General features: G+C 41.9%; 61 protein-coding genes, 1 pseudogene and 4 riboswitches (1 of these 66 running past the window's edge). Of the genes and pseudogenes, 19 read left to right on the top strand and 43 right to left on the bottom strand.

Going from position 1 to position 56,454, the window contains the following annotated elements; translation table 11 throughout:
* Window positions 1–250 precede the first annotated feature (250 nt).
* The gene (locus NST79_RS07665) at window positions 251–445 is read right to left on the bottom strand and encodes a hypothetical protein (protein ID WP_003218622.1); all 195 of its coding nucleotides are present in this window, start codon (window positions 443–445) and stop codon (window positions 251–253) included.
* A gap of 165 nt (window positions 446–610) precedes the next feature.
* Between NST79_RS07665 and NST79_RS07660 the strand changes: the two genes are divergently transcribed.
* On the top strand, window positions 611–796 hold the full coding sequence (locus NST79_RS07660) for a YkvS family protein (protein ID WP_003232446.1): 186 nt from the start codon (window positions 611–613) through the stop codon (window positions 794–796).
* Between the two features lie 119 nt (window positions 797–915).
* Here the strand turns inward: NST79_RS07660 and NST79_RS07655 are convergent, their stop codons facing one another.
* The 5 genes from NST79_RS07655 to NST79_RS07635 form a co-directional block, all read right to left on the bottom strand.
* Complete coding sequence (locus tag NST79_RS07655) at window positions 916–1,206, bottom strand: YkvR family protein (protein WP_029317722.1); 291 nt, start codon at window positions 1,204–1,206, stop codon at window positions 916–918.
* A gap of 732 nt (window positions 1,207–1,938) precedes the next feature.
* A complete protein-coding gene (locus NST79_RS07650) occupies window positions 1,939–2,874 on the bottom strand; it encodes a glycosyl hydrolase family 18 protein (RefSeq protein ID WP_038427622.1) in 936 nt (311 codons plus the stop codon).
* A 96-nt stretch (window positions 2,875–2,970) separates the two neighbouring features.
* The gene (locus NST79_RS07645) at window positions 2,971–3,198 is read right to left on the bottom strand and encodes a LysM peptidoglycan-binding domain-containing protein (protein ID WP_017695061.1); all 228 of its coding nucleotides are present in this window, start codon (window positions 3,196–3,198) and stop codon (window positions 2,971–2,973) included.
* A gap of 15 nt (window positions 3,199–3,213) precedes the next feature.
* Entirely contained in the window at window positions 3,214–4,413 is a 1,200-nt protein-coding gene (ykvP, locus tag NST79_RS07640) for a spore protein YkvP (protein WP_041052604.1), read from the bottom strand.
* Between the two features lie 652 nt (window positions 4,414–5,065).
* On the bottom strand, window positions 5,066–5,812 hold the full coding sequence (locus tag NST79_RS07635) for a glucose 1-dehydrogenase (RefSeq protein ID WP_033884218.1): 747 nt from the start codon (window positions 5,810–5,812) through the stop codon (window positions 5,066–5,068).
* A 168-nt stretch (window positions 5,813–5,980) separates the two neighbouring features.
* Here NST79_RS07635 and NST79_RS07630 point away from each other — a divergent pair, with 168 nt between their 5' ends.
* Entirely contained in the window at window positions 5,981–6,337 is a 357-nt protein-coding gene (locus tag NST79_RS07630; RefSeq protein WP_014417586.1) for a winged helix-turn-helix transcriptional regulator, read from the top strand.
* A 506-nt stretch (window positions 6,338–6,843) separates the two neighbouring features.
* On the opposite strand, the gene queF is transcribed toward NST79_RS07630, so the two are convergent.
* The 5 genes from queF to NST79_RS07605 form a co-directional block, all read right to left on the bottom strand.
* A complete protein-coding gene (gene queF / locus NST79_RS07625) occupies window positions 6,844–7,341 on the bottom strand; it encodes a preQ(1) synthase (protein ID WP_212059229.1) in 498 nt (165 codons plus the stop codon).
* 17 nt (window positions 7,342–7,358) lie between these two features.
* Window positions 7,359–8,090 carry a 7-carboxy-7-deazaguanine synthase QueE gene (queE, locus tag NST79_RS07620; protein ID WP_029317718.1) on the bottom strand — a complete coding sequence of 244 codons (732 nt, stop codon included), beginning with the start codon at window positions 8,088–8,090 and terminating at the stop codon, window positions 7,359–7,361.
* Entirely contained in the window at window positions 8,083–8,532 is a 450-nt protein-coding gene (gene queD / locus NST79_RS07615) for a 6-carboxytetrahydropterin synthase QueD (protein WP_003232462.1), read from the bottom strand. The genes queE and queD overlap by 8 nt, the downstream gene beginning before the upstream one ends.
* Window positions 8,525–9,184: a 7-cyano-7-deazaguanine synthase QueC gene (gene queC / locus NST79_RS07610; protein WP_021479407.1), complete on the bottom strand. Its 660-nt coding sequence runs from the start codon at window positions 9,182–9,184 to the stop codon at window positions 8,525–8,527. The genes queD and queC overlap by 8 nt, the downstream gene beginning before the upstream one ends.
* 129 nt (window positions 9,185–9,313) lie before the next feature.
* A riboswitch (PreQ1 riboswitch) is annotated at window positions 9,314–9,358 on the bottom strand.
* 138 nt (window positions 9,359–9,496) lie between these two features.
* Window positions 9,497–10,540: a membrane protein gene (locus NST79_RS07605; RefSeq protein WP_021479408.1), complete on the bottom strand. Its 1,044-nt coding sequence runs from the start codon at window positions 10,538–10,540 to the stop codon at window positions 9,497–9,499.
* Between the two features lie 364 nt (window positions 10,541–10,904).
* On the opposite strand from NST79_RS07605, the gene clpE reads away from it, so the two are divergent.
* The 3 genes from clpE to motB all read left to right on the top strand — a co-directional run bounded on the left by clpE (window position 10,905) and on the right by motB (window position 14,957).
* Entirely contained in the window at window positions 10,905–13,004 is a 2,100-nt protein-coding gene (clpE, locus tag NST79_RS07600; protein ID WP_029317717.1) for an ATP-dependent protease ATP-binding subunit ClpE, read from the top strand.
* 383 nt (window positions 13,005–13,387) lie between these two features.
* Window positions 13,388–14,200: a flagellar motor stator protein MotA gene (motA, locus tag NST79_RS07595; RefSeq protein WP_003238984.1), complete on the top strand. Its 813-nt coding sequence runs from the start codon at window positions 13,388–13,390 to the stop codon at window positions 14,198–14,200.
* Window positions 14,172–14,957 carry a flagellar motor protein MotB gene (motB, locus tag NST79_RS07590; protein WP_003232473.1) on the top strand — a complete coding sequence of 262 codons (786 nt, stop codon included), beginning with the start codon at window positions 14,172–14,174 and terminating at the stop codon, window positions 14,955–14,957. Before motA ends, motB begins: the two co-directional genes overlap by 29 nt.
* 39 nt (window positions 14,958–14,996) lie before the next feature.
* Here the strand turns inward: motB and mhqR are convergent, their stop codons facing one another.
* A complete protein-coding gene (gene mhqR / locus NST79_RS07585; protein WP_106020399.1) occupies window positions 14,997–15,434 on the bottom strand; it encodes a MarR family transcriptional regulator MhqR in 438 nt (145 codons plus the stop codon).
* 192 nt (window positions 15,435–15,626) lie between these two features.
* On the opposite strand from mhqR, the gene kinD reads away from it, so the two are divergent.
* Complete coding sequence (gene kinD, locus NST79_RS07580; protein ID WP_015252216.1) at window positions 15,627–17,147, top strand: sporulation kinase KinD; 1,521 nt, start codon at window positions 15,627–15,629, stop codon at window positions 17,145–17,147.
* A gap of 27 nt (window positions 17,148–17,174) precedes the next feature.
* Here the strand turns inward: kinD and NST79_RS07575 are convergent, their stop codons facing one another.
* On the bottom strand, window positions 17,175–17,606 hold the full coding sequence (locus tag NST79_RS07575; RefSeq protein ID WP_124048349.1) for a hypothetical protein: 432 nt from the start codon (window positions 17,604–17,606) through the stop codon (window positions 17,175–17,177).
* 85 nt (window positions 17,607–17,691) lie between these two features.
* A complete protein-coding gene (gene spo0E / locus NST79_RS07570) occupies window positions 17,692–17,949 on the bottom strand; it encodes an aspartyl-phosphate phosphatase Spo0E (RefSeq protein ID WP_003218598.1) in 258 nt (85 codons plus the stop codon).
* A 202-nt stretch (window positions 17,950–18,151) separates the two neighbouring features.
* On the opposite strand from spo0E, the gene NST79_RS07565 reads away from it, so the two are divergent.
* On the top strand, window positions 18,152–18,472 hold the full coding sequence (locus NST79_RS07565) for a YkvA family protein (RefSeq protein WP_014479630.1): 321 nt from the start codon (window positions 18,152–18,154) through the stop codon (window positions 18,470–18,472).
* Between the two features lie 40 nt (window positions 18,473–18,512).
* Here NST79_RS07565 and mtnD read toward each other — a convergent pair whose 3' ends face one another.
* From mtnD to mtnE, 5 genes are all read right to left on the bottom strand, one after another.
* Window positions 18,513–19,049 (bottom strand): acireductone dioxygenase, encoded by a 537-nt coding sequence (gene mtnD, locus NST79_RS07560; protein ID WP_003232483.1) that lies wholly within the window; start codon window positions 19,047–19,049, stop codon window positions 18,513–18,515.
* A 14-nt stretch (window positions 19,050–19,063) separates the two neighbouring features.
* On the bottom strand, window positions 19,064–19,693 hold the full coding sequence (locus NST79_RS07555) for a methylthioribulose 1-phosphate dehydratase (RefSeq protein WP_017695069.1): 630 nt from the start codon (window positions 19,691–19,693) through the stop codon (window positions 19,064–19,066).
* Complete coding sequence (gene mtnX, locus NST79_RS07550) at window positions 19,651–20,358, bottom strand: 2-hydroxy-3-keto-5-methylthiopentenyl-1-phosphate phosphatase (protein ID WP_017695070.1); 708 nt, start codon at window positions 20,356–20,358, stop codon at window positions 19,651–19,653. Before mtnX ends, NST79_RS07555 begins: the two co-directional genes overlap by 43 nt.
* A complete protein-coding gene (gene mtnW, locus NST79_RS07545; protein ID WP_212059227.1) occupies window positions 20,355–21,572 on the bottom strand; it encodes a 2,3-diketo-5-methylthiopentyl-1-phosphate enolase in 1,218 nt (405 codons plus the stop codon). The genes mtnX and mtnW overlap by 4 nt, the downstream gene beginning before the upstream one ends.
* An 84-nt stretch (window positions 21,573–21,656) precedes the next feature.
* Window positions 21,657–21,757: riboswitch (SAM riboswitch) on the bottom strand.
* 38 nt (window positions 21,758–21,795) lie between these two features.
* Entirely contained in the window at window positions 21,796–22,992 is a 1,197-nt protein-coding gene (mtnE, locus tag NST79_RS07540) for a methionine-glutamine aminotransferase (RefSeq protein WP_024572995.1), read from the bottom strand.
* Window positions 22,993–23,086: 94 nt separating this feature from the next.
* On the opposite strand from mtnE, the gene NST79_RS07535 reads away from it, so the two are divergent.
* The 3 genes from NST79_RS07535 (at window position 23,087) to mtnA (ending at window position 26,460) form a co-directional block, all read left to right on the top strand.
* Window positions 23,087–23,866, top strand: coding sequence for a carbon-nitrogen family hydrolase (locus NST79_RS07535; RefSeq protein WP_003232495.1), 780 nt, complete (start codon window positions 23,087–23,089; stop codon window positions 23,864–23,866).
* Window positions 23,867–23,948: 82 nt separating this feature from the next.
* A riboswitch (SAM riboswitch) is annotated at window positions 23,949–24,105 on the top strand.
* Window positions 24,106–24,197: 92 nt separating this feature from the next.
* Window positions 24,198–25,391, top strand: coding sequence for an S-methyl-5-thioribose kinase (mtnK, locus tag NST79_RS07530; protein WP_003244973.1), 1,194 nt, complete (start codon window positions 24,198–24,200; stop codon window positions 25,389–25,391).
* Between the two features lie 7 nt (window positions 25,392–25,398).
* Window positions 25,399–26,460: an S-methyl-5-thioribose-1-phosphate isomerase gene (gene mtnA / locus NST79_RS07525; protein ID WP_046380979.1), complete on the top strand. Its 1,062-nt coding sequence runs from the start codon at window positions 25,399–25,401 to the stop codon at window positions 26,458–26,460.
* Window positions 26,461–26,493: 33 nt separating this feature from the next.
* Here mtnA and NST79_RS07520 read toward each other — a convergent pair whose 3' ends face one another.
* The 3 genes from NST79_RS07520 to kinE form a co-directional block, all read right to left on the bottom strand.
* A complete protein-coding gene (locus tag NST79_RS07520; protein ID WP_003232500.1) occupies window positions 26,494–26,619 on the bottom strand; it encodes a hypothetical protein in 126 nt (41 codons plus the stop codon).
* A 90-nt stretch (window positions 26,620–26,709) separates the two neighbouring features.
* Window positions 26,710–27,207: a methylated-DNA--protein-cysteine methyltransferase gene (gene ogt, locus NST79_RS07515; protein WP_003232502.1), complete on the bottom strand. Its 498-nt coding sequence runs from the start codon at window positions 27,205–27,207 to the stop codon at window positions 26,710–26,712.
* Window positions 27,204–29,420: a sporulation two-component system sensor histidine kinase KinE gene (gene kinE, locus NST79_RS07510; protein ID WP_003232504.1), complete on the bottom strand. Its 2,217-nt coding sequence runs from the start codon at window positions 29,418–29,420 to the stop codon at window positions 27,204–27,206. Before kinE ends, ogt begins: the two co-directional genes overlap by 4 nt.
* Before the next feature lie 252 nt (window positions 29,421–29,672).
* Here kinE and NST79_RS07505 point away from each other — a divergent pair, with 252 nt between their 5' ends.
* The gene (locus NST79_RS07505) at window positions 29,673–30,695 is read left to right on the top strand and encodes an acyltransferase family protein (protein WP_153255971.1); all 1,023 of its coding nucleotides are present in this window, start codon (window positions 29,673–29,675) and stop codon (window positions 30,693–30,695) included.
* Window positions 30,696–30,736: 41 nt separating this feature from the next.
* Here NST79_RS07505 and NST79_RS07500 read toward each other — a convergent pair whose 3' ends face one another.
* The 4 genes from NST79_RS07500 to htpX all read right to left on the bottom strand — a co-directional run bounded on the left by NST79_RS07500 (window position 30,737) and on the right by htpX (window position 33,641).
* Entirely contained in the window at window positions 30,737–30,919 is a 183-nt protein-coding gene (locus NST79_RS07500) for a hypothetical protein (protein ID WP_015715779.1), read from the bottom strand.
* Window positions 30,920–30,921: 2 nt separating this feature from the next.
* The gene (locus NST79_RS07495) at window positions 30,922–31,077 is read right to left on the bottom strand and encodes a hypothetical protein (RefSeq protein ID WP_003232510.1); all 156 of its coding nucleotides are present in this window, start codon (window positions 31,075–31,077) and stop codon (window positions 30,922–30,924) included.
* Window positions 31,078–31,221: 144 nt separating this feature from the next.
* Window positions 31,222–32,571 (bottom strand): Ktr system potassium transporter KtrD, encoded by a 1,350-nt coding sequence (ktrD, locus tag NST79_RS07490; protein ID WP_003244672.1) that lies wholly within the window; start codon window positions 32,569–32,571, stop codon window positions 31,222–31,224.
* Between the two features lie 173 nt (window positions 32,572–32,744).
* The gene (htpX, locus tag NST79_RS07485; protein ID WP_003232513.1) at window positions 32,745–33,641 is read right to left on the bottom strand and encodes a protease HtpX; all 897 of its coding nucleotides are present in this window, start codon (window positions 33,639–33,641) and stop codon (window positions 32,745–32,747) included.
* A gap of 170 nt (window positions 33,642–33,811) precedes the next feature.
* Here htpX and htpK point away from each other — a divergent pair, with 170 nt between their 5' ends.
* Together htpK and sspD are read left to right on the top strand one after the other, a co-directional pair.
* On the top strand, window positions 33,812–34,513 hold the full coding sequence (gene htpK / locus NST79_RS07480) for a transcriptional regulator HtpK (RefSeq protein ID WP_015252224.1): 702 nt from the start codon (window positions 33,812–33,814) through the stop codon (window positions 34,511–34,513).
* Between the two features lie 130 nt (window positions 34,514–34,643).
* Window positions 34,644–34,838, top strand: a complete 195-nt coding sequence (gene sspD / locus NST79_RS07475) for an acid-soluble spore protein SspD (RefSeq protein WP_003218568.1) — start codon at window positions 34,644–34,646, stop codon at window positions 34,836–34,838.
* 10 nt (window positions 34,839–34,848) lie between these two features.
* Here sspD and rsgI read toward each other — a convergent pair whose 3' ends face one another.
* From rsgI to NST79_RS07455, 4 genes are all read right to left on the bottom strand, one after another.
* On the bottom strand, window positions 34,849–35,994 hold the full coding sequence (gene rsgI, locus NST79_RS07470; RefSeq protein ID WP_069322552.1) for an anti-sigma-I factor RsgI: 1,146 nt from the start codon (window positions 35,992–35,994) through the stop codon (window positions 34,849–34,851).
* A complete protein-coding gene (gene sigI, locus NST79_RS07465; protein WP_003245855.1) occupies window positions 35,991–36,746 on the bottom strand; it encodes an RNA polymerase sigma factor SigI in 756 nt (251 codons plus the stop codon). Before sigI ends, rsgI begins: the two co-directional genes overlap by 4 nt.
* Before the next feature lie 263 nt (window positions 36,747–37,009).
* The gene (locus NST79_RS07460) at window positions 37,010–37,984 is read right to left on the bottom strand and encodes a TerC family protein (RefSeq protein ID WP_014479617.1); all 975 of its coding nucleotides are present in this window, start codon (window positions 37,982–37,984) and stop codon (window positions 37,010–37,012) included.
* A 76-nt stretch (window positions 37,985–38,060) separates the two neighbouring features.
* A complete protein-coding gene (locus NST79_RS07455; protein WP_026113618.1) occupies window positions 38,061–38,726 on the bottom strand; it encodes a DedA family protein in 666 nt (221 codons plus the stop codon).
* Window positions 38,727–38,906: 180 nt separating this feature from the next.
* Between NST79_RS07455 and NST79_RS07450 the strand changes: the two genes are divergently transcribed.
* Genes NST79_RS07450 through NST79_RS07440 form a run of 3 tightly spaced genes read left to right on the top strand, consistent with a single transcriptional unit; the run spans window position 38,907 to window position 44,120 of the window.
* Window positions 38,907–41,309 carry an EAL domain-containing protein gene (locus NST79_RS07450; protein WP_212059225.1) on the top strand — a complete coding sequence of 801 codons (2,403 nt, stop codon included), beginning with the start codon at window positions 38,907–38,909 and terminating at the stop codon, window positions 41,307–41,309.
* 36 nt (window positions 41,310–41,345) lie between these two features.
* A complete protein-coding gene (locus NST79_RS07445; RefSeq protein WP_003232529.1) occupies window positions 41,346–42,281 on the top strand; it encodes a Ku protein in 936 nt (311 codons plus the stop codon).
* A 3-nt stretch (window positions 42,282–42,284) separates the two neighbouring features.
* Entirely contained in the window at window positions 42,285–44,120 is a 1,836-nt protein-coding gene (locus tag NST79_RS07440) for a DNA ligase D (protein ID WP_212059223.1), read from the top strand.
* Window positions 44,121–44,145: 25 nt separating this feature from the next.
* Here NST79_RS07440 and NST79_RS07435 read toward each other — a convergent pair whose 3' ends face one another.
* Both NST79_RS07435 and NST79_RS07430 read right to left on the bottom strand, forming a co-directional pair.
* A complete protein-coding gene (locus NST79_RS07435) occupies window positions 44,146–45,159 on the bottom strand; it encodes a glycosyltransferase family 2 protein (protein WP_003245533.1) in 1,014 nt (337 codons plus the stop codon).
* 12 nt (window positions 45,160–45,171) lie between these two features.
* Window positions 45,172–46,866, bottom strand: a complete 1,695-nt coding sequence (locus tag NST79_RS07430) for a DUF6044 family protein (protein WP_116315553.1) — start codon at window positions 46,864–46,866, stop codon at window positions 45,172–45,174.
* 192 nt (window positions 46,867–47,058) lie between these two features.
* Between NST79_RS07430 and NST79_RS07425 the strand changes: the two genes are divergently transcribed.
* Window positions 47,059–47,871 (top strand): metallophosphoesterase, encoded by an 813-nt coding sequence (locus NST79_RS07425; protein WP_003245342.1) that lies wholly within the window; start codon window positions 47,059–47,061, stop codon window positions 47,869–47,871.
* 27 nt (window positions 47,872–47,898) lie between these two features.
* On the opposite strand, the gene NST79_RS07420 is transcribed toward NST79_RS07425, so the two are convergent.
* Window positions 47,899–48,450 carry a hypothetical protein gene (locus tag NST79_RS07420; protein WP_024572091.1) on the bottom strand — a complete coding sequence of 184 codons (552 nt, stop codon included), beginning with the start codon at window positions 48,448–48,450 and terminating at the stop codon, window positions 47,899–47,901.
* Between the two features lie 91 nt (window positions 48,451–48,541).
* Here NST79_RS07420 and NST79_RS07415 point away from each other — a divergent pair.
* Window positions 48,542–49,671, top strand: a pseudogene (locus NST79_RS07415) (glycosyltransferase).
* 5 nt (window positions 49,672–49,676) lie between these two features.
* On the opposite strand, the gene NST79_RS07410 reads toward NST79_RS07415, so the two are convergent.
* The 3 genes from NST79_RS07410 to NST79_RS07400 form a co-directional block, all read right to left on the bottom strand.
* Entirely contained in the window at window positions 49,677–50,141 is a 465-nt protein-coding gene (locus NST79_RS07410; protein WP_003232536.1) for a MarR family transcriptional regulator, read from the bottom strand.
* Between the two features lie 132 nt (window positions 50,142–50,273).
* Window positions 50,274–50,456, bottom strand: a complete 183-nt coding sequence (ykoL, locus tag NST79_RS07405) for a stress response protein YkoL (protein ID WP_003245766.1) — start codon at window positions 50,454–50,456, stop codon at window positions 50,274–50,276.
* Window positions 50,457–50,543: 87 nt separating this feature from the next.
* Window positions 50,544–50,699: a hypothetical protein gene (locus NST79_RS07400; protein WP_003232538.1), complete on the bottom strand. Its 156-nt coding sequence runs from the start codon at window positions 50,697–50,699 to the stop codon at window positions 50,544–50,546.
* Window positions 50,700–50,893: 194 nt separating this feature from the next.
* Between NST79_RS07400 and tnrA the strand changes: the two genes are divergently transcribed.
* Window positions 50,894–51,226: a MerR family transcriptional regulator TnrA gene (gene tnrA, locus NST79_RS07395; protein WP_003232541.1), complete on the top strand. Its 333-nt coding sequence runs from the start codon at window positions 50,894–50,896 to the stop codon at window positions 51,224–51,226.
* A 42-nt stretch (window positions 51,227–51,268) separates the two neighbouring features.
* On the opposite strand, the gene mgtE is transcribed toward tnrA, so the two are convergent.
* The 7 genes from mgtE to ykoG form a co-directional block, all read right to left on the bottom strand.
* Window positions 51,269–52,624 carry a magnesium transporter gene (gene mgtE, locus NST79_RS07390; protein ID WP_003232543.1) on the bottom strand — a complete coding sequence of 452 codons (1,356 nt, stop codon included), beginning with the start codon at window positions 52,622–52,624 and terminating at the stop codon, window positions 51,269–51,271.
* A gap of 17 nt (window positions 52,625–52,641) precedes the next feature.
* Window positions 52,642–52,764 carry a hypothetical protein gene (locus tag NST79_RS07385; protein ID WP_009967087.1) on the bottom strand — a complete coding sequence of 41 codons (123 nt, stop codon included), beginning with the start codon at window positions 52,762–52,764 and terminating at the stop codon, window positions 52,642–52,644.
* Window positions 52,765–52,855: 91 nt separating this feature from the next.
* A riboswitch (M-box (ykoK) riboswitch) is annotated at window positions 52,856–53,021 on the bottom strand.
* Between the two features lie 107 nt (window positions 53,022–53,128).
* A complete protein-coding gene (locus NST79_RS07380) occupies window positions 53,129–53,266 on the bottom strand; it encodes a transcriptional regulator SplA domain-containing protein (protein WP_003218541.1) in 138 nt (45 codons plus the stop codon).
* Between the two features lie 82 nt (window positions 53,267–53,348).
* Window positions 53,349–53,861, bottom strand: a complete 513-nt coding sequence (locus NST79_RS07375; protein ID WP_014479606.1) for a PepSY domain-containing protein — start codon at window positions 53,859–53,861, stop codon at window positions 53,349–53,351.
* Between the two features lie 91 nt (window positions 53,862–53,952).
* Window positions 53,953–54,633: a PepSY domain-containing protein gene (locus NST79_RS07370; protein ID WP_015715769.1), complete on the bottom strand. Its 681-nt coding sequence runs from the start codon at window positions 54,631–54,633 to the stop codon at window positions 53,953–53,955.
* Entirely contained in the window at window positions 54,630–55,994 is a 1,365-nt protein-coding gene (gene ykoH / locus NST79_RS07365; protein ID WP_032677392.1) for a two-component system sensor histidine kinase YkoH, read from the bottom strand. The genes NST79_RS07370 and ykoH overlap by 4 nt, the downstream gene beginning before the upstream one ends.
* A gap of 3 nt (window positions 55,995–55,997) precedes the next feature.
* On the bottom strand, window positions 55,998–56,454 hold the 3' portion of the coding sequence (gene ykoG / locus NST79_RS07360; protein WP_029317700.1) for a two-component system response regulator YkoG. The gene runs 230 nt beyond the window's last position; only the last 457 of its 687 coding nucleotides appear in the window; its start codon lies beyond the right edge, outside the window; the stop codon is at window positions 55,998–56,000.

Below are 56,454 nucleotides of genomic sequence, written 5' to 3'. Positions count from 1 at the left end.
AGAGATCCATTCATTTTCACGGAAAAAGATTTTCCAACTCTCCCAAGGAGGTATCAGGATGGAATAAAGAGGATGACTCACTGCTTAATGGCAAAAAAACAGTCTGAAATTCTATAAATATTGTTAAATTAAAACATGTTTATCCATCTTTGGCACTTTACATTTTATTTACACCTGTTACAGACAGCTGTAATAAAAGGCTTGTATTCTGTCATATATGATAAAAAGGCTTCTCACGTATGAGAAACCTTCAGCTTCTTGGCTGTTCTAAGTATTGAAAGATAACATCTCCGCCTTGCTGGGCAATTCCTCGGAAATGTTTAAAATCATCTTGTTTAGATAACACGGCCCTGAAATCAAGAAAATGCTCTTTCTGGACTCTCAGTTCATTTATGGCGCCGGTGCGCAGCTGTTCAATCATTTCTGTTATTTCTTCGGGACGCAACAAAAATTCCCCCCTTTTCTTTCTATTGACGAAAATCAATATATCATCTTTATAGCGACAGAACAATTCATAAGGGAGATAAAACTCCTTATCGCTTTACTTCTCAATGAAAATACTGCAAAATACTTTCAAAAGGCATTATTATGTTTAAAGGAGAGGAAGCTTGTGAAAATCGCTAAGGTTGGGAATGTCATTGAATTTAAAAACGGATTAACCGGTGTTGTTGAAAAAGTAAATGAGAATTCTGTTATCGTTGATGTGACGATCATGGATAACTATCGGGATCTTGAGTTAGATTCATTGACAGTTGTTAATCATAAAAATTATAAGATCATCAGAGACTCCTATTAAAACCTCCTTATTTCCACATTTATTCAAAAACTGCAAGACGGACAATTTAACACCTTACATATGAAATTCGCTTTCTCAAAAGCTGCCGGCCGGCAGCTTTTTTACATAAAAAACACCGATCATGAATCGGCGTTTTTGTCTATTTCCGTTATTTCTATATAGAACTCGCTGACGGCCCCTGGTTCGTACAGGTTGGTCAATGATGTTGAATAATTTGTCATTTCCCCCCGGAAGGCAAAATCGCGTTCCGGAACCTCGACATTAAACGTTTTTTCATACAACAGTACAGCGATATCATGGTAAGTCTCACTCGTAACGTTTAAGGTAAATGCAATTTTTCGCTTCGGCTCGCTCTCCTCTTGATATGCAGCCATTTCTAACGTTACATTGTTTAACCGCAATGTCTTCACTTCATATCACTCCTTTATAGTCCATGCATCTTAGCATACCTTAGCGAATGTTTACAATGAATCTGTTCTTAACGGTTAAATGAACCAATTCATTCGAAAAGACACCTTTACAAACATACGTTCGTTGAATTATAATAAAACAGACGAGCTGCCATCCAGCATCCCGTCTTTTCATTAGAAAGCGGCGAGTGGAATTCCCCCCGGATTCGCTCGTCTTTTTTATGTAAAAACCCCCTCATTTCTAAGGAGAAACTATATGGTCGATTATCAACAAGTCATGTTTCACCATGCGTACCTTGGCGCCTTGAATTTCCCCATCCTTTAATGAGAGCGGCCAATCAATTCTCATCATGTTTTTTAGATAAACCAGCATCCATTCAGGAAGTATATGAGTGTATGTTTTTTAAGTTCTAGTTATTCGTGCGCTTCCATATCGATCCTGAACAATTCTGAATGAAATGCAATAATCCTGCTATTAAGGTAGCATGTGTATGATTAAATCATGGAAGCAGAATAAATTCAACACATCCGTAATTACTTGAAATGCGTACTATAACATAAGTTTGAATGGGGATTTCAAGCCCAATGTAATGCCTCGTATATAACATTTCGGGAGAAGGGCCTATGGAATGCCCACACTGTTTTACCCGCACTCGTAATAAACTCCTTTCAGTATGTCCATTTAGAGATTCATTGCAATTATCTTCGAATTTTGTTCTGAACTATAAATCATTATATATTTTTAAACACTGTATTCCAGACTGACGCATCTTCTTGTCCAAGACTCCAGCTGCCAAGACCTTTCAATTTATATTTTTGAGCAAGTTTTATTTTTGCTCTGAGTGACTGTTCATTTTCAAACCATAATGTATATGTTCCCGAAGGCAACGGCCCCTTGTTATCGTGATTGACAGTAAAAATAGCTTTTGGAGATTGACTCTTGGTGTCAAAAATAATTGTTCCGCTATGCCTTTTTACTAATGAGTCAACAAGGTAAAGGGGAATGGCTTGAGAGGCAGATTGGCCTTCCATCCAGCAGCGGCCATAGAATGGCAATCCTAAAACTAGTTTTTGAGGAGAGATTTTTTGGGTCAGAACATATTGAATGGACTTTTCCACCCATCCTACACTTGCGGTAGGCCCAGCAAGGCGGCTTTCATCATAGGCCATAACCATAAGATAATCTGCATATTTAGCTAAATACTCGTAATCATATGATCCGTGCCAGCCCTTCGTCCAGCCAAAAGGATTTGCCGCCACTGCAACTGATACTTCTTTATGTTTAGGAATACTTTTCCTTACTAATCTAATAAAATCTGTAAATAGATTCCGATCTTTTTCTGTAAGGTTTTCTATATCGATATTAACTCCGTCCAAATCCAGTTCTTCTATTGCATGAGAAATTTGTTTAGCTAAAAGAACTCGGTTCATTAATGCAAATCGTCCCAAATCCTGATCCCAATGATTGCTTAGAAAAGGAACTACTTTTAATTTTCTTCTATGAAGAGCTTTAATCACATCGGGATTAGCTGAACGGAGAAGTAATGATCCATCTTTTCTGATATAGAAAAAATCAGGAGACACAACATTTAATACTCCGTTCGTTTGATCAACGTGTTGAATAAAATCCCATCCTAATCCAGAATAGAAATAGCTCATTTGAAACATCTCATAACCCCTTCATCCCCAAAAATATCAAGTTCCCCACAAATAAAAAAATGAGGATTGTCATTTCAATTTGATTCGTTTCCGAAACCTCAAAGATTATCTTTCTCTTATCTTTATAATTTGTCCAGGATAAATTCTATCTGAAGAAAGCTTATTAAGATTCATAAGTTGTTGTACCGGAATTTTAAAGGATTTGGCAATCGTCCATAATGTATCGCCGGATTCCACATGATACACTTCGTATGTTACGGGAAATTCCATATAACGAGGCGTTCTTTTTACTTTATTCGCTTGATTTCTTATTTTAGGTATTTTCCCCTTCATTCATATTACTCTCCTTTAGAATAATTTGTTATTAATATTTCTAAACAGTTTCTCTCTAATCTTAATGATTTGTCCAGCATATATTTGATCTGATTTGAAATGATTAAGCTCCATGAGTTGCTGCAGGGAAACATTATACTTCCTGGAAATTATTGATAATGTCTCACCGGGAGTAACATGATGGATCACGTATTTTTCTTTGAGAACATCTACATAATGAATGGTTTCCCCTAAGTTTCTTATAATTCCTCTGCTTTTTAGCACCTCAAGCATTCTCTCGGCTCTATGCCGATAGGAATCATTCTTTACAGCCTTTTTACCGTTTATCTGAATCTTTTTTCTCTCGCTATCATGATTCAAATAGTATTTAACCTTTTCCAAAGTTTCTTTTGGGGAGGAAGAAACGATGAGATCGCGGCCAGGTTTGAATTTATCTCGAACTGCTGGTGTATCCGATGTCAATAAAAACCCCCCGGAACCAAGAATCTCATAGGTGCGTTGCGTAAGTTGGCTTTCACAGTTTTGCAAACCGATAATGATTTTTGCTGAACTGTAAACTTTATATGCTTCAGTATAATCAAGGTATCCATGGATCCAATTGCGGGGAATTTCTCTTCCTATATATTTACTCATTTTTTCCCAGTTTCTCCCCCAAAAATCAATGCGAATACCCTTCCGTATAAGAGGACGAATAAGCGTTTTTAAAGAGGACGAACGGAACACTTCCGGATGTTCTTCAAGAAAATTAGGGTAAGCATTAGCCACCACTGCTATATCACAACTGTATTTCGCTAATGGTTTAATCTGGTGATGTATACTTTCGTGAAATGCAAAGTCTAAGTGAGCTGCTTTAATCCCCATGCTTTCATAAGTTTTACACAGAGAAGGCGTAACCGTGAAAACAAAATCCGGTTTCATCTTTTTAATTAACGGGATAGTAAAGTTTTGAGTGTGCAGCGGGTCTTCAGTTGCCCAATAAACGAGAGGGATATTCACCTTTTTAGTAGCGTTGCGAATCCAGGCCTGCTTTTCCCTTGAATGCTCTGGTGTCCATCCCATAGATACTATTAGATCTGGTTTAAATTCGTCTATCATTTCAGTGATATTTTCCCGACTTACAGGACCGGAAATCATTACGGTATGTCCTGCTTCCCTAAACCCATTCGGTAAACCATAGAGCCACATGGGATGACTCTCAAGGAAAAGAATTTTCACACATTTCCATCCTCTCTTTCGCTTTTTAATGTCTACTTTATTGGTATGTATCTGTAATATAACTTGTCGCGGTACTAGTCTATAAAAAACGTTCAGGTGTGAGATCACGTGATAGCTTGTGTGGGATGCCCCACAAAAAAAGAAAGCAACCTACAACATATTTTCTTATGTGGTTATTCAGGACATAAGGATTACTTTAAATATTTTCAAAAGTATTAGAATACAAGGACAGGGATATTATTTTTTATTAAAAGTCAAGAAAATGTTTAATATTATTAATAATTAAGCAACCAAATAAAATGTCACACATTTTATAAACAAAAAGAGAGGATAGATGAACAGAGTGAAAATGCCTGTATTCAACTATCCTTTTTTTGTACAACAAATGACCTCATTTACTACAACAACGGTGTTGTTTGTTCTTCAACTAACGCCCCCGTTACTTTAAGTACATTTATTCACAGTGTAATCTTTTTTACAGGTCATTTAGTAGTAGCCCCAGGAAAATGCGAATTTACAACGTTAATCAAGTTCAAACATAAAAAAGTCGAATTCCCTGTCCTTTAAGGAAAACGACTTTTTTATACGACTTCTTCAAGTAAATCCCCATTAACCTTTTTTGGGGACTATTTGTAATCTCTGCGCAGTGAAATTATACCTGTGCTAGCCCGCCATCTACGAACAATTCAACACCCGTCAAGTAACTGCTTTCGTCTGAAGCAAGGAAAGATACAGCGTTTGCTACTTCTTCAGGTGTCCCAACTTTTCCAGCTGGAACAGTATTTCTGCTATTTTCCAGTACCTCTTCAAGTGCATCACCAAAAAGCTCATCGTAGGCAGGTGTAAGAATACCTCCTGGACTAACCACATTTACACGGATTTCAGTACCTTTTAGGTCAAGAATCCAGTTGCGAACTAGTGCTCTTAATGCTGCTTTAGATGCTCCATATACACTAAACGCTGGGTTGGCAATTGATCCAGCAGTAGAGCCCGTTACAATAATAGAACCTACTTTGTCTGGGAATAGTGATAATGCTTTTTGAACAGTAAAGATGGTTCCTTTAACGTTAATGTCGAACGTTCTATCAACCTGCTCTTCAGTAATTTCACCTAATGGAAGGAAGTTGCCGATGCCTGCATTAGCAAAAAGAATGTCCAACTTACCTTTTTCCTGCTTTATAATGTCATATAGTTTGTCTAAGTCTTCAAGCTTAGAAATATCACCTTGAACACCGGTTACGTTCTTGCCAATTTGGTTAACAGCTTTATCAAGTTCGTTTTGTCTACGTCCCGTGATATAAACATATGCACCTTCGTTTACAAATTTTTGTGCTGTAGCAAGACCAATCCCACTTGTTCCACCCGTTACAAGCGCTATTTTACCTTCAAATTTACCCATACTTAACACTCCTTTAGAATTAATATTATTTTATGTCTAGTACCTTTAAGTACTTGAAGAACAACTTACAAGATATAGTATCCTTCAGTAAGCACATTATCGGAAGTACCCACTTTTTTGTGATATAGTAACTAAAAAGTAATAAATGTGGAATGGAGAGCTTTAGACATGAAAAAATTTAGCTGTGGGTTTGAAGTGACAAAGGAAGTTATTGGAGGAAAATGGAAAGGCCTTGTATTATACTTTTTAATGAATGGACCAAAGAGAACGAGTGAATTAAAGCGCATTATCCCAAATATAACTCAGAAAATGCTGATTCAAACACTTAGAGAGCTTGAAGCCAGTGGACTTGTGAGCAGAAAGATGTATAATCAAGTACCGCCGAAGGTTGAATATTCATCCACTGAACTTGGAGAATCTCTTAAACCTATCTTGCAGGAGCTCTGTCAATGGGGAGGCCATTATGCGGAGCAAGAGTATGCAGAAGGTGAATATGAAATTGTACAACCAGAACAACTAAGTTAGGATTGATGTAGCTGCTGAAGTAAATGCTAAACAACTTCAATACCATCACCTAACAGATGAAGAACAGTCAGAAATAAATGAGATATTCAATTTTGAAAGTGAAGTTCTAATAAGAAGTGTCATCGACTATATTCAGGAGAACTTTGATGAAATTCAAAAAAGAGCTGTTTCAAATGTTAAAGAGAAGGTTCAGAAACTTAGCCAAAAAATAATGAAGATATTGATAATAATATTTAATGCCTATGATCTCTAGATAGGCATTTTTTCTTTCGGATAAAAAAGAAAAGACGTACAAATTGTACGCCTTAATCTGCTTCTGTACTATCAATTTTTCACTGCATAAAAGTCACAGTTCAGGTTGCACCTCAGGTCACACTTTTATTGAGCTTAGTGCGGGTCACACTTCGCTGTGACTCGGTTACAATTCCGCTGAAAATTAACGCTGAATGTTCGGATTTTACTGTGACTCCACTTCGTTTCACACTCCGTATCACACAACGGAATAATTAACGATTATCAATTGTCTCCGGATACAAATCATGGTTCATCATACGGTATTCGGCCATTTTCTCATACTTCGTGCCAGGCTTTCCGTAGTTTGTGTACGGGTCAATGGAAATTCCGCCTCTTGGCGTGAATTTGCCCCATACTTCAATGTAGCGCGGTTCCATTAATTCAATCAAGTCATTCATGATGATATTCATGCAGTCCTCGTGGAAGTCACCATGGTTTCTGAAGCTGAATAGATACAGCTTTAATGATTTGCTTTCAACCATTTTTTCATCAGGAATGTAGCTGATGTAGATTGTCGCAAAGTCAGGCTGGCCTGTTTTAGGACATAAAGATGTGAATTCCGGGCAATTGAATTTTACAAAGTAATCACGGTTTACATGTTTATTCGGGAAGGATTCCAGCACGTCCGGTGCATATTCGAACAAATAATTTGTACCTTGATTGCCTAGCAATGTTACACCTTCTAATTCTGATTCTTTTCTTGTCGTCATGTTCATCTTCCTTTCTATTATACTCCGCGTTTGTTGCCCCATAACAGGGTGTGCAGCTGCGGGAGCACTCTGACGAGATTCATCTCCGCATCGACAGCTACCTTATCAACAAGCGCTTCATATTTTCCAAGCAAATGTGCAATCAGTGACTGATCATCTGTCGTATGCACGTCATCATTTCCGACTTGTAAATAAAACGGGATTCCCGGATACCGCTTGTGCACAGTTTTGGCAAATTCCAGATCTTCATCATTAAAGATGACAACCTTCAAGCTGACAGCATGCTGTCTATCATTCTCTTGAAGTAAAGTTAAAATGTGGTCAAGCTTTTGAAAGTTCGTTACCATTTTTGAGCTTGGCGGTTTTGGAGAAATTGTCAGGTCATCAATCAGCGTAAACCAATCCTGATAAACGGTCCCTTGAGTTTCAAGCGCTGCACGGATGTTATTTTCCTTCAGCAGTTCAATAAAAGCATCCAGCTGTTTTAACAGAGCCGGGTTGCCGCCTGAGATCGTCACATGAGAAAACGCATCTCCCCCAATGTCCTTAAGCTCCGCAAAAATCTCCTCCGCCGTCATCCAGCGAATATCTTTTTTAGCAGACCCGTCCCAAGTGAAAGCGGAGTCACACCAGCTGCAGGAATAATCGCAGCCGGCTGTCCGGACGAACATCGTTTTCTGTCCGATCACCATGCCTTCTCCTTGAATCGTCGGGCCGAAAATTTCTAATACAGGAATTCCTTTAGCCATTCAAACCACCCTTTTTCGGACGGTAGACACAGTAGCTTGTCGGTGTTTCACGGACAAACACCTGTACACAGGTCGGCTTATTCTCCAAAGTGTCTAAATAAGCCTGTACGTTGTCATAAATCGTTTTCGCCACGACTTCAGTTGTCGGCAGCGAATACCGGTCGTCCTGAGAAAAATCTTCATGATCATTTAATAGCGTGTGATCATAGTTTCCGTGCACCAGTTTTTTGAGTACGCTGAAATTGACAAGAAAGCCTGAATCGTCAAGTTCGTCGCCGGCAACGGTTATATTTACGGTATACGTATGCCCGTGAACCCTGCTGCACGCTCCCGCACTTTCCCGAGGGATAAAATGAGCGGCTGAGATATGCATGTCCTTATTCAGTTCAAACGAATAAGGATGCTGGGCCTGCGGATAAATTTGAGATAACAATTTATGCACGCTCTCCTTTCATCACCATATATTCTTCATAACCTTTTGAACGAAGGTGACATGCCGGACATTCGCCGCAGCCGTCTGCGATGATGCCGTTATAGCATGTCAGCGTGTTGTTTTTCACAAAATCCAGCGCGCCAAGCTCATCTGCAAGCTTCCACGTTTCCGCCTTATTGAGCCACATGAGAGGCGTGTGGATCACAAACGGCTTCTCCATTGCCAGATTTACCGTGACATTGCAAGATTTCACGAATTCGTCACGGCAGTCAGGATAACCGCTGAAGTCTGTCTCGCAAACTCCTGTAATAATGTGGCGCGCGCCAATTTGGTAAGCCAGGATAGACGCAAAGGATAAGAATACCAAATTGCGGCCTGGAACGAATGTGGATGGCAGTTCGCCGTCTTTTACTTCTATCTCAATATCATTTCTAGTCAGGGCATTCGGTGCAAGCTGATTTAAAAGTGACATATCAAGCAAATGATTTTTCACACCAAGCTTTTCCGCAATGGATTTTGCCACTTCAATTTCCTGCGAATGTCGCTGATTATAATGAAAAGTCACCGTTTCGACTTCTTCGAATTCTTTTAAGGCCCACAGTAAGCATGTTGTGCTGTCTTGGCCGCCGCTAAATACGACAATTGCTTTTTCTTTTTTCATGATTCCTCTCCTTCTCCGCAATAAAAACGCCGGCGAGAGACATCGCTACAGCTAATTCACGCAAAAAAACACCTTTTTTCGGAAGGTGCTCTAGAAAAACATAAAAAAGGCCGTATCCAAGGATACAGCTCGTCCTTAGTTTTTTATAGAGGGTGTAGCTAGAACCTCTCCCGCATATCGCACGGATTTTCTTCAATTTTTTCACTTCTGCTATCTTACCATAATGATGTTTTTCTTGACAATAAAAAAGTCAGTCCCCGGTTCCTAGATCAATTATCGCTCTATAGTGACGGTTCGTTTCATTATATATATTTATAAACTGCGCCGCCGAGGAGCTTTTTTGCAAAGCAAAGCGCCTATGAAGGCCAGGCTCACATAGCCAAACAAGGGATAAATCGTTGAAATAAGCCTGCCGTACCCTATTTGGCTCGTAATATAAGCCGTGATCATAATGGCCGCAAAGATATATTTGCTTTTCACTGGAAGAAAGCTTTGCACTTGTTTTTCTAATCCATATAGATTACCGATAACTGATGTGAACACTTCTCCGAAAATAATGAGTAAATAAATCAAATGGACAGATCGTGCAAAGAGATAAACCACTTGTGCCATCGGTATATCATACAAAAATACATCCGGAAGAGTTGACAAAGACAGAAAACTCGCGGACAGCACAATCGTCAGCATCGTCCCTCCGATTAAAGCGCCTTTTTTGATCACTTTCTCCGAGGACATTTCATTCGCCAGCGGAACCAAAACTGCTTGGGCAAGCGATAAATTCAAAGCCCCGTAAGAAAAGGCTGATAACAGCCAATCCCAGCGATGCGGCCAGACCCACTGAGCTGCGTTTCGTGATTCGCTGAATATAAAAGAGTCGGCCACTACAATCATTGAAAAGAGGATTAAAAGGGGAACAACAAACACATTGACACCGAAAATGCCTTTTACTCCTCTAGTCATCACAATTAAGCTCAGACCGATTGTAATAAGCATCCCAATCTGAGCGGACATCCCCAATTGTTCCTCAAAAAGCGCCCCTGCTCCTGAAAGCATGACAGATGTAACTCCGAGGAGAACAAACAGCATAAATACATTGATAATTCGCCCAGCCGCCGCCCCGAACAAAAAGATGTTCATTTCTTGATATGACTTGGCATTGATTCGCTTTGAAATGATCATCAGCTTGGCGCCCAGAAACGTAAACATTCCGCCGCTGACGAGAATGCCGAATAAACCGAACCAGCCGAACTTCAGAAAAAACTCAACAATTTCTCTGCCAGTCGCAAATCCAGCTCCGACTACTGTGCCGACATACACAAAAGCAAGCTGACTTGCAGACCCTTTTGATTGTTCCATTTCTCCCCTCCGAACGAACCGCAGTTTTGTCCATAGATGCCTTTTTATAACCTATGAGACAAGTTCCTTGAAAAGACGAAGAAAACATGTTTTACTTTGTAACAAATTAAAAAATGTTGTGCAAAAGGCTTGAAAGTCAAAGATGGTCAGAGTATACTATTAATCAAAGTTGGTCAAACAAACCGGCCTTTTTTAAAAACCAATTGGTCAAAGATAGTCAAATATTCAGTCTGCTTTGAGCATATTGGTTTGAAAGCCGTTAAGTTTGCCGTATACTAATAGTCAAAGAAGGTCAAATCCAATAGACCTTTTTATTCACTTTCATTGGTCAAAGAAGATCAAATTATTAAGGAGGTTTTGGCAAATGCGTTGTCAACATTGTCATCAAAACGAGGCGACGATTCGCCTTAACATGCAAATAAATTCCGTTCATAAACAGATGGTTCTTTGTGAAACTTGCTATAACGAACTGACCCGTAAACCTTCAATGAGTATGGGTCCTCAATCTTTCGGATTTCCGTTTGAACAGGCATTCCAGCCGAAAGAAAAGAGCGCAGCAAAACAAAGCGGAAAAAAAGGGCTGCTTGATGAGCTGGCTCAAAATATTACAAACGGTGCTAAAGCCGGTCTCATTGATCCCGTCATCGGCCGTGATGATGAAGTGGCGCGAGTGATCGAAATTCTAAACCGCCGGAACAAAAACAATCCGGTTCTTATTGGTGAGCCGGGTGTAGGGAAAACTGCCATCGCTGAAGGGCTCGCTTTAAAAATTGCTGAAGGTGATGTTCCAAACAAACTGAAAAACAAAGAGCTATATTTGCTTGATGTTGCATCCCTTGTTGCAAACACAGGGATCAGAGGCCAATTTGAGGAGAGAATGAAACAGCTGATCACTGAGCTGAAGGAACGAAAAAATGTCATTCTGTTCATTGATGAAATTCACCTTCTCGTTGGCGCAGGCTCTGCAGAAGGATCAATGGACGCCGGCAACATTCTCAAACCGGCCCTAGCCAGAGGCGAACTGCAAGTCATTGGCGCGACAACACTGAAAGAATATCGTCAAATCGAAAAAGATGCCGCGCTGGAAAGACGTTTTCAGCCTGTCATGGTGCAGGAGCCTTCAATTGAACAGGCTATCCTCATTCTGCAAGGGATTAAAGACAAATACGAGGCGTACCATGGCGTAACATTCAGTGATGAAGCAATCAAAGCGTGTGTCACTTTATCATCCCGCTACATTCAGGACAGACACCTGCCGGATAAAGCAATTGATTTATTAGATGAAGCAGGTTCAAAAGCTAACCTGTTAATTGATGAACTGAATGATGAGGATGCCGCTGAACGCTTAACTGCAATTGAAGCCGAAAAAACAAAAGCCCTGGAAGAAGAAAATTACGAACTGGCTGCAAAACTCCGTGATGAAGAACTCGCATTGGAGAAAAAACTGAACAGCTCCTCCGCTCATACTGCTGTCACTGTGGAAGCTGAGCACATTCAGGAAATTGTTGAACAAAAAACAGGCATCCCTGTCGGCAAACTGCAGGCAGACGAACAAACGAAAATGAAAGAACTCGAAGCAAAACTTCATGAACGCGTGATTGGACAAGAAGCCGCTGTTCAAAAAGTGGCAAAGGCGGTAAGACGAAGCCGCGCCGGTTTAAAATCCAAAAACAGACCAGTCGGCTCCTTCCTCTTCGTCGGTCCTACCGGCGTAGGGAAAACAGAGCTTTCAAAAACACTGGCAGATGAATTATTCGGCACAAAAGACGCTATTATCCGACTCGATATGAGCGAATACATGGAGAAACACGCCGTATCTAAAATTATCGGTTCACCGCCTGGATATGTCGGCCATGAGGAAGCTGGACAATTAACTGAGAAAGTGCGCCGCAATCCTTACAGCATTGTGTTGCTGGATGAGATTGAAAAAGCACACCCAGACGTTCAGCATATGTTCCTGCAAATTATGGAAGATGGCCGTCTGACAGACAGCCAAGGCAGAACCGTAAGCTTCAAAGACACTGTGATCATCATGACAAGTAATGCGGGTGCTGGTGAGAAACAAACGAAAGTCGGTTTCCAATCAGATGACAGTGTCATCGAAGAACAAACATTAATTGATTCACTGAGCATGTTCTTTAAACCTGAGTTCCTCAACCGTTTTGACAGCATTATTGAGTTCCGCTCATTGGAAAAAGAACATCTTGTCAAAATCGTCAGCCTTCTTCTTGGAGAACTTGAAGAAACATTGGCGGAACGGGGCATTAGCTTGAATGTGACAGATGAAGCGAAAGAAAAAATCGCTGAGCTGGGCTACCACCCTTCATTCGGTGCACGTCCGCTTAGAAGAACCATCCAAGAATGGGTTGAGGATGAAATGACCGATCTGCTGCTTGATAATGGCGAGATCACAAGTTTTCACGTGATTTTAGAAGATGATAAAATCAAAGTGCGAGCGAAATAACAATCAGCGGTTTCCTTTTAGGAAGCCGCTTTTTTTATGCTTTCATACTCTTGACTTAGAAAATACCGTCCCTTCCCCTGAAGCGCTACTTCCCTTCATCCTTTACACTTTTTTTAAGGAGGGATGGAACATGTTTATATACAGTGAATATGTATTTCTACTATTATATGAATACCATCTGAAGGACAGCTTGCAAGAAAGCTGCTAATTTCAGTAGACACCCGGGCTTTTCAATTTTGGAGAGCCCGTTTTTGTTTATTTCTCCCTTCTATGCCTCTTCCTTGAATATTTCATGAACAAATTCACAATGTCCCTAAAGTTCCGGGCACCAAAACCGATATTAACCATAGACAAGATAGTAAAAAAGGATTTGGTGAAAAACTATGGATAAAACTTCGTTAATCGGTATTATTCTTGCTTTTGTGGCATTGAGCGTCGGGATGGTTCTGAAAGGCGTCAGTTTCAGCGCCCTTGCAAACCCCGCTGCCATTTTAATTATTATCGCCGGGACAATCTCAGCAGTCGTTATTGCGTTCCCAACAAAAGAAATTAAAAAAGTGCCTGCGTTGTTTCGAGTGTTATTTAAGGAAAATAAACAGCTCACAATAGAGGAACTCATTCCTATGTTCTCTGAATGGGCTCAGCTTGCACGCCGCGAAGGTCTGCTTGCTTTAGAAGCAAGCATTGAGGATGTAGATGATGCTTTCTTGAAAAACGGGCTCAGCATGGCTGTTGACGGGCAAAGCGCGGAATTTATCAGAGATATTATGACAGAGGAAGTCGAAGCAATGGAGGACAGACACCAAGCCGGAGCCGCTATTTTTACACAAGCAGGAACGTACGCTCCGACACTTGGAGTACTCGGCGCTGTAATCGGGCTGATTGCCGCTCTCTCTCATATGGACAATACAGATGAGCTTGGACACGCCATCAGTGCCGCCTTTGTTGCCACACTTCTCGGTATCTTTACAGGGTATGTGTTATGGCATCCTTTCGCAAATAAATTAAAACGAAAATCAAAACAAGAAGTAAAACTGCGTGAGGTCATGATTGAAGGTGTTTTATCCGTTTTAGAAGGACAAGCACCGAAAGTCATCGAACAAAAGCTTTTAATGTATCTTCCTGCGAAGGACCGCTTGAAATTTGCAGAACAAGGAGAGGCGCAAAATGGCGAGAAAAAAGAAGAAGAAGCATGAGGACGAGCACGTTGATGAATCATGGCTCGTTCCTTACGCCGACATCCTTACTCTTCTCCTGGCATTGTTTATTGTGCTGTACGCGAGCAGCTCGATTGACGCAGCTAAGTTTCAAATGCTCTCAAAATCATTTAATGAAGTTTTTACAGGCGGAACCGGTGTACTGGACTACTCCAGTGTCACTCCTCCTGAAAACGAGTCAGACGGCATCGATGAAGTGAAAAAGGAAAAAGAAGAGAAAGAGAAAAACAAGAAAGAAAAAGAAAAAGCAGCTGATCAAGAAGAACTTGAAAATGTGAAGAGCCAGGTGGAAAAGTTCATCAAAGATAAAAAGCTGGAACATCAGCTGGAGACGAAGATGACTAGTGAAGGCCTTCTGATTACGATTAAAGACAGCATCTTCTTTGATTCTGGAAAAGCGACCATCCGTAAGGAAGATGTGCCGCTTGCAAAAGAGATTTCAAATCTTCTTGTGATTAACCCGCCAAGAAATATCATTATCAGCGGACATACTGATAATATGCCAATTAAAAATTCTGAATTCCAATCAAACTGGCATTTAAGCGTCATGAGAGCGGTAAACTTTATGGGGCTCCTGATTGAAAACCCCAAGCTCGATGCAAAAGTGTTCAGCGCCAAGGGTTATGGCGAGTATAAACCGGTGGCTTCCAACAAAACTGCGGAAGGCCGAAGCAAAAACCGGCGGGTTGAAGTTCTCATTTTGCCAAGAGGCGCAGCGGAAACAAATGAAAAATAGCAAAAAAGGAAGCCTTGTGACATATCAGGCTTCCTTTTTTTACTTATTATGAAACTGTTTTGCGTTTAATCCTACTCTTTTTAACATTTCGGTGCACATCTCTACCTCTTCTTCGCTTAATACGCTGATCATTTCATCAATTTCAGCAGCGTGATCAGGGAAAATATCGTCCAAAAGACCGATGCCTTTTTCAGTAATTTGCGCAAATGTCACTCGTCTGTCTGTAGGAGACGCTTTCCGAATGAGAAGTTCTTTTTGCTCCAGCTTATCTACAACGTATGTGATGCTCCCGCTAGCCAAGAGAATTTTATCTCCTATCTGCTGCAGCGGCTGATCGCCTTTATGGTACAAAAGCTCTAGCACAGCAAATTCAGTCGGATTCAGCCCATGCTTATGAATATGCTTATTCATATGATCGTTAATAGACCGATACGCGCGCGACAGCACGATAAATAACTTCAGTGATTTTTCTGTCATGTCTCAATCATCCTTTTAGAAACCGTTACAGAGAAACATTAATAAACAAAGACCAAAATGTCAATAAAAATCTTTCCAATATTTCTCTTCTTTTTTTAAATGTAAGCTTGCCAACACCTTTTTCTAATTTTTTTGGTTATTTTTTCTTATTAAAGAAGAAGAAACAATGATATAATACCTCTAATCAGGTGTATGTTGGAGCGATGCAAATTGAAAATACTAAAAGGCGCCTGCGGGAGAGTCAAACTTTATATCATACTGGTCGTGATTCCGGCAATCGTCATCAGCTTTTTCGTATATGAAAAAGAAAAAGATACAATAGCTGCAGAACATAAACAAGAAGCAAGTGTCCTGCTAAACCTTCACCGCAACAAAATCAATTATTTAATCGGAGAAACAATGGCGAGAATGACCTCCTTGTCCATCGCCATCGACAGACCGGTTGATATAAAGAAAATGCAGTCAATTTTGGAAAAGACCTTTGATTCAGAGCCGAGATTTTCCGGTCTCTATTTTCTCAATGCCAAAGGAGACGTCACCGCAAGCACAACCGAATTAAAAACGAAAGTAAACCTGGCCGACAGATCTTTTTTTACAAAAGCAAAGGAAACTAAAAAGACAGTCATTTCAGATAGTTATTCGAGCAGAATTACTGGTCAGCCAATTTTCACAATTTGTGTGCCTGTTTTGGACTCAAAACGAAATGTGACAGATTATCTTGTCGCAGCTATTCAAATTGATTATTTGAAAAATCTCATTAACTTGCTGAGCCCTGATGTTTATATTGAAGTTGTGAACCAAGACGGGAAAATGATTTTTGCGAGCGGACAAGCCTCTCATGCAGAGGATCAGAAACCTGTCAGCGGATATCTGGATGATATCAGCTGGAATATGAAAGTCTATCCGAACCCGGTCACAATAGAAGAACTGTCGAAAAGCCTTGTGCTTCCGCTTTCATGTATTATTGTTCTGCTGAATATCCTTTTTATTCTCGTGCTGTATTATTTGCTGAAGCGGCAGACCCAGCTGGAGCGCTCAGAAAACGAGGCGCAAAAATTAGAGCTGATCGGGACGCTTGCTGCCAGCACAGCCCATGAAATCCGTAACCCCCTCACCGGGATAAGCGGCTTTATTCAGCTGTTGCAAAAGAAATATAAAGGTGAGGAAGATCAGCTTTACTTCTCCATTATCGAACAGGAGATCAAACGCATCAATCAAATAGTGAGTGAGTTTCTCGTTCTCGGCAAGCCGACAGCTGAAAAATGGGAGCTGAACTCACTTCAGGACATTATCGGAGAAATTATGCCGATCATTTATTCTGAGGGCAATCTATACAATGTTGAAGTCGAATTACAGTATTTAACCGAGCAGCCCTTACTCGTAAAATGTACAAAAGATCATATTAAACAAGTGATTTTAAATGTAGCAAAAAATGGCCTCGAGTCAATGCCTGAAGGAGGCAAACTGACGATCTCCCTAGGAGCTTTAGATAAAAAAGCCATAATCAAAGTTGTGGATAACGGTGAAGGGATTTCTCAGGAAATGCTGGATCACATCTTCCTTCCCTTTGTTACTTCTAAAGAAAAAGGAACCGGTCTCGGCCTTGTTGTTTGTAAACGGATCGTGCTGATGTACGGAGGCTCTATTCATATTGAAAGTGAAGTGCGAAGAGGCACAGAGGTGACAATCACCCTCCCCGTATCCGCATCATAGCCCCCCTGACCATGTCAGGAGGGTTTTTTATCTTCGTGATCGGGCATTGCCATTCGATTTGCTTGCTGGTCTTCCAGAAAAAAGGATTTTGATGAAACGCAACAGCATTTTCAAAAGCCAAAAAAACATAAAAAATACTAAAAAACCCTTTATACCTTCCGTGGCATCTAAAAACTCCATATTCCCTCTACCCGTCACCTTTTGCTGAATCTCAATCGCAAATACGATGACAATGATGACTGTAACAGTATAGATAAAGGACAAGGCTGTCATACTCCATTTAGAAAGCCATGTAAACACAGCGTGAGTGACGCCGAAAAAGAATATGCCAAAAATGCCGATCACCCAAAAATGCATTTCTTTGTCAGTTAAATGAATGCCAAATATTCCGCATAAGGAAATAAAAGCATCATGAAATTGATTGACCATTTCGGTAATGAGAATCGCTAGTTCTTTCATTAGTTCCCTCTTTCATATGAATTTTTTCCAGAAAAAAAGAGCGCTTCCGAAAAGCTCTCTCTTTATATATGCATCTGATAGGCCGCTATTTATTTGCATCATATGCTGGCATAACATCTCTGCGGGGCCACAAGCCTAATTTCTTTACAAGGCCTTGAATCCCTTGGGAATGTTCGTTTTCTTGCATAAGCTGGTGATATTCATTTATTAAACAATCCAGCTCCTGACTGTGCCTGATCGTGTCATGCCCTGTAAATCCCTGCTTTCTAGCGGCATCTATCATTAACTTTCTTTTTTCATCAATAGACACCAACAATCTTTCTTGTTCAGAAGAACCGCCCATTCACTTCACCCCTCGCCGCTAAGAAATAGGAAACAAGTTTGATTGGGTTATTGTGCATTATTACAGATTATACTTTATTTGTAAACATATTTTCATTAAATAAGTTAATTTTTCAGGTATAATAGATATATTGATAGGATTAGAAGAACAATACCCAGGTGAAGAATATCTTAAACACGCCGCCAGGCAGGAGGAATGCCCAATGAAGAAAAAGAAAGCAATTATGCTCGGAGCGGCAGGCGGAAAAGCAATTTTGAAGAGGAAAAACCGAAAAAAATGTATTCAGCACATCACTATTTTTTTTCAGATGCTTCGCGATTGGCGAAATGGCGACTATCCTCGGTCACAGGTTAAAACACTTTTGCTGTTAACTGCCGCAATTCTGTATATCGTCATGCCGCTCGATATCATTCCAGACGTAATCCTCGGTCTTGGGTTCATTGACGATGCAGCTGTTTTAGGTTTGATTTGGACACTGATTAAAAAAGAACTGTCACAGTATGAAAAGTGGCGTTTGCAATAAATATAAAAAGCCCCGTTCGATGAACGGGGCTATCTCATGCTTATTGATTCACGCTGTCTTTTTCATAAATAGGAACCCAGCCTTCAGTTGTGACAAAAATTCTCACCGCGACAACTTTGCGGTCCTCCTGAAGCGTGAAGTAATGGCGGATATTCTCAGGCACGGAGATTAAATCACCAGGGTTTAAACGGACATCAAAAAACGTGCCGTCCTTGCCTTGAATGACAAAAATACCGTGTCCGCTTACAATAAAACGAACCTCATCGTCTGTATGGTGATGCTCTCTTTTAAAGTTTTCAAGCAGTTCATCAAGTTTCGGATTGCTGTCTGACAATGAAATAACATCCTGTGCTTTATAGCCGCGGCGGGTTGAGATATCTTTAATTTCAGTTTCGAAGGTATCAAGAATTTGCTGTTTTTCTTCTTCTGTCAGGTCATATTTCTCTGAGAGATGTTCCGGAAGCTTCGTGATATCCCATTGCTCATAAATAACCTCTTGACTGTCCAGAAAGCTTGCCACTTCCTCTTGATTTTCAATCGTTGTATTTGCCTCATCATGAATTCGAATTGTAGCCATTTCAATTCCTCCTTTTATTTAACCAGCTGATGCTGGAGTGTTTTCAATTTCAAATGGTAGCTGAACAAAAATTCATACGCTTCAAGCACTCTTTTTGCCTCAAATGCTGTTTTCCCCCAAACCGTAATACCATGATTTCGGATCAGAACAGCTCCTGAATCTTCTGAAATCTCTTCCGCAAACAGTGCCGCAAGCGTTGGGATATGTGCCGGATTTTCTATAATCGGCACGGTCACTTCTGCGTTCTCTTCCCACAAGCCGAGTGCTTTTATAATTTCCTGGCCTTTGAATGTGATTTTCTTTTGGTCTCCGTATAACTCTGAAATCACATTATTGTTTACCGTATGGACATGCAGGCAGCATCCGGCATTGGTTTTATTGTACAAATGTGTATGCAAAAGCGTTTCTGCTGACGGTTTCAGAGAATGCCCGCTTTCAGCAGGCTCTCCGTTTTGATCGACCAGCAGAAAATCTTCAACCGTCTCTTTGCGTTTATCTTTTCCGCTTGCAGTGACGAGAAATGTTAAAGGCTCATCTGTAACCTTAATTGACAAATTGCCGCTAGTCGCTGGAAACCAATCTCTCTCTGCCAATTCCCGTTTTACTTCAGCGAGCTCTCGCCAGCGTTCTTGTTTTGCAGCCATTCCTGTACCTCCTTTACATTCTCAATTTCCTTTCTGATCTCATAAAAATCTTGATACGGAAGATGATTGAGGTTCTGCTCCCGGCATTCGTTTAATAAATAATCCCTTGCAAAGCATAGGTCAGACAGCTTTGCTGCCTCCACATCTGTAACCGAATCACCGATCATGATGATATATTGGTTCGGTTCAGAAAGTTCATGGATGACCGACGGCTTACAGCACCCGCATTGATTGCTGCATGTGCCCTTGCAGGAATGAGGCCAGTCAATATGGATATAGTCATTGTCAAATGAAGCATGGTTGCAATAAATGCGGTCTTTCTCCACAATGCCTTCAAGCAAAGGATATACAAAGAAGTCCATTCCACCGCTTATGACATAAAACGGAATCTCGTGCTCATTGATAAATGCTACAAATTCCCGAAAGCCTTCCCTGATTTTTGCATCTTCCAATACAAAACTTGTAATCTCTTCTTTTAAACGGCTGGGCAGAAGGCCGAACATCCGCCCGACACCTTCCTTGATCGATAGCGTTTTGGAAAGTACGCCGTCTTTTAATGCCACCCACTCTGGGGGAGCAAATGTTTTCATGATATTTATAATGTTGTCGTTCATCGTGATTGTTCCGTCAAAATCACAAATAACAAAAGGTTTTCGAGTCGTCATACGGCTTCAACCTTTCCCCATTTATCTAGCGCAAGCTTAAGATCCTTGCATTGTTCGGCTTTTTCATCAATCGGCTGGGCCTCTAGGACCGCATCAATAATGGCTCTGAACGCTCGCCCCCCGCCTTGGGCACCGTTCGGATGTCCATGTACGCCTCCTCCGGCGTTAATAATGTGGTCTATGCCGAAATCACGCATTAATAGCGGAACCATGCCGGGATGAATGCCTGCTGACGGAACCGCAAATGTTTGGTTAAAAGCATCCTCTCTCACACATTCTTCATGGATCGCCAGTGCGTCTGCTCTTGGAAGCGCAACCGAACCATATGGAGACGGAAAGAGGCTGAAGTCAGCACCGCAATATCGATTTAATTTTCCGAGTAAAAGAGCGTGAGAAAAACCGTAAAACGGAGAAGACGTAAACGCTCCGCTCACTGCTGGATGCGCCATAATCGGAACTGGGATTTCAGGATCTTCTGCTAGGCCTTGCATAACGTCCAAGCCGTAAGCAAAGACATTAAACAAAAGCGCATCCGCTCCCAGCTCGGCGGCGCGTCTCGCTTTGTCTTTCAGATCAGCCGTACGTCCAGTCAAATTCACCGCATACAGCGTTTTATGTCCGGTTTGCTCATACGTTTCTTTCAATATTTGCTTTCCTTCTGCAATTCTTGTTTCAAAAGGCGCTAGACCTGTCTCAAAGAAAATTTCATCGTCTTTAATCAAGTCAACTCCGCCAAGCGCTTGCTGCCGGAGCTGTTCTTTAATATCACTCAGGTCCCTTCCGATTACGCCTTTAAATATGCTCATTAACAGCGGTCTCTCAAACTCTACCAGCAGCTTTCGGATGCCGTATACGCCAAACTTCGGTCCCGGCAGTGCACGCTTAAATGCTTCAGAGAAGTGAAGATCGATTAATTTGATTTTTCCGTCCAGGGACAGCTTGCCAAACACTGTTGTCAGCAAAGCAGGAATATCCTGAGAGAAATTGATTTCAGGATAGGCAATTGTGATGACCGCTTGTTTTTCTGATGCAGGAGTTCCCTCTCTCTCCTCAACTTTTATCACACGCCCCTTGTGCTTTTGCATTTGCTCCTGTTTTACAAGGGGCAGATCAGTCCAGGAGCCTACTGTCAATCCTGTTGCAATTTGTTCTGCTTTCTTCTCTGTATCGGCTCCCGGTTCGGTCAGGAGATATGTCGCTAATAACTCACTCATGCCAGAGCTCCTTTCATTTTCATCCATATCAAAAAACCTCTTCAAACTGCAATCGCGTCTAAAGAGGTTTCGTTTCTCGTCCGAATCTTATCTCTCAGCCGCTAGCTGCAAGAATTAGCACCGTGCTTTATAAGTCGGTTGCCGGGCTTCATCGGGCTCGTCCCTCTGCCTGCTCTTGATAAGAAAATATAGATTTTATAAATTATTTTGAATTATCCCATCGTTATAAGGTCTTGTCAATGCTTTTTTGGGTAAACAGGTTCAGTTTGCCAATTCGATAAGCGGCTTCCTTAAGTCTTTCTTCACTTGTTAAAAGTCCGACTCTGACGTAGCCCTCGCCATATTCACCGAAGCCGTTTCCAGCCGCAACTGCCACATTCGCTTTTTCCAGCAAAAGATCTGAGAACTGCTCTGAAGTATAGCCTTCAGGCACAGGCAGCCATGCAAAAAAAGAACCTGCGGGAGCTGTTACATCCCAGCCGATTTCCCGGCATGCTGTGATCCAAGCGTTTCTCCTGCTCTCATACCTGGCATTTTGCTCTGCCACACACGTCTGATCGGCTAACAGTGCCTCTGCTGCAGCCTCCTGAGTCGCTCTGAAAAGACTGACAAACATATGGTCTTGATAAAGATTGATCGCTTCAATGACCGAAGCGTTTCCGACGGCAAAGCCAACCCGCCATCCTGCCATATTATACGTTTTTGACAGCGTGTAAATTTCAATTCCGATATCCTTCGCACCTTCAGTCTGCAAAAAGCTTAAAGGCTTGCAGCCGTCAAATCCTACAGCGCCGTAAGCAAAATCGTGAACGACGCAGATTCCATTTTCAGTCGCAAAACGCACGGTGTCTTCAAAGAACTCAGAAGTAGCAACAGCTCCGGTCGGATTATTCGGATAATTCAAATACATCAATTTCGCCTGTTCCCTTACTTCAGCGGTTATGCTGCTGTAATCAGGGAGAAACGCCCTGTCCTTTACGAGCGGCATCATTTCCATCTTTGCTTTTGCAAGTGTGACACCCGACCAGTAATCTGGATAACCCGGATCGGGAACTAAGATCGTATCACCGGGATTCAACAAGCATTGCGGGAGCTCGACAAGACCGGCTTTTCCGCCGAATAATACAGCGACTTCGGTTTCCGGATCCAGATCAATGCCGTACTCTCTTTTGTAAAATGCAGCAGCCGCTGACTTCAGACGGTATGAGCCGCGAAAAGACGAATATTTATGATTCTCAGGATCAGCAACAGCTCGTTTCATCTCCTCGACAATATGTTCAGGAGTCGGCTGATCTGGATTTCCCTGTCCTAGATTGATAACGTCATGTCCTTCTGCGAGCTTTCGGTTCACTTTCTGCACCAGAGAAGCGAAGAATTGTTTAGGCAATTCCTTCAATACATGAGACTGTTCAAATTTCATCTATTCTCACCTTCTAAAAAAATCTTGAAATGATAGTCCATCATCATATATGGTTAAATGAAAAAAGTAAAGAAAAATTTGGGGTGTTAAAAAGATGAAATGGACGATATCTTGTCTTCAATTTGATATTTCATACGGCAAACCTTCGGAAAATATAAAAAAGGCTGAATTTTTCATCGAAAAAGAAAGCAAACATGCTGATGTTCTTGTTCTGCCTGAATTATGGACGACCGGATATGATCTGGCCAATCTTGATGAACTCGCTGACGAAGACGGGCGCTCCGCTCAGAGCTGGCTGAAGAAAACGGCAAAAAAACATGGTGTTCATATTGTCGCCGGGTCGGTCGCTGTCAGGAAGAATTCTGATGTTTATAATACAATGTACATTGCGGATAAGGAAGGGCAAATCATTAAAGAGTACAGAAAAGCCCATCTTTTTCAGCTGATGGATGAGCATCTGTATTTATCAGCCGGTTCCGAAGACGGATACTTTGAGCTTGACGGCGTCAAAAGCTCTGGATTGATCTGTTACGATATCCGTTTTCCGGAATGGATCAGAAAACATACGACAAAAGGCGCCAACGTGCTGTTTATTTCTGCGGAATGGCCTCTTCCCCGCCTTGATCATTGGAAAAGCCTGCTTATTGCGCGGGCCATTGAAAACCAATGCTTTGTCGCAGCCTGCAATTGTACCGGTTCAAATCCGGATAATGAATTTGCAGGACATAGCCTGATTATTGATCCATGGGGACGTGTACTTGCTGAAGGCGGCCGGGAAGAAGGCATAGTCCGAGCGGAAATCGACCTTCAAGAAAGCGCAGAAGTTCGGGAGAGCATTCCTGTTTTCGATGATATCAGAAAAGATTTATATTAAAAAAATATTGACAACTAACTAAATTACCTGTTACCATGTTCATCAACTGATAAATTAGAATTGTCAAACAAGTGAATATATTCTCTTATCGAGAGTTGGGCGAGGGATTTGGCCTTTTGACCCCAACAGCAACCGACCGTAATTCCATTGTGAAATGGGGCGCATCTTTTTCGCGCCGAGACGCTGGTCTCTTAAGGCACGGTGCTAATTCCATTCAGATCTGATCTGAGAGATAAGAGAGGCGGACATAGATGTTAAGCCTCCTTCTCTCTGAGAAGGAGGCTTTTTTACGGCCACATATTAAGTGATTACATAATTGGAGGTTATGATGATGGGAGTCACAAAAACACCTTTATACGAAACGTTAAATGAAAGCTCCGCTGTGGCGTTGGCGGTGAAGCTTGGCCTTTTTCCAAGCAAAAGCACGCTGACATGCCAGGAGATCGGAGACGGCAACTTAAATTACGTTTTTCATATTTATGATCAAGAACATGACAGAGCATTGATCATTAAACAGGCGGTTCCGTATGCAAAAGTGGTGGGAGAAAGCTGGCCGCTGACAATCGACCGTGCAAGAATCGAAAGCAGCGCTCTCATCCGTCAGGGCGAGCATGTGCCTCACCTGGTTCCAAGAGTGTTTTATTCTGATACGGAAATGGCCGTTACCGTCATGGAGGATCTCTCTCACCTCAAGATCGCAAGAAAAGGACTCATTGAGGGTGAAAACTATCCTCATCTGTCGCAGCACATCGGTGAATTTTTAGGAAAAACACTTTTCTACTCATCAGATTACGCGCTTGAACCTAAGGTGAAAAAACAGCTTGTTAAACAGTTTACAAATCCAGAGCTATGCGACATTACGGAAAGACTTGTTTTTACAGATCCTTTCTTCGACCATGACACAAATGATTTTGAAGAAGAGCTTCGTCCTTTTGTCGAAAAGCTTTGGAATAATGACAGCGTTAAAATCGAAGCCGCTAAGCTGAAAAAGTCATTTTTAACGTCTGCAGAAACGTTGATTCATGGTGATTTGCATACAGGAAGCATTTTCGCAAGTGAGCACGAAACAAAGGTGATTGATCCTGAGTTTGCTTTTTACGGACCGATCGGCTTTGATGTAGGGCAATTTATCGCCAACTTATTTTTGAACGCACTCAGCCGTGACGGGGCTGACAGAGAGCCGTTATATGAACATGTCAACCAGGTCTGGGAAACGTTTGAAGAGACGTTTAGTGAAGCCTGGCAGAAGGACAGTCTGGATGTTTACGCCAACATCGACGGTTACCTCACTGATACGCTCAGCCATATTTTTGAAGAAGCAATCGGATTTGCGGGCTGTGAGCTGATACGACGCACGATCGGCCTTGCCCACGTAGCTGACCTGGATACGATCGTGCCGTTTGATAAACGAATTGGCAGAAAACGCCTGGCGCTCGAAACCGGCACAGCCTTTATCGAAAAACGTTCGGAATTCAAAACGATAACAGATGTTATTGAATTATTTAAGTTACTTGTAAAGGAATGATCCATTCATGACCCATTCATTTGCTGTTCCACGTTCTGTTGAATGGAAAGAAACAGCTATTACCATTTTAAATCAGCAAAAGCTTCCTGATGAGACGGAATATTTGGAGCTGACGACGAAAGAGGATGTATTTGATGCGATTGTCACGCTCAAAGTAAGGGGCGCTCCGGCGATCGGCATTACGGCTGCCTTCGGACTGGCGCTTGCTGCCAAAAACATTGAAACAGATAATGTCACGGAATTCCGCCGCAGACTGGAAGACATCAAACAATATTTAAACAGCTCACGGCCTACCGCCATTAATTTGTCATGGGCGCTTGAGAGACTGAGTCATTCGGTCGCAAACGCGATTTCCGTAAATGAAGCAAAAACAAACCTTGTCCATGAAGCCATTCAGATTCAGGTTGAGGATGAGGAAACGTGCCGGTTGATCGGCCAAAACGCCCTGCAGCTTTTCAAAAAAGGCGACAGGATCATGACAATCTGCAATGCCGGCTCAATCGCGACAAGCCGCTATGGAACGGCGCTAGCTCCGTTTTACTTGGCCAAACAAAAAGATTTGGGATTACACATTTATGCCTGTGAAACAAGGCCTGTCCTGCAAGGTTCACGCCTTACTGCTTGGGAGCTGATGCAGGGGGGCATTGATGTCACTCTGATCACAGACAGCATGGCTGCCCATACGATGAAGGAAAAACAAATTTCCGCTGTTATCGTCGGAGCCGACCGAATTGCAAAGAACGGTGATACGGCAAATAAAATCGGCACATACGGTCTTGCTATTTTAGCAAACGCCTTTGATATTCCGTTTTTTGTCGCCGCACCTTTATCTACATTTGATACAAAGGTCAAATGCGGCGCTGATATCCCGATAGAGGAACGAGATCCCGAGGAAGTCAGGCAGATTTCCGGAGTTCGGACCGCTCCATCCAATGTGCCTGTCTTTAATCCCGCTTTCGACATTACACCTCATGATCTCATTTCAGGAATCATCACAGAAAAAGGGATTATGACCGGAAACTATGAAGAAGAGATTGAACAGCTGTTTAGAGGAGAAAAGGTGCATTAAAAAACCGCTGGACTTTGCTCATTTGGAGCCGAGTCAGCGGTTTTTTTGTTTCTTTTTGTTAACATTGATGATTTCATCTTTTTGAGCGCTTGATAAGATATGCAGTTTCACAAACAGTTCGGCAAAAACAGCAAGTTTCTCAGAGCGGCTCGGCTTCAATTGCTTTGTCCTCCTTTTTCACCAGACCAACTTTTTTAACTTAATAAAATGATATGTCGGCCGTGAAAAAAAGGGAACGTGCCATATGTTTTATTTTTCTTTATAGGAGATTCGCTCGATGTTTAGCAAAAATGCTTTGATCTCCGTTTTGCTTCCGGCGTATCCTGTTAACGCACTGTTTTTGCCGATCACTCTGTGGCACGGGACAAAAATCGGCAGGTCGTTACGTTTATTAGCCTGCCCGACAGCGCGCACCGCTTTCGGACTGCCGACCGCAGCGGCAATATCCGCATAGCTTCGGGATTCGCCATATGGAATCCTCTCCAGCGCCTGCCACACTTTTTGCTGAAAAGGAGTGCCCTTTTGGCTGAGCGGCAGGGAGAATGTCTTCCTTTCGCCTGCGAAATATTCTTGAAGCTGTTGTTTCGCTTCTGCAAGATTAGGTGTTTCCTTGTGCTCAGTATTCTGAACCGTTTCTTTCCAATCCACCCAATCTTCCTGACTGAGAAATAGACGAGTGATCCGGTCCTCCTCTTCGGCAATGATAAGTTCACCGAGCGGCGTCTCGGCTGTCGTATAGTAGTTCATTCATCATTCCTTCTTTCTTCAGCATTCTGTCTGACAGGAAGCGTAATATGAAAAACGGTGCCCTTCCCTTCTTCACTTTCTACCATAATCTCGCCTTGATGTTCTTCAATAATTTTATAGCTTACCATAAGCCCAAGTCCAGTTCCCCGTTCCTTTGTCGTATAAAACGGTTCACCAAGCCGCTTTAATTTATCTTCTGTCATTCCGATTCCCTCGTCTTTTAAGGAGATAAGAACATGATCTTGATCCAATGCCTTTATCGTTACAAAAATATTTCCGCCGTCAGGCATCACTTCGATGGCGTTTTTTAATATATTGATAAAAACCTGTTTCAGCTGATTCGGTTCACAGTAAATCGGGGGAATGTCGTCAATTAAATCAAGTTGCATTTGTACATTGCTGAGATTGGCTTGCGCATTTAGAAGGTCTATCGTGTCCCTCATAATTTGGGTAACATGTTTTTCCTCATACATAATGGCCTGGGGCTTGGCTAAAATCAAGAATTCGGTGATGATGGATTCGATGCGCTTTAGTTCTGAGGTGATCACGTTGAAGTAAAGGGCGTAGTCTCCCTCGACACTCCCTTTCAGAAGCTGAATGAAGCCTTTAAGAGCAGTCATCGGATTTCTGATTTCATGAGCAATGCCGGCTGCGAGTTCGCCGACAACATGAAGGGTATCTGATTTGCGCAGGCGTTCCTCCAATTCTTTTCGCTCTGTTACGTCTTTAAAGATAGCCAAGTTCATATTTTGAATAATATTCCGTTTAAATGAGAATTCGAGTTTTCTGTTATCACCGCTGCTCAGCAAAAATGGAATTTCGTTGTCCATTTCATCAAAATTAATCTGCCTTGCCGGTGATGCCAGATTTTCTATTTCATAAGCAGAAATAATATCTAACAGGCTGTGCTGTTTGATCTCTTCATGTGACAGTCCCAAAATATGGCTTGCTAACGGGTTGGCGTCAATGATCCTGTATTGATTGTCGAACAATACATTGCCGTCCATTGAGCCGTTGAACACTTTTCTGAATTTCAGCTCGCTTTCCCGAAGCTCCTTTTCCATCCGCTTTCTGTCGCTTACATTTCTTAAGATCGTCAAATGCTGATTTTCAAGGATTGTCCGTTTTGAAGTAAATTCAAGCTCTTTGAATTGCCCGTTCCCCATTTGAAACAGCAGCTCTTCTCTGATCTCTCCGTATTTTGCGTATTTCCTTTTCGTTATGCTGTATTTCTGCTGCGAGTCAACGAGAAAATCACACAGCTTTCTTTTCAACAGCAAATTCATCGGCAGCTCAAAAATTTTACAGGCTGATTGATTCGCTTTTACGATTCTTCCGTCATTCGACCAGATGATGATGGCGTCCATTGCATTTTCAAAGATTTCTCTGAAGCGCTCCTCACTTTTAAAGAGCTGCAGCTCCATAGACCGCTTCTCTGTGATATCCCTCATAATGGACATATAAAAACCGCTGATGATGTTTGATGTAATCGTGAATTCAAATAGTTTTTGAACTCCTGAACGAAGCTTGACAGGCAGCTCCCCCTTCGCTTTTCCCTTGCGGTTGAGCGCCTTCCAGATATTGTCGAAATCTTTACGTGAGCCGCTGTCTATGAACTCATACAACGATAAATGAGACAGCTCATTATGATTGATTTCAAAGCTTTTACAAAAGGACAAATTGGCATCAATAAAACCGCCATCTTTATCAAACAGGACGATTCCGTCAACTGCTCTGTCAAACAAGTCCTTAAAAAGCTGTTCATTCATAGAGAATTCCCGCTCCAGAATCTTCTTAGAAGATATGTCCCTCATGACAACAAAAAAGAAATCCTCACCAATGCCTCTTTTGGCCAGAAACTCTATGTATTTTGTTGCCCCGCAATCAAGCCTGATCGGAACCTCCTTCCACAGAAAGCCTTTTTTAAAAAACTTCTTTACGGAAAGATTCAGTTCATCCTTTGGGATTGAAAACAAAAAATCCAAAACAGAACGCTTTTTCAAATCTTCCGAGTCAACTTGAAGCATCCTTTCTGTTGCTTCATTTGCCTGAACAATCCGCATTTCGTTATCACAAATAAAAATAGCATCGAGCGTATTGTTGACAATCACTTGATGCTGATTCAATTCCTTTTTCAGTCGCGCGTTTTCTTCTTTGAGGCGATTCAGTTCCTCTCGCAGCTCCGAGTTTGTCTGGACACCAAGAGTTTCCATGCATGTACACTCCTTCTTCAAAACCTATCCCTCAATATTTCTACAAAATGCGGGAACTTCCTTCATTTGCCCTATAAATTTCAGAAAATTTCAGCGCCATTACATTACGAAGACATTTTCTACGATCCTTACCATCACTTTACATCGACCTAACAATCAGCATTTTTTTAGATTCCTTTTTCATCTTTTATTTTAAAATATGTACCAGCAGGGAATAATCTCTTAGTGACTGATGAAAGAGAAGGTGATGCTATGAGTAAATCGCGGGACAGTTATTTCGATAACGCAAAATTTCTATTGATATTCCTTGTTGTATTCGGTCATATCCTTCGTTCCTTTATTAATGATAATCATTTTATGCTCTACCTCTACAAGTTCATTTACACATTCCATATGCCTGCATTTATTCTTGTATCCGGTTATTTCGCGAAAGGCTTTAAACGGGCGGGATATGTAAAAAAGCTGGCGGTCAAGCTGATTATTCCGTATTTGATTTTCCAAATCATTTATTCCGTCTTTTATTACATTATGCAAGATGAAAGCATGGCAAATGTGAACCCGATTGATCCGCAATGGTCGTTATGGTTTCTTGTAAGCTTATTCTTTTGGAACCTGCTCCTATATCCTTTTTCAAAGCTTTCAAAGCAGTGGGCGCTGTTTGTCAGCTGCGGAATCGCCGTGCTGATCGGTTATCTGGACTTTGTCAGCAGCACGCTGAGCTTGTCACGGACATTCGTATTCTTACCGATGTTCCTTGTCGGTTTTTATTTAAATAAACATCATTTTGATTTATTGAGATCAAAACGCGGCAAACAAATTGCGCTCGGAGTGCTTGCCGCAGTATTCGTCATCTGCTGGGGCATCGATTTTGACTATTCTTTTCTGTTTGGTTCAAAACCGTATTCTTCATTTGGAGACGTTACCCTGGTAAGCGGACTATCCCGAATCGGCTGGTATGTACTCGCCTTTGCGGCAACCTTCAGCTTTTTAGCGCTTGTTCCGCAAAAACGGTATTTCTTTACCAAATGGGGAACCCGGACATTTTACGTGTATCTGCTTCACGGGTTTATTATTAAGACATTACGACAGGTCGGGCTTGAGGATTGGCTTACTGACTATCAAAGCTTAGTGATCCTCTTGCTTTTAACAGCAGCCCTGACATCAGTCCTCTCCAGCAACTTTGTTAAGACAGTCGCTCAGCCCTTCATTGAGCTGAGGATGACCAGCTTATTGCAATTTGTCAGAGGAACGGGCAAAAATGCTTATTTAAAATAGAAAAAGCACCTCTTAAGCGGACGCCGCCTAAGAGGTCTTTTTTATTTTTGTTTTTTATTTTTGTTTTTTTCTTTTTTCTTTTCAGGCTTGGTGACTTCCAGCGTTTCGATGATCTTCCCGGCATTGTAATCCCCAAGTTCACTTGAGAACTCTTCCTCCAGCACCTTTTTATTCATAGGCTTTTTATGATTTTGCATGTCTCTGCTATGACGGTTTTTCTTCACAACTACATGCCTCCCTGCTGGCCCTGTTTGGAATTGCGGTTTGCCCCTCTAAAATTGGGGTCGTCATGATATTGTGTCTTATATGAATTGGGGTCCATGCTCTCGGTAGGTGTATTGTTATTTTTAATGGCTTCATTCACTTCAGCTTTACGCTTCATACGAATCCTCCTCGCCAGGTTTCAGACATTTTAAGATGCAGGAGCGTAAATTGCACCTGTCGAAGTTAGGTTCTCCAACTGAACAGGAGGCACACATCTTTTTTTTGGCAATCAAAAAACACCGCAAAGTATGCGGTGTTTTGCCTATCCGATAATCACTCTTTCTTTCGGATAGTGATAGTTCGCTTCAATTTCCTTTCTTCCGATCAGATACAGGAAGGTTAGGATGCCGATTCGCCCGATAAACATGACAATCATAATGACGCATTTTCCAACACTGCTCAAATCTGCCGTAATTCCAAGCGACAGGCCGGTTGTACCGAATGCCGAGCACACTTCAAACAAAAGCTCCAGCAGGGAATGTTTTTCTGTAATGGTCAGAATGAGTGTCGCGCCAAAAACGAGCAGGATCGCCATCATCGTGACAACAAGCGACTTCATCAAGTCAGCAGGGTGAAGCTCCCGTTTGAATACCTTTACGGCCTTATTGCCGCGGGCAAAATGAAACAGCGCAAGAAGGTTCAAAGCAAAAGTCGTTGTCCGTATGCCTCCCCCGACTGAGCTTGGCGACGCTCCGATAAACATCAGCGCACAAATAAAAAAGAGTGTGGAATCTGATAATTGGCTGATATCGATTGTTGCCAGTCCCCCGCTTCGGGTTGCCGTTGATTGAAACAGGGACAAAAACAAAATATCATGCCATGATTTTCCTGCAAACGCATGGTTTGCTTCCAGGGCAAAGATGCCAATGGCTCCAAACAAGACAAGTGAGCCGAATGTAATCGTCGTGATCTTTGTAAAAAGCGTAAATGGATAACGCCGATGCTTTGAAAACAGGAAATCCTTTACTTCAACAAGCACGGGAAATCCAATCGCTCCAAATATAATTAAAAGCATTGTAATAAACTGCACAAAGTAATCGTGGCGAAAAGGAATCATCGAATTACCGGTAATATCAAATCCGCCGTTTGTCGTTGCACTGATACTGGCAAAAAATCCGTGTAAATAAGCTTCCTGATAGGAGTCATAGTAGGTTAAGAAATATGTGCCGAGAATCAGCCCGCCAAAAAATTCAATCCACAAGATCAGAAACAGTACCTGCTTCATCAGATTGACAATTCCTGAAAACTGGGATTGGTTTTGATCAACCATAATCAGCTTCCGTTCTTTCAGCCCGATTCGTTTTCCCATGATCAGCCAAATGAACGTTCCGAGCGTCATAATTCCGATTCCGCCAAATTGCAGAACAAATGCTAATATAAAAATCCCTATTGTGCTGAATGTATCAGCTGTATCAACAACTGTCAGCCCCGTTACACTGACTGAACTGACAGCTGTAAAAAGCGCATCAATAAACGTCCAATCCGCCCCCGGTTTATGGGCCGCCGGCAAACTCAGCAATATAACGGCCACAGTAACTGCAAGAAAATAATATAATGCGATCAGCTGGGCCGGTGACAAGGCCTGTATCAATTTTCCAAACTTTAATCTCATGTAAAATCCTTCTGCCTCTCTTTTTAAGTACGGTAATTATTCTAAAGATATTAGGTCCATTTTTAAAGGCTTTTACGAAACATTTTCTTAACTTGCTTATTTTTTTATGATTTTAGTCAATGGATAAAATAAAAAACCTCTGAGAATTCTCTCAGAGGAACAATGTGTTTGTATTATTTAGCTTCCAGCCGCCTGATTCGCTCATCTAAATCAGGATGAGTAGAGAAAAGCGAAGAGCGCTTCTTGCCATTAATCTTTAACGTTTGGACAGCTGTCTGATCGTCTTCCATAATCCGGGAAGAATAACTTTTAAGCGTCCGCAGCGCATGAATCATCTTGTCCTTGCCGGCAAGATCCGCTCCTCCCCTGTCAGCATGGAATTCACGATGGCGTGAATACGCAAACACAACCAGGCTGCCAAGTATCGAAAAGACAATCTGAAAAATAATCATTGCAATAAAATGAACGATCGGCGCTAGATCTTCTTTGACAAAACGGCTTGCTATCCAAGCGGCGATACGCGATAAAAAGACGACAAAGGTATTAACGATACCTTGCAAAAGCGTCATCGTTACCATATCACCATTTGTGATATGCGCGACCTCGTGGGCAAGCACACCTTCAACCGCTGCGTCATCCATCTGCTCCAGCAGCCCTGACGATACTGCGACAAGTGAACGGCGTTTTGACGGTCCAGTCGCAAACGCGTTTACTTCAGGTGAACGGTAAATCCCTACTTCCGGCATTTTCGTTAAACCGGCAGAGCGGCTTAATCTGTGAACACGATCAACCAATTGCTGTTCCTCATAGCTGAGCGAGTGTTTTTTCGGATTCAGCACTCTGACGCCCATCATCGTCTTTGCCATCCATCTGGACATTGCAAGAGACGTAAAGGAACCGACAAATCCAACGACTAAACTGAACACAAGAAGCGCCATTGGATCGATACCGCCATCAGCTGTAAAGTACGTCCCGACTCCTGTAACAGAGCTTAAAACAGACAAAACGATCCCGATTGTTGTAAGCACCAAAATATTCGTTAGAATAAACAGAAAAATTCTTTTCGCCATAACAACCTCCGTTATTTTAAGTTCGAAAGAACCCGTATATTTAAATTATAAAACATCCATTTGAAAATGCAAGGAATTCGACGTATGATGTTAATGTAATTTGCTGACGCTTGAATTTTGAACTTATACATAGACCAATATCCGCGTCAAATTGTTTAAAGAGGTGAACAATGAACATTTTTAAACTCTCTCGAACCGATATGGTGCGGCTGCTCTATTCCCTAAAAGGACAAGGAGAACATAGCCCGCTCGACATTCTCGTCCAATCAGCGAACATGTCAGCAGAAAAAGCAGCCAATCATCTAGAAATTCCTGAATTTCTTACAAGATACGAACGAAAAAAACAGAAAAAAGAATACGGTCTTTCTACAAATGAAATCGTAGAGCTTGGCAACTTATGCGAGCTGACTTCGTTAAAGTCAACCGCAATTCAAAACTGGGTAAAGCGTGATATCAAAGATCTGATCGGACACCCTGAGCTGGGCAAAAAATACTCAGTTGAACAGGCAGTTATTCTTTTAATTGTACGTGATTTAAAATCCATTTATGACTTTGAACACATACGGGCTATTTTAAAAGTGGCCTTTAACACAATCTCAGACAGATCTGATGATGTCATCAGCCCGATTGCTTATTATGAAAGCTGCGCATATGTGCTTGATGCCATCCATCACCAAGATACTCCTTCTATGAAAGAATCAAATCTGCAGGAGATCGCCGAACAGGAGACAGAGCGTCTCCGTCACCGTTTTGAAGAACTGAATGACAGCCAATGGCTTAAAATCAGACAAATTATCGCCATTACAGTCCTCTCCATTTTGACGTTCCATATTCAGGCAACCGCACATAAAATGACAGCAGACATTCTATAGTCTGCGTCACCTCGGCTTAGAGGCCGGGGTTTTATTTTTCTCCACAACAATTGCCAGCATAAATAAACCCCGTATATTTCAAACTAAATACGCGTTAAGAATTTCTTTATCGAAAAAGGAGATGAAAAAGATGGCGAGCAGAAATAAACTCGTTGTTCCAGGGGTGGAGCAGGCACTAGACCAATTTAAACTCGAAGTGGCTCAAGAATTCGGTGTGAACCTTGGTTCTGATACAGTCGCACGCGCTAACGGCTCTGTAGGCGGAGAAATGACAAAGCGGCTGGTACAGCAAGCACAATCACAATTAAATGGCACAACTAAATAAATTCAGGTCTTTATTCGCCGGGGGCACTCGGCGAATCTTCATTTTGAGCTGAATGATTATCACTGCTGTAGCCGTTTGGATTACGTCGGTCTGAAGCGTTATCCCTTCTGGACGAAGAACGGTTCTTGCCTTGTTCACCATTGTTCCAGTCCCTGTGATATTGGCTTTGACCCTTGTCAGCGCCGTTATTTTCATTTCCTTTATCTTGAGGATCTTGTATTGGGGTTTGCTCATGGTCCCCATCTTTTTCGGTATTTATATTTTCATCTGATTCCTTTATTTTTTTATCTTGGTCACTATCATCAATCTGGTCATCCGCTTTCTCTTCTTTCTGGTCTCCGGAATCCGCATCATTCAGCTGTTCATTATCTCCTTGCTTGCTGTCCTGGGTGTCAGTTTGATCGGTGTTTTCATCCTCATTTTCATCACTCTTTTGATCCTCTTCCCCGGATGGTTTGCTGGAGTCATCTTTTAAATCTTTATTGTCATTCTTTTCATTTGATTTGATGTAGCTGCCTGTTGAGACGCCTTCTTTCTTCGCTTTTTCCCTCGTTTGCATATCTGACTCGAGAGATTCCATGCGGTATGTCGTTTTATATTTTTCAGTCACATCATTCAGCTGTTTTTTCACAGCCTTTTTATATGTATTGTCTTCTGTGTTTTCATAAACAGTGGAAATCAATATTTCTTTCGATTTCTTTACATACCCGTGTTCACTGCAGTCGGTTATAATATCGTCAATCACCTTTTTAAAATCAGTCTTCTCCCAATCATCTATATCATTCACGACTTTCTGTCCCTCATCGTTTAGAGGCGTCAGTTCAATCACTTCATAATCGCTGTTTAACGCCATTTCGACGCTTGGATTGATATCAATTGTCATATACGCATAGGCCTTATTATTAGAAAAAACGGGGAGAACTATAAAAATAAAGAGCATAATAGCAGTCATCGTAAAAATCCCCATTTTGAAAGGGCGCAGTTTAAAAAAATCAAAAAAGCTGGCCCTTCTGCCCATGCGTGTTTCACTCGGAAGCATGATTTCTTCTCCGATTTCATAGCTGTGTCGATCATTTTTGGCTTTTAAAAATTGTCCGTCAGGGGTCAGCAACGTGACGAATTTTTTATTTTTCTCTACTATAATCCCTCTTCTCATGAGTGCAGCACCCCTTTAAGATAATCTTTTAAATAAATATAATCACCCGTAATGATAATACACATCGCAATAATATATTTTCTGTTTCTCTCAATCGTTTTTCGGCTTACAGAGACAAGCTGTTCAAGCTGTTTGACCGGAAGCTGCTTCTTTGTATACAGGATAGCGGCCAATTCTTCATGTTCAACAAGCGTCATTGCCACCTTTATGGCGTTTTGCCTTGCATCCGTGTGCTTTGGAGAATTTTCAAGCAGTTCTTTAAACGATAAACCATAATCCTTGAGCTGCTTTTGAAAATAGAGGATTTCCTCCCGCCTCTGCTCCTGTTCAATCTGACGGCGGTATTCATCAATGGAAAGCTCGGCTTCAATCAGGCTTTGTGATGACTCCTGATCGTCTCCTTCCTGTAAATCGATATTTATATTTTGTGCGCTTCTGGCTTCTTTTCTAATGTAATCAATGACTTTTCTTTTTATAATAAGCTCAGCAAATGCGAGCAGAGAATTTCCTTTTTCAGGTGAATATTTTTCTATAGCTTCATTAAACGCGATCAGTCCAATACTGAACTCATCGTCTTTTTCATCTATATATCGTTTACAAACGGATGAAACCGTCTTTGCGATAAATGGCTTATATTGCTGTATTAATTCATTTTGCAGATCTTTATTGCCTTTTTGTATACTCTCAACAGCTTTTTCAAGTGTTTGCTTCTTTTTTCCCAATTTAAACAAAAGGCTAAGCACTGGTTTCACCTCAGTTCCTCCCTATAACTACTCATTAATGATAGCTAATTTGATAGGGATTCGCAAAGGAGAAAAAGAAATATTGATTTCCAATGTCTCAATTATGACAAACCATTCTGACGTCCTATACATGATTTCGTGCCTTTCTAAAGAATTAAGGGGGTTTTATGCGTGTTTTTTGTAACAAAGATGTTATAAAAATGTTATTTTATTTCGCTTATGAAAACGCTTCAAACACAAAAAGACTCTGCTTTTAAGCAGAGTCTTTCAGATTACGCCCGTTCACGGGTGCTGTTTCTTTGTTCGTTTTGTGCGCCCTCCGGCTGTTTTTTCCCACCTGACATAAACCAGCCGCAAACCGCGATTGCTGCTAAGACACCCCAGAATATCAGCTTCCATGTTCCAGAATGAATAAAGTGCTCAGAAACAACCGCTATGTCGCGATGGGCAAGCGTATATAAAGCAAGCTTCACTCCGACCCAGCCGACAATCACAAAGGCTGCTGTTTCTAGGCTTGGACGTTCCTTTAATAACTTCACAAACATGGAAGCCGCAAACCGCATGATCACCAGTCCGATGATACCGCCGGCCAAAATGACGAGAAATTGTCCTCCGTCAAGTCCGCCGATCTTCGGGAGTGATGTCCCAGGAAGTGTAACCGCCAGCGCTACTGCTGCTAAGATGGAATCAACAGCAAACGCGATATCTGCCAGCTCAACTTTTAAAACAGTCGGCCAAAAACCGCTTTGCTTCGTCTCTTTATGTGTGTCTTCTTTCTTAAATACATATCTTTTCAATAAGTGGCTTGCTGAGATATACAGCAAATAGATCGCGCCAATCGCTTGAACCTGCCATACGTTGACCAAGAAAGAAATTGCAAATAAAGAGCCAAATCGCAGAACAAAAGCCCCTGCCAATCCATAAAATAACGCTTTTTTTCTTTTTTCCTCCGGCAAATGTTTTACCATTACCGCCATAACCAGCGCGTTATCGGCGGCTAAAATCCCTTCCAGCCCGATCAAGACGAGAAGAACCCAACCATACTCTAATAATAATGCTGCATCCATAAATGATACCCTCCCAAAAAAGTTGTTTTCTTTCTCTTCATCCGATCTTATGCCGGCCGGACCATGCAAAAAAGACCTTTGCCGACATAAGGCAAAGGTCTTGCTAGACATGAATTCAGGCATGCCAACAAAGCCGATGGATACAATCCATGAAATGACGACTTTGTTTCCGGAATACATTCCGGACGCTACTCCCCTTTGGGATTTCAAGAAATATGATTTTATACGTCAATGATATGCGCAGCGCAATGATTTGTCAACGTTTATTTTTCAAAAATACAGATAATTGTTCGGAGTGCGTGCGTTTCTTCCTCTTTTTCATCAGTAAGTAGAGCAGGAAAAGCGCCAAAATGGCTATCCCGATCGGAAGCATATATTGATCAAGAATAGAGCCGACTTCCTTCCAATTTTCACCGAGCTTCACACCGAGATAAACATATACAAATGTAATCGGAAGCATAGCAATGAATGTATAAAGCGAAAACACCCAAACATTCATTTTTGCAATTCCGCACGGTATGGAAATCAATGTCCTGATGCCAGGCAAGAAACGGCCGCTGAAGGCGACAAAGCCTCCATGTTTTTTGAAAAATTCATCTGACTTATCAAGCGCTTCAGGTTTAATAAAGAGATACTTCCCAAAACGTTCAAGAAACGGCCTTCCTCCGTACCGGCCTATCCAATACAGCGTAAGCGGACCGGCCACTCCCCCAAGCGATCCTGCCAAAACAACGCCGGCGAGTGTCATATCGCCTTTAGATACCCAATAGCCCGCAAGCGGCAAGACGACTTCGGCCGGGATAAACTCAATACTGAGCGCTAGAAATATTCCAAAATAAGATAAGCTTTTAAATGCTTCTATCCATGACATAACCAGCTCTTCGATAGCCACCAACTCCCTTGTTTCATGTTTATGTATCATACATTTTTGTTTTTTCGGAAAACGTCAAGATGATTTTAACACATTTTTCACGGTCAGTTGAACTAAAAATAGATCTCCCTCGTATTTCTATCGTTTTGAAGGCTGAAACTCTGCGGTTAAGCAGCCGATAATAAAGAGAGTCAACAAGACTGGAACACACGATACTGGGGGAATCTCCATTTGGAAATACACGTTACATATAATACGACGCTCATATGTTTATCTTTTCTTATCGCCTGTACCGCCTCGTATATTTCCCTTGAACTTTCAAGGAAAGTCACCATCAATACAGGCTTAAAAAGTAAAATTTGGCTGATCGGCGGCTCACTTATTATGGGATTCGGTATTTGGTCAATGCATTTTGTAGGGATGATGGCGGTCCATATGGAAATGCCGATGGAATATGAATTCATGCCTTTACTGGCAGCCATTGGCGCATCTGTTTCGGGATCATTTGTGTCATTATATTTTGTCAGCCGGCACATTCTTACATATTACAGACTGCTTACCGGATCAGTTGTGCTTGGCGCATCTATTGCTTCTATGCACTATATCGGAATGTCTGCCATTTCCCGGGTAATGATTATTTACGAACCGATTTTATTTACAGTTTCAATTATCATTGCGATTGCAGCCTCTTTCGTCTCGTTAAAAATATTCTTTGACTTGGCCGTAAAAAAACATTCTGAGCATCTTATATTCTATAAAGTCGTCAGTTCAATTGTAATGGGCATTGGGATTTCGGGCATGCACTACACAGGGATGCTTGCGGCAACTTTCCATAAGGACATGGCTCCGCCCGGAAGCCATATGGAGGTGCAAACGTTTCATTGGTCAATTTTTGTTACTTTAATTATTTTTTGTATCCAAACGTTATTGTTATTCAGTTCCCATGCAGATCGAAAGTTTATTAAACAGAGCGAACGCATAAAGGATAACGAACAGCGATTTCAGTCTTTAATCGTCCACAATATTGATGCAATCTTTATTTTATCATTAGAAGGAAACATAATATCTTCCAATCACGCTGGTGAGGAAATGATCAGCAAATTTGGCTTCAGCATGCATGACTGGAGGAATTACACATCACTGAAGATTAAGCGCCTTTTTGAGCAAGTTAAAAAAGATAAACAAGCGATGAACAGTGATGGCGAACTTATCACTGAAAAAGGCCAGTTTCACTTAAATATTACTCTCATACCTGTTGAGGTCAATCAAGAACTGGACAGCATTTATGTCATTTGCAAAGACATGACGAAGCAGTACAAAGCAGAAAAAGAAATCCATAGAATGGCTCATTATGATTCGCTTACAGACTTACCTAACAGAAGACATGCCATCTCTCATCTAACAAAGGTACTGAATCGCGAGCATACCTTGCATTATAACACCGTTGTTTTCTTTCTCGACTTAAACCGGTTTAAAGTGATTAACGATGCATTAGGGCATAATGTCGGGGATCAACTGCTTCAGTTTGCGGCTAAACGTTTGTCATCTGTAGTCCCTGATAACGGATTTATCGCCCGTCTTGGCGGTGATGAATTTATTATTATATTAACAGACGCCAATACAGGAACAGGCGAAGCAGATGTTTTAGCAAGAAAAATTATCCAAATATTCAAAAAACCTTTCAAAATTCAAGATCACACCCTTGTCACATCTGTCAGTATCGGGATTGCGATATCTCCAAAAGACGGGACGGATGGCCTTGAATTGATGAAAAAGGCTGATATGGCGATGTATGCGGCTAAAGAACGAAACAAAAGCAAATACAGATACTATTCTTTTTCAATCGGCAACAAAGAAACCGTCAAGCTTAACCAAGAGATGGTACTCAGAGAAGCAATCGAAAACGATAGATTTGTCTTGCATTATCAGCCGCAATTCAGTGTAAAAAAACAAAAAATGACAGGAGCAGAAGCACTGATACGCCTTGTGACACCAGACGGGCAACTGCGTCCGCCCGGAGAATTCATCGGTGTCGCAGAAGAAACGGGACTTATTATTGATATCGGAAAGTGGATTATAGATGAAGCATGCAAGCAGGCAAGGATTTGGCACGACAAAGGCTATGATCTTTCTGTCGCCATTAATATTTCCGCCAGACAGTTCCAATCCGAAGATCTGATTCCCCTCATCAAGGATACGCTTAATAAATACCAGCTTCCTCCGCAGCTTCTTGAAGTGGAGGTGACGGAAAGCATGACAATGGACAATCTCGATCACTCCAAAAAGGTTTTGTCATCTCTTACAGAATTAGGAATCAGAATCAGTATTGACGATTTCGGTACTGGTCACAGCTCCCTTAGCTATTTGAAGGACTTCCCGATTCACAGGCTGAAGATTGACAAATCATTTATTGACGATATTCAGACCCATCCTAAATCAGAGCAAATTACCGGAGCTATTATTGCCATGGGGCATCAGCTGTCTTTGCAGGTGATTGCCGAAGGTGTGGAAAATGCAGCTCAAAAGCAGCTTCTTTTTGAAAAAGGCTGCGACCATTTGCAGGGCTTCTTTTTCAGCAGGCCAATACCTCCGGAACAATTCGAACAATTCATTATTGAACAGCCGTCGCAATAACAGCGCCGGCTTTTTTTCACCCATAAGTTACTACACATGAATCGTACTCCTTCTCTTCACACTAAAGAAAAAAAGGGGTTTATCGATATGCATACAATGTGGAAGGGATCGATCAGCTTCGGATTAGTAAACATCCCCATCAAGCTATATGCGGCCACAGAAGATAAAGATATTAAACTGCGCAGCCTCCATAAAGAGGATCACGCACCAATCAAATACGAGAAAGTTTGCACAAATTGCGAAAAAACTCTTAGTCCTGATGAAATTGTGAAGGGATATGAATATGTAAAAGGAAAATATGTAGTGCTGACAGACGAAGATTTAAAAAGCTTAAAACAGGAGCATGAGGAGAAAGCAGTTGAGATTGTTGACTTTGTTCAGCTTCAGGAAATTGATCCGATTTATTTTAACCGCTCCTACTTTGTCGGCCCCGGGGATAATGGGACGAAGGCCTATACCCTGCTGCGTGAGGCGCTGCGCTCAACCGGAAAGATCGGTATCGCCAATATGACAATCAGGTCAAAGCAGCAGCTGGCGATTCTCCGTGTTTATGAAAATTGTATCGTCATGGAGTCTATCCATTATCCCGATGAGGTCAGAAGCGCCGCTCATGTCCCAGGTGTACCTGATCAATCGAATGTAAACGATAAGGAACTGCAAACTGCTATCACATTAATAGATGAACTGACTGCTGAGTTTGAGCCTGAGAAATATGAAGACACGTACCGACAGGCGCTGCTGCAAAGAGTCAACGACAAGCTAGAAAATAAAGAAACGGCTGTCACTCCTGATAAAGCGCCACCTCGTGAAGATGTCATTGACCTGGTAAGCGCTCTGCAAGCCAGCATCGACAGAACCAGAAGGCCGAACCGGGAGACACCGGCTGCCGCACCTGCACAAGCCGCTGAACCGAAAGGAGCCGGAGATAAAAAACAAAAAACAACTAGAAAAAAAGCCTCCGGCACATCATAGCGCATGGCGTTTACCATGCAGCCGGTCTTAACTTCGTCACCGCCAATCGGAGCAGAATGGCGTTACGAAGTAAAATATGATGGGTACCGCTGTATTCTCCGCATCCATTCTTCAGGTGTGACCTTAACCAGCAGAAATGGTGTGGAGCTCAGCAGCACCTTCCCTGAAATCACACAATTCGCCAAAACTGCCTTTCAGCACCTAGAAAAAGAGCTTCCGCTGACACTTGACGGTGAAATCGTATGTTTGGTGAATCCCTGTCGTGCAGATTTTGAACACCTTCAAGTGCGGGGGCGTTTGAAAAGGCCAGACAAGATTCAGGAATCGGCAAACGCGCGGCCGTGCTGCTTTCTCGCCTTTGATTTGTTAGAGCGATGCGGAGAAGATGTAACGCTTCTTTCGTATTTGGACCGCAAAAAATCGCTGCGTGAACTCATATCCGCAGCAAAGCTTCCTGCATCTCCAGATCCTTACGCAAAAGAAACCATTCAAACCATTCCCTGTTATGATCATTTTGATCAACTCTGGGAGATGGTAATAAAATATGACGGAGAAGGAATTGTAGCGAAGAAAACAAACAGCAAATGGCTTGAAAAGAAGCGGTCGTCCGATTGGCTCAAATATAAAAACTTTAAACAAGCTTATGTTTGCATAACAGGGTTCAACCCTAACAACGGGTTTCTGACGGTATCTGTGTTAAAAAACGGAATAATGACACCGATTGCCTCTGTCTCGCACGGAATGCGCGATGAGGAAAAAAGCGCTATACGCGAGATTATGGAACAGCACGGACATCAAACACCCTCAGGCGAATTTAGTCTTGAACCTTCGATTTGTGCAGCTGTTCAATACTTAACAATTCTCCAAGGCACATTAAGAGAGGTATCGTTTGTCGGTTTCGAATTCCAAATGGACTGGTCCGAATGCACGTATGCGCAAGTCATACGCCACTCCAAACCGGTTCACCCAAAACTCCAGTTTACAAGCCTGGATAAAATCATATTTGAAAAGAATAAAAAAACAAAAGAAGATTTTATTCAGTATATGATTGAAGTTAGTGACTACCTGTTCCCATTTCTGAAAAACCGTGCTGTCACCGTCATCCGCTATCCGCATGGATCTAGGAGCGAATCATTTTTCCAAAAAAACAAGCCGGACTATGCGCCGGATTTTGTTCAATCTTTCTATGATGGAAGCCATGAACATATTGTCTGCAAGGATATGTCTACATTGCTTTGGCTTTGCAACCAGCTTGCTTTGGAATTTCACGTTCCTTTTCAAACCATTAAAAGCAGGCGTCCGGCTGAGATTGTCATTGATTTAGATCCGCCTTCGCGAGATGACTTTCTTATGGCCGTGCAGGCCGCAAATGAACTGAAGCGGCTGTTGGATTCCTTTGGCATCACATCGTACCCGAAGCTGTCCGGCAACAAAGGCATCCAGCTTTATATTCCCTTGTCTCCCGAGGCATTTACGTATGAAGAAACTCGCCAATTTACGCAGTTGATCGCAGAGTACTGCACCAATGCGTTTCCTGAGCTATTTACCACTGAACGCTTGATTAAAAACAGACACGGCAAATTGTATCTTGATTATTTGCAGCATGCAGAAGGAAAAACGATTATCTGTCCCTATTCGACGAGAGGAAATGAGCTTGGGACTGTTGCAGCCCCGCTCTACTGGCATGAGGTGCAATCATCTTTAACACCCGCTCTGTTTACAATTGATACGGTCATCGATCGAATTAAGAAGCAGGGCTGCCCATTTTTTGATTTTTACCGCAACCCGCAAGACGAACCGCTTAGCGCCATATTGCATCAGTTGAAGAAAAAGAGCTGACTAATGAAGTCAGCTCTTTCCGTGTTTAACTGTACTTTTTTTCTAACCGCTCTTTTTCCTGGCGCTGAAGCGGGCTCAGCTGTTCATTATACAAATCAATATCAATCGCGTATTTCGGCCGTCTTTTCACTTCAGAAAAAATCGTTCCAATATACTCTCCGATGATTCCAATTCCCATCAATTGCAGCCCGCCCAAAAACCAAATGGATATGATAAGAGACGCCCAGCCTGCATTCGTATGGCCGAGCAGCTTTTGAATAAACGCGCCAATCCCTGCCACAGCGCTGAGGAAAAACAAAACAAACCCTAAAAGCGTAAAGAATCGAATTGGTGCGACACTGAATGAAGTAATCCCGTTAAAAGCGAAGGATAGCATCTTTTTCAGCGGATATTTCGTTTTGCCGGCAAAGCGTTCCTTGCGGTCATACAAAACTTCGGCCGATTTAAAGCCGATCATGGGGACAATACCTCTTAAAAACAGATTCGCTTCCGGATAACGCTCAAGCTCTTCAAGGGACCTTTTATTCATTAAACGAAAATCAGCATGATTATAAATTAATTTAATCCCAAGTTTATTCATGAGACGATAAAACCCTAACGCGGTCGTGCGCTTGAAAAAGGTATCGGTTTTTCTGCTCCGGCGTACACCGTAAACGATCTCGCAGCCCTCATGATATTTCAGCATAAAATCCCGGATCACAGAGATGTCGTCCTGAAGATCAGCATCGATCGAAATGACGCAGTCTGACCTATTCTTCGCTTTATGCAATCCGGCTAAAAGCGCTTTTTGGTGGCCGACATTGCAGGCTAATTTTAAGCCGGTAACCTTCTTGTTTCTTATGCTCTCCATAGCAATCAAAGCCCAAGTGCGGTCTTTGCTGCCATCATCGACAAACAGAATTTTACTGTCTTCAGCAATTAATTTTTCTTCAATTAAATCATCTACAACCTCTGTCAGCTGATGGCTTGTTTCTTGAAACACTTCCTCTTCATTGAAACACGGGACGACGATGGTTAATACTGGCTGTGACTGTTTCAATCGATATCCTCCTTATCTTGTTTCATATAAATAAATGCGCCAGGCGGAATCTTTATGGTCAAACGTCTTTACGAGCGCGAGATGGTTTTGTTCAGCATTCATGATCGGAACTGAAGAAAAAATGTACCGTCCACCCATTTTTTTAAATACATCTGTATTTAATTGAAGGTTGTTGATCGTTTTCTTCGAGTTCTTTTTGAAATCATAGCGTTTACCGAGTTCATCGACAAAAAGGTAGCAGCGGCTGCCCCATTCATCAAAGTATTGTTTCAGCCGAGAATTTTTTTCCAGCTCTTTTTCGATGATTTTTCTAAATTCATATTTATATGAGAGCGGATACAGATTGTTATACGTATCTAACGTATAAAACCCGTTATATTGGGCGATAGACGGATGCAGTCCGATGCTCGCCACCCTATACGAATCTTGCGGACGTCCGATATATTCCTTAATCTCTTTGAATTGCTCTGATGCATAAAACTCCCTGAATGTCGGCGCGTTGTAATGAACGCCATACGTATATTCTTCATTAAAAGGCGCCAACACCATCAGCTGTGCAGCGACTGCGGCGTACACAAGCCATTTCCATCCTTTCCCCATCCGCCAAATGAGATATAAAGCAAGCGCAAAGCTCACGTATATAACAAGCGGCCGAAGAAAATGAAAACGGGCAAAATTAAATTCTGCTAAAAAAGCAAATTTCTGCTTTGGAACAGCCCAAATTTTGTTGAACCAAAACGCATACCATAATGACAATCCATAATTAAGCACACATAAAAACAGATAAACATTTTCTGGCTTTGTCCGATTTCGTTTGAACAGCAGAGCAGCAAATACGACCAGCAGGATCGGAAGGATGACAACGGTATGAACGGTCATCACATGATTATGGCCATAGACAAAGTTTTTTACGGATAGCCGAAGAGAATGCCAAATGTCATGCCTGGATGAGATAAATTCGATACGATGCATCGGTGCGTGCTCAAACAGCATCGAATAGACAAGCCGATATTCAACGAAAAGATAGATACTCGTCATAAATGCAATACTGCCTAAGAACATCAAATTCCATCTTCTTTTTGTAATGGCATCATACAGCCAAAAACACGCCATCCCTGCCAGGAAAAAGAAGAAGCCTAGAACAAAGCTTGAGTATAGAGGAAGCAAGCCCAGCGTCAGCCACTCTCTCCATGAGATATCCCCTTTTCGGATATTTAAAAAAGCCCACAGTGCCAAAGGGTACCCAAGCGTACTCAGCATTCCCGAAGGCCAGAACGGTGTTAAGGCAAATGCAAGCGATACGCCAATTCGGATGAAAGCCGCTTTTGGTTCCGGGATTATATGTTTCTTCAGCAGCACATACATTCCAAAAAAAGCGACAACTCTTGTAACCGTCTGGCTTATTGCATAGGCGGTCATGGAAGAAAAGAAAGCATGGAGCCAAACAATTCCGCTCCACTCGGTGCCAAAGGCATCCCGGGGCAGCCCGTTAATGATTTGCGGAATGGCAGCGTCAACCTTGCCGACGATTTCTCCGCTATCGGCCAGAACCTTGTACCAAGCGATGTTGGAATCTAAATTATCGTGGACCCGGATATGGGCATCTTCCTTTAAAATAAAAAGCGGGGATACATACAATAAAAGTAGAAATAATGCGATCCAGAGATAATATGTTTCTTTTTTTTGTTGTCTCATCAATCGTAACATTGCTTACACATCCATTTGTTATTCTGACTCCGTCGGCATGTTCTGCCTCATGTGTCAAAATTTATTATCCCTTTTCCCTTCCAAATCATTCATCATATGACAATCCGTTTTTCAGCCTGTCTCTACCCATTAATTCCCGCTATCCATAGGGCTTGATCACTTACTATACTGATAGAAGGGAGGGGATATATTTTGTTTACAATCTTACTTTCATTGGCCATACTCGTATTTGTGCCATTTCTATATAAAGCGAACCGCAATACAAAAGATGTGAAAGTCAACACCATTTCAATCGACCAAAAAGACGGCCTTCCAGCCAGAAAAAAATTAAATATCCTTCATTTATCTGATCTTCACTTGGAAAACATTTCAGTCTCACCTGAGGAGCTGTATCATTTAACAAAAGATCAGCCTGTAGACATCATTGCTCTTACCGGGGATTTTCTTGATCGGAAACGTAATATTCCGAAGCTGGCAGGTTACTTGAACGCCTTGCAAAAGCTGAAGCCTGCATATGGAATGTACGCGGTGTTCGGTAACCACGATTATGTATTAAAAGAAGAGGACTTTCAGAGATTGAAGCGAGTTTTAGAGGAAAACGGCTGTATCACGCTGCAAAATGAACATGTTCGAATCGAGACGGCTGCAGGGCCAGTCAATATTATCGGCATTGATGATTACAGTACGAATCGGAGTAATATCACCGGCTCTTATCAAAGTCTGGAAAATGGCTATCATCTTGTCTTAACACATGACCCAAATATTATTCTGGATATGAAAGATGTTCATTATGATTACCTGCTGTCAGGGCATTTTCACGGCGGGCAAATTCACTGGCCAAAACCGTATCATTTGGTGAAAATGGGAAAGCTCGTGCGAATGAACATGATTAAAGGCCTTCATTATCATCACGATAAACCATTTTATATCAGCGAGGGCTTGGGACAAACCGGCGTAAATATCCGTGTCGGAAGCCGCCCTGAAGTAACATTTCATCAGATTTAATCAAAAAAGACTGTGCTGACCGAGGCATCAGTCTTTTTTTTGATAGGTTTTCTGCAGCTTTTCTTTTGAGATAAACAAATAGGATGAATTCGGTAAATGCCGCAAGCTCACAGGCTTTGAAGTCAAATATAAAATCGGCACATGGGACACTTTTTTAAAGCACCTGTAAAAAGGGTTCACCGGGGTGATCACATCAAAGCCGAGCCTTTCCACACCTTTGTCAAGCATTGTAATCCCAATGATTCCTTTGATTTTCTCGCTTTTTTTATGATTGTTGATATAGTCAAGAAGAAGCGGCATCGATTGATATACTTTCTGATAAATAATGATTCCCTTTCTGACCGCGCTCTCAATGCTTTGCAGTTCTCTTATCAGCTTAATATTGTGCAGATGAATTTTAACGAGCACATCATTTTTTCTAATATGCGTTCCATCGCTAAGTACGACATGATGTCCTTTATACTTCGTCAGCCTGACTCGAAAGACGCTTTTTTGATCGTTGTCAATCAAGCTTAGCCTTGAAAAAAAGAAATAAATCGGATCAACCATTCTCCAAATGGAAAGGAAACAGGTTTTCATCTTTTCACCTTCCTTGTGATCAAAAACACCCTTATATTTTGTGAACGTTCTCCTCAAAATATAGTTGCCATATTTTTTAAGGAGGACTGTCATGAAAAACATTCTCATTTTTCCTTTTTTAAGCATTTCCACCGGGCATCATCATGTGGCTGATGCATTGCAGGCTGAATTAGAGTCTCAAGGGCTGGCATCAGAAAAGATTGATATCTTTTCACATGCGTATAGGCGGTTAGAAAAATTGTCCTCCGTGGCTTATTTAAAATGGATTCAATATTTCCCGAAAACGTACAGCGGCATTTACAGGCTCCTCGCCTGCGGAGAATTTCAGCATGACAAACGCTATTTCATGTACGAATGGCTGTTCACACAGCAAATGAGGCACATCCTCCAAGAAAAACAGCCTGATATCGCCTTCTGCACACATGCGCTGCCTTCTTATCTGCTGAACCGATTAAAGCCTGAATATCCGAATCTGACGGTTGTGAATGTATACACTGATTTTTTCGTAAATCAATTATGGGGACGGAAGAACATTGATTACCATTTTGTTCCGAGCACGGAAGTAAAGAAGCAGCTAATATCAGAGGGGATCGATCAGAACAACATATACTTGACCGGCATTCCAGTTCACCGAAATTTTGAAATGGAATCAGCAGATACCTTGCAGCACCACCCGCCATATACCATCATCATCACAGGGGGCAGTATGGGGGTCGGCGGGCACTTAAAATGGGTGCAGGAACTGTCGCCAGGCGGACAGATCTTATACAAAATATTATGCGGCAGAAACGAAAAGCTCTACTCCTATGTCAAAAGTTTACACCACCCCTTGATTGAGGCGATTCCTTACCTTCACAGCAAAGCAGAGATGAACCGTTTGTACGAACAGGCGACAGGCATCATGACAAAACCCGGAGGCGTGACCATCAGTGAATGCTTACAGAAGAGGCTTCCGGTATTTATTTATCATGCACTGCCGGGACAGGAGGAAATGAATTTAAACCTTCTACATGAAAGGAAACTCGTCACAGATATGAGAAACTGGGACATGAAGAAAGCAGAAGAGTATATCGCGGCATTTTTTCAATCGAACGAACAGATGAAGGAGTATAAAAAACACGTCAATGGATACCTTGGCGAAATGTCTGATAGGAAGATTGAAGATGTTTTAAAAAGAATCTTATGAAACAAAAAAACACTCTCCTGAAACAGAGAGTGTAGAATAGTTAACGAAACAGCAAATGCTGGCTGTGTATGCCTGCTTTCTTGAGCAGGACAATCAGCTGGTCCTGTTCATCAGGCGAAAGGCCTGAAAACGCTCTCGCAATACGCAGTGCATGAATCGGATAAATTTTATCCAAATACTCATTTCCCTTGTCAGTTAAATGTGCGTAAACAGAGCGTTTATCTTTCGGGTCCTGCTCCCTTACTAAAAACCCGTTTCTTTCTAGTTTGTCAATAACATATGTGACGTTTCCGCTTACAAGCAGAAGTCTCGACCCAATTTGCTGTAATTTTTGCGGGCCTCTTGTGTACAGGAGTTCCAGTACAGCAAATTCAGTGGGATTAAAACCGTGCTCTTTGCTATCACGGATACTATGTTCGGACACACTTTTGAAAGCCCTTGCAAAAACTCTGTACAAATTCATCGCACGCTCAACTTCTTCTTCGTTAAACGATAATCTCATCATATCTACCTCGTATATAGGATTTTTATAAAAAAATAATGAAAACCCTTACATATAATAAGAGTTCAGTCCCTTACTATACGTATTCGCTATAATTCGAGAAATTCCTTCTAAAAGCAAAAAAATCCTTATACATTATCTTGTATAAGGATAATTTTTATGATTTGTAATGCTTCGAAAGAAATAAGCATATTCTTTCCGAAGCTCAGAAATCGTCATTTTGTTCATGACCTCTTTATTATAAACCCCTATCTGATAGAGTTTTTCAGAATAATGGCGTCGTTCTTTTTCTAAAGCGGATTTCAATAAATTACTCATAGCGTCCTCCTTCATTTTGAGGTATCCTATACAAAAGATACTCTTTTTAAATGAACGTGGTATGAATCTAATGTAAAGAATTTATGTTTACGAAGATTTTCGGTATTGTCCGTTTTGAACCGATCTTAATAATTGAAAAGCCTGTTCTCCGGCAAGCTGCATAAACGTCTCCAGCATTTCATCACGCTTGATATCCAACTCTATAATTTCTTTTGCCAGTGAGACCGCTTTTTCTTCCTCCATGATTATCCTTCCTCCTCGTTTGATTCGTTACATAAAGGATAAAACGCGCTTGGGTGTTACGCATTATTCTTGTTAATTTTTCTTCCGTATTTTTTCAAAAATCTTCTATTTGATGTTAGAAAATATGACAAGCGTCAGGTTTTTTCTCTTTGTTTTTTATATACTATTATCAAAAGACATCCAGGGGTGGAAAAATGACCACAGAAGATCATTCTTATAAAGACAAAAAAGTGATTTCAATCGGAATTGTGAGTGAATTGACAGGATTGTCCGTAAGACAGATCAGGTATTATGAGGAACGAAAGCTCATTTACCCGCAGCGTTCTTCAAGGGGAACAAGAAAATACTCCTTTGCCGATGTGGAGCGGCTGATGGATATCGCCAATAAACGTGAAGACGGCGTACAGACGGCAGAGATTTTAAAGGATATGCGCAAAAAAGAACAGATGTTAAAAAACGATCCGCAAGTGCGGAAAAAAATGCTGGAGGGGCAGCTTAATGCTCACTTTCGGTACAAAAACCGTTAAATAATAAAAGTCCGGCTCGCAGTTGAGACGGACTTTTTACGTTTATAATGAGTGAATGAATGCAGTGGCAATGCCAAAGTAGATTAATAAAGATAAAATATCGTTTAACGTTGTAATCAGCGGTCCAGAAGCAATCGCCGGGTCTACTTTCAGTTTGTGCAAAATAATAGGGATAATCGTTCCTGACATCGTGCCGATGATTAAGGTTAAGAACAGTGAAGAGGCGACAACAAATCCCAAAAGCGCATTCCCCTGCCATATGATAGAAACAATCGCAATCAGCACAGAACAAACCGCTCCGATAAAAATACTTGTTCTGAACTCCCGGAAGATCAGGCGCACAATCGTTTTTTTGTTCATTTCTTCTTTAGACAAACCTCTGATAACAACCGCGAGAGATTGTGTTCCCGTATTTCCTGTCATCCCTGACACCATCGGCATGAAAAACGCAAGCGCGACAACCTGCTTCAGCGCGTCTTCAAAATAGCTGATAATGCTTCCTGAAATCAGTCCGATAAACAAGAGTAAAATCAGCCATGGCAGGCGCCGGTATGCCGCCACGTAAGCTTTTGTGTCAAAGGTGATGTCTTTACCGGAAGCGGCAAATTTTTCGTAATCCTCATCAGCTTCCCGAATAACGACGTCGATAATATCATCGACCGTCACAATGCCGACAAGCACGTTGTTTTCTTCTACAACCGGTATTGCCAAAAAATCGTAACGTTCAATCAGGCGGGCAACTTCTTCCTGGTCCTGAAGAGCATCTGCTGATATGACGCGGGTAAACATTAAATCCTGCACCTTTTCTTCAGGTTCACCCAGAATCAAATCGCGGTAGGAAAGAACCCCAACCAGCTGTTTGCTTTCATTAATAACATATAAGTAGTTGATCGATTCAGCTATTTCAGCGAAGCTTTTCAGTTTGACGACCGCGTCTTTTACCGTGTAATGCTGAGGAATCCACACATACCGGTTTGTCATCATGCGTCCCGCTGAATCAGCCGGGTAATTCATCAAGAGCTGTACAGCTTTTGATTCTGACGCTTCCATGCTGGATAAAAGCTGTTCCTTCAGTTCTTCGTCCATTTCTTCAAGCAATTGAGCGAGGTCATCGTTGTCCATTTTGTTCATCGCCAGTGTTGCTTTTGTTTTTCCGACTTTATTTAAGACGACAAGCTGAAATTCGCGTTCCAGCTCCCCGATCATATCAGTGATATCGTCTACAGTTAAATAAGATAAATAGCGGGCGCGGTGTTTTTCCGGCATTTCTTTAAAAATAAATGCCATGTCATAGGGCTGAAGCTCATCAATAACACTTCTAAAATCCCTGATTTTCCCGTCTCGCAGTAAAATAATGATGCGTAAAATGAGTTCGTCATAGGTCATGTTTTGAACCATCGGGACTCGTACCTCCTCTACGGAGACGTGCCGGCCTCGCCAGAAGGTGCGGCAGTTCGTCTCCTCATCGTGTAATCAATTGTCTTGCTGTCATAGTATATGGGTACTTCTTCAGATTGACTCGAATGGGGAGAATCCATACTCCGCACCTCCTTTGATTGGTTTCGTTTTAAAGGCATAAAAAAAGCCTTCGGGATTGAAGGTGAAAGAAGCACGGCAAAAAAAGCGTGCGGGCGCCTTCAATCGTAGAGCTTTAGCACTGTATGGCATAGGACAAGCATCCAGCTGCATTAAAAATCACCTTATGTCGATGATTTCTGTTGACCCATTGGCGTCTTTGGACATTTTTGGGCAGCAGCGTATCTCCATACAGGAGCCTCACCTAACGAAGTTCCTAATTGAATTGACACACTGAGATTACAGAAAAAAACAAGCTGTGTCAACTCAAAAAAGTAATAAATGCGCTTACATCACAATTACGGAACAAAACAAGGGCCAAAGCCCTTATTCTGTTGTTTGTGTCTCGTCATCTTCAGAAAGCAAATGATACGTTTCATGAAGAAATAAGGCATACTCTCCTTCCTTCGTCGGATGAGGGACATATTCAGCCTGATTGATGTATTGCTCCTCTTTCTTTTCCATGCGTTTCGCCTCCTTTTCTACTTAGATTGTCCAAAAGAAGGTTTCTTATCATGAAAAACCCCCGCTGCAGCGGGGGTTTTGATTAGTCATCTATCTCCTGTTTGATAATGCGTCCATCTTTTGCGGAAATTTCAAATTCTGTCTCAGTTCCTTGCTTCGTTTGGATTTCCATTTCATAGATGTAAGCACCGTCATCTTCGTCAAGCTTACTTTCTGTTACGGTTCCACCTGTTTGCTTTAAAGCAATTTCTTCAGCTTCTTCTTTGGTTATGGCGACTTGTTCTGCTTTCTCCTTTAGCGGGTCATTAAGCGCTTGTTTTGTATGAATATCTACATAAACGTCGTAGTCTTCACCTTCTTTTTCAATCTCCACTTCATAGACTTCTTTACCGTTGTAAAGGTCTCTGTCAATGTCTTCTACTGTGCCGTCAACAACTGTTTTAGCAATTGCTTCTGCTTCTTGTTCAGTGAGTGCATCCGTCTTAGAAGAAGCCTGTCTGTTTTCATTGTTTTCTTTGGCAAACGCGTTGTAGCTGAATCCTCCGGCCGCTAGGCACCCTGCTAAAAGACCGACCATCCATTTTTTCTTGAGCATTTGTGAGTCCTCCTTTGTTTTGTATGAGTACAGTTTACACACTCAACATGAAAGGAAAACGAGAGCAAGATGAGAATTTGATGAGAAACCGTCAGTCTTCATACACAATGTTAGCTACCTTTCCTGTGTAGGCATTGATTTTCACTGTCGCTTCCTTATTATCAGGAAGATCAACGTCTACTTCAAAGATGAGAGTGCCCTCACTTTCTTCGAGATCTGCGTCATCCGCTGTTCCACCCGTTTTTCGCTCTGCAATTGTTTTGGCTTCTTTTTTCGTAATCGGCGTTTTTTGTTGATCTTTGCTGCTGATTTGATCGGCAGACAAGACTGTTTTTGCCTGCATGTCTACCTTCACTTCGTATGTTTTCCCGTCTTCTTTTTGTATGGTATAAGTGGCAACTCGACTTTGTCGTGTTTGTTTTTTGACCGTTCCCGGCACTCGCTCAAGCGCGAGATGCTCGGCTTCTTTTTCTGTCATGGCAGATGGATTCACTGCTTTTACTCTATTCATTGAAAGAATGTCAGCCGATATTGCGTCTGCTTTTACAAAGTAAGTTCCCTTTGGATTTTCAAGGGTTATATCATATGTTTTTTTATCCTTTGATTGAGTTGCTTTCGTGACCTTGCCTTCATAGGAGGCTTCGACTTTTTTTACGACAGTCTCCTTTGACAATACGTTCTCATGGGTTTGCCGAATGATGAGAAACGTACAGATGATGACAACTAAAATGGCTGCTGCAGCAAAAGATACTATTTTTATTGTTTTAGTCATCGGCCTCCCCCATTCTGTTCGCTGAATTGCATGGTGACAGCTGTTCCTTGTCCCGGCTTGCTTTTGACAGACAGCTCAATGCCATGCTCATCGGCGATTTGCTTGGCAATGGAAAGGCCTAAACCCGTTCCGCCTGTTTTTCGATTTCGTGCCTCATCTGCCCGGTAGAACCGTTCGAACAAATGCGGGATATGCTCCTCAGGTATTCCGATGCCTTCATCCCTCACTGACAGAAATGGCCGTCCATTCCTCGTTCCGGCTGACATCTCAATAGGCTTTTCACTATACTTTATTGCATTATCAAGCAAAATGGTCAACAGCTGCTTGATGCGTTCTTCATCAGCCTTTACAAGCAGGCTCTCTTTATCTGTTTCAAGCAATATGTCACGCTGATAAACGGGCTGGAGCGTTTGCATAACCGCGCGCGCCGCTTCAATCAGATCGATTGTTTTCAGATCAAGCTCAAGCTCTTGATGACTTTTGGCCAGCGCCAAAAGCTGATTGGTCAGTTTTTTCATATGCACCGCTTCTGAGTGAATGGCTTCTATCGACTCCTCAAGCACCTCCGGCTTTTTTGCCCCCCACCGCTTCATCAGGCTGCTGTAGCTTTCTATAATGGTGAGCGGGGTTTTCAATTCGTGTGAAGCATCTTGAACAAATTGCTGCTGTTTATCATAGTGCTCCTTCAGCATCATTGCCATTTCATTAAATGTCAGCCCCATTTGATACAATTCATCGTTGGACTGTCCTTCTAAAGAAATCGTTTTAAATTCTTTGTCTCGCTGTATGTCTTTCATTGTGATCATTAATCGTCTGATCGGATTGATGATTCGGCGGGCTAGCAAGCTGCCTGCAAAAAAAGAAGCAATGCAGACAGCAGCACTTGCAGCGATTAAAATAATTTTCAGCAGAAACAGACTCTCTTCTGTGTTCTCAAGCCTTTCAACCAGCTGAAGAGACACCACTTGTCCATCGGTCCAAATCACCGGAACAGCAGCCTCGGCAAACAGCTTGCCGTCATGTTTCCTCACATCTGCCGTTTCTCCGCTATGAAAAGAGAGAGGAAAATCTTTATAGGCTTTTTCTTTTGTGATCGTCATAACGGCTTTTTGATCACCATTCACTACACGCACCATGCCATTTGCCGGAAGATAGGCCTGCAGCATATCCTGCAAAGCCACTCCTTCTGTTTCAGCGGCACGCAGCGCTTCGGCAATGTTATCCGTCTCATCAGCAAGCCGGGCCGCATCCTTTGATGTCAGCGCAGACGAAAAAATGAGATATACTGCGGTATGAACCAAAATTAATAAAATCAACAGTGATAGCGAAGTGTATAGATGAATCTTGGTCTTCAGCTTCATCGTTTACCCCTTAATGGCATAGCCGACCCCGCGAATCGTATGGATCAGCTGTTTTTCGTAAGGATAGTCCAGTTTTTTTCTGATGTATCTTATGTAGACGTCCACGACATTGGTATCACCGATATAATCAAATCCCCATACCGAGCTTAGAATTTGCTCCCGTGTCAGCACTTGCTGCGGATGCTTTAGCATATAGACGAGCAGATCAAATTCCCGCGGCGTTAATTCCACCTCTTTGTCTCCGCGTCTCACTTCACGGGTTTTTTCGTTCACCCGCAAATCATCATATGTAAGAAAGGTGCCGATATCTTCCGTTTTTGTTCCATTTTGTCGCAGCGCCGCCCTGATTCTCGCAAGCAATTCCTCGATTTCAAACGGCTTGGTGACATAGTCATTTGCACCGATGTCCAGACCTGTTACCTTATCAGGAATACTGTCTCGCGCAGTTAATAATATGATC

The sequence above is a fragment of the Bacillus sp. PS196 genome (assembly GCF_037963555.1).
GTDB classification, from domain to species: domain Bacteria; phylum Bacillota; class Bacilli; order Bacillales; family Bacillaceae; genus Bacillus; species Bacillus subtilis.
The sequence above is the reverse complement of the archived record's forward strand: the minus strand, read 5'-3'. Positions and strand labels throughout refer to the sequence as shown.

What these genes read in the sequence shown, in the direction of transcription:
- NST79_RS07375 (WP_014479606.1), bottom strand. Translation starts at nt 53,861, where the DNA reads ATGCTCAAGAAAAAATGGATGGTCGGTCTTTTAGCAGGGTGCCTAGCG.
- NST79_RS07635 (WP_033884218.1), bottom strand. Translation starts at nt 5,812, where the DNA reads ATGGGTAAATTTGAAGGTAAAATAGCGCTTGTAACGGGTGGAACAAGT.
- htpX (WP_003232513.1), bottom strand. Translation starts at nt 33,641, where the DNA reads ATGGCGAAAAGAATTTTTCTGTTTATTCTAACGAATATTTTGGTGCTT.
- NST79_RS07385 (WP_009967087.1), bottom strand. Translation starts at nt 52,764, where the DNA reads ATGGATTCTCCCCATTCGAGTCAATCTGAAGAAGTACCCATATACTAT.
- NST79_RS07555 (WP_017695069.1), bottom strand. Translation starts at nt 19,693, where the DNA reads ATGGCTGCAAAACAAGAACGCTGGCGAGAGCTCGCTGAAGTAAAACGG.
- kinD (WP_015252216.1), top strand. Translation starts at nt 15,627, where the DNA reads ATGTTGGAGCGATGCAAATTGAAAATACTAAAAGGCGCCTGCGGGAGA.
- NST79_RS07495 (WP_003232510.1), bottom strand. Translation starts at nt 31,077, where the DNA reads ATGAAGCGTAAAGCTGAAGTGAATGAAGCCATTAAAAATAACAATACA.
- NST79_RS07645 (WP_017695061.1), bottom strand. Translation starts at nt 3,198, where the DNA reads ATGAAGGGGAAAATACCTAAAATAAGAAATCAAGCGAATAAAGTAAAA.
- queE (WP_029317718.1), bottom strand. Translation starts at nt 8,090, where the DNA reads ATGGCTAAAGGAATTCCTGTATTAGAAATTTTCGGCCCGACGATTCAA.
- kinE (WP_003232504.1), bottom strand. Translation starts at nt 29,420, where the DNA reads ATGGAAACTCTTGGTGTCCAGACAAACTCGGAGCTGCGAGAGGAACTG.
- NST79_RS07650 (WP_038427622.1), bottom strand. Translation starts at nt 2,874, where the DNA reads ATGTTTCAAATGAGCTATTTCTATTCTGGATTAGGATGGGATTTTATT.
- ktrD (WP_003244672.1), bottom strand. Translation starts at nt 32,571, where the DNA reads ATGAGATTAAAGTTTGGAAAATTGATACAGGCCTTGTCACCGGCCCAG.
- NST79_RS07460 (WP_014479617.1), bottom strand. Translation starts at nt 37,984, where the DNA reads ATGTATTCCGGAAACAAAGTCGTCATTTCATGGATTGTATCCATCGGC.
- NST79_RS07445 (WP_003232529.1), top strand. Translation starts at nt 41,346, where the DNA reads ATGAATCGTACTCCTTCTCTTCACACTAAAGAAAAAAAGGGGTTTATC.
- spo0E (WP_003218598.1), bottom strand. Translation starts at nt 17,949, where the DNA reads ATGGGCGGTTCTTCTGAACAAGAAAGATTGTTGGTGTCTATTGATGAA.
- NST79_RS07430 (WP_116315553.1), bottom strand. Translation starts at nt 46,866, where the DNA reads ATGTTACGATTGATGAGACAACAAAAAAAAGAAACATATTATCTCTGG.
- NST79_RS07440 (WP_212059223.1), top strand. Translation starts at nt 42,285, where the DNA reads ATGGCGTTTACCATGCAGCCGGTCTTAACTTCGTCACCGCCAATCGGA.
- queC (WP_021479407.1), bottom strand. Translation starts at nt 9,184, where the DNA reads ATGAAAAAAGAAAAAGCAATTGTCGTATTTAGCGGCGGCCAAGACAGC.
- NST79_RS07630 (WP_014417586.1), top strand. Translation starts at nt 5,981, where the DNA reads ATGAAAAAATTTAGCTGTGGGTTTGAAGTGACAAAGGAAGTTATTGGA.
- mgtE (WP_003232543.1), bottom strand. Translation starts at nt 52,624, where the DNA reads ATGGTTCAAAACATGACCTATGACGAACTCATTTTACGCATCATTATT.
- NST79_RS07535 (WP_003232495.1), top strand. Translation starts at nt 23,087, where the DNA reads ATGAAATGGACGATATCTTGTCTTCAATTTGATATTTCATACGGCAAA.
- NST79_RS07455 (WP_026113618.1), bottom strand. Translation starts at nt 38,726, where the DNA reads ATGATACATAAACATGAAACAAGGGAGTTGGTGGCTATCGAAGAGCTG.
- mtnA (WP_046380979.1), top strand. Translation starts at nt 25,399, where the DNA reads ATGACCCATTCATTTGCTGTTCCACGTTCTGTTGAATGGAAAGAAACA.
- ykoL (WP_003245766.1), bottom strand. Translation starts at nt 50,456, where the DNA reads ATGAGTAATTTATTGAAATCCGCTTTAGAAAAAGAACGACGCCATTAT.
- sspD (WP_003218568.1), top strand. Translation starts at nt 34,644, where the DNA reads ATGGCGAGCAGAAATAAACTCGTTGTTCCAGGGGTGGAGCAGGCACTA.
- queF (WP_212059229.1), bottom strand. Translation starts at nt 7,341, where the DNA reads ATGACGACAAGAAAAGAATCAGAATTAGAAGGTGTAACATTGCTAGGC.
- NST79_RS07505 (WP_153255971.1), top strand. Translation starts at nt 29,673, where the DNA reads ATGAGTAAATCGCGGGACAGTTATTTCGATAACGCAAAATTTCTATTG.
- NST79_RS07410 (WP_003232536.1), bottom strand. Translation starts at nt 50,141, where the DNA reads ATGATGAGATTATCGTTTAACGAAGAAGAAGTTGAGCGTGCGATGAAT.
- mtnK (WP_003244973.1), top strand. Translation starts at nt 24,198, where the DNA reads ATGGGAGTCACAAAAACACCTTTATACGAAACGTTAAATGAAAGCTCC.
- ykoH (WP_032677392.1), bottom strand. Translation starts at nt 55,994, where the DNA reads ATGAAGCTGAAGACCAAGATTCATCTATACACTTCGCTATCACTGTTG.
- NST79_RS07380 (WP_003218541.1), bottom strand. Translation starts at nt 53,266, where the DNA reads ATGGAAAAGAAAGAGGAGCAATACATCAATCAGGCTGAATATGTCCCT.
- htpK (WP_015252224.1), top strand. Translation starts at nt 33,812, where the DNA reads ATGAACATTTTTAAACTCTCTCGAACCGATATGGTGCGGCTGCTCTAT.
- NST79_RS07575 (WP_124048349.1), bottom strand. Translation starts at nt 17,606, where the DNA reads ATGAAAGAACTAGCGATTCTCATTACCGAAATGGTCAATCAATTTCAT.
- rsgI (WP_069322552.1), bottom strand. Translation starts at nt 35,994, where the DNA reads ATGAGAAGAGGGATTATAGTAGAGAAAAATAAAAAATTCGTCACGTTG.
- NST79_RS07370 (WP_015715769.1), bottom strand. Translation starts at nt 54,633, where the DNA reads ATGACTAAAACAATAAAAATAGTATCTTTTGCTGCAGCAGCCATTTTA.
- clpE (WP_029317717.1), top strand. Translation starts at nt 10,905, where the DNA reads ATGCGTTGTCAACATTGTCATCAAAACGAGGCGACGATTCGCCTTAAC.
- NST79_RS07420 (WP_024572091.1), bottom strand. Translation starts at nt 48,450, where the DNA reads ATGAAAACCTGTTTCCTTTCCATTTGGAGAATGGTTGATCCGATTTAT.
- mtnX (WP_017695070.1), bottom strand. Translation starts at nt 20,358, where the DNA reads ATGACGACTCGAAAACCTTTTGTTATTTGTGATTTTGACGGAACAATC.
- mtnD (WP_003232483.1), bottom strand. Translation starts at nt 19,049, where the DNA reads ATGGCTACAATTCGAATTCATGATGAGGCAAATACAACGATTGAAAAT.
- tnrA (WP_003232541.1), top strand. Translation starts at nt 50,894, where the DNA reads ATGACCACAGAAGATCATTCTTATAAAGACAAAAAAGTGATTTCAATC.
- mhqR (WP_106020399.1), bottom strand. Translation starts at nt 15,434, where the DNA reads ATGACAGAAAAATCACTGAAGTTATTTATCGTGCTGTCGCGCGCGTAT.
- mtnE (WP_024572995.1), bottom strand. Translation starts at nt 22,992, where the DNA reads ATGAAATTTGAACAGTCTCATGTATTGAAGGAATTGCCTAAACAATTC.
- NST79_RS07605 (WP_021479408.1), bottom strand. Translation starts at nt 10,540, where the DNA reads ATGGAACAATCAAAAGGGTCTGCAAGTCAGCTTGCTTTTGTGTATGTC.
- motB (WP_003232473.1), top strand. Translation starts at nt 14,172, where the DNA reads ATGGCGAGAAAAAAGAAGAAGAAGCATGAGGACGAGCACGTTGATGAA.
- NST79_RS07400 (WP_003232538.1), bottom strand. Translation starts at nt 50,699, where the DNA reads ATGGAGGAAGAAAAAGCGGTCTCACTGGCAAAAGAAATTATAGAGTTG.
- mtnW (WP_212059227.1), bottom strand. Translation starts at nt 21,572, where the DNA reads ATGAGTGAGTTATTAGCGACATATCTCCTGACCGAACCGGGAGCCGAT.
- motA (WP_003238984.1), top strand. Translation starts at nt 13,388, where the DNA reads ATGGATAAAACTTCGTTAATCGGTATTATTCTTGCTTTTGTGGCATTG.
- NST79_RS07565 (WP_014479630.1), top strand. Translation starts at nt 18,152, where the DNA reads ATGAAGAAAAAGAAAGCAATTATGCTCGGAGCGGCAGGCGGAAAAGCA.
- ogt (WP_003232502.1), bottom strand. Translation starts at nt 27,207, where the DNA reads ATGAACTACTATACGACAGCCGAGACGCCGCTCGGTGAACTTATCATT.